Below are 57,671 nucleotides of genomic sequence, written 5' to 3' on the forward strand. Positions count from 1 at the left end.
TAGATCCTTTTCGGTGGATTATGGACAGTACTACCTGCCATTCCATTGTAAGGGATCTTTTTTCTGTTCAGATAGTTAAATGATAGAAAATTGTGAAGATTCAGAGAAGATTAATGCAACGCTAGTGATCTCCATTAGTAGTTGTAGTGCTACCGTAATGAATTTAGCGAAGAAATTTGATTAAAATTTGAGAAAAAATAATTAAATTGACAAAATTATACTACCCTGATACTCTGAGTTAAACAGCATGATGTCTATTTTGAGGTGAGCAACTTGGATATTCAAGTAGAACTATTTTTAATTCAGCAAATTTATGGAACTCTCTTTGCGGTTTCCAACAAAATCCAGACTATAGGCGATACTTATTTTGAGGACATTACATCAAGACAGTTCATGATTATGATGGCTATCATTCACTTGCCGGAAGAAGAGGCCACGATCATCAACATCGCCAAGAAATTAGGTACGACCAAGCAGAGTGCAAGACATCTGATTTCTTCAATCGAAAGTAAAGGGTATGTAGTTGCTATACCAAGTCTCCTGGATCGACGTGCTTTGAATATCAAAATCACGGAGTCCGGGAAAAAGGTTCTTCTGCAATGCGGGGAAAGGTCGATTCACTTCTTAGCCGATCTTTCCAGAAATTTCTCCAAGGAAGAGCTGGAGCAATTATGGACTCTGTTGAAAAAGCTATATCAGTTTGATGGCGAGAAGCAGGAGGGATTCGAGGAAAACATTACGATTCAAATGGGAGATGAACAGGATGAGATGACGAAGAAGGCAATGGAAGAATTCACTACACGACGAAATGCACAAGTGCCGGACTCGAATTCTTAAGTAACGGGATATGGACATTAGGAGCTTAGTAGTCTTAGGTAATACTTTGGAGAGAAATTTGGGAGGGAATGTAATGGAACATGCAGTGGTTGTGAGTAATCTACACAAGAGCTACCGTGACAAAAAAGCGGTGAATGGTCTTAATTTTGTTGTAAACAAAGGGGAAATATTGGGGTTTCTGGGTCCTAACGGAGCTGGAAAAAGTACAATGATGAATATTTTATCGACCATTTTATCAGCGGGTGAGGGCGAAGTTACAATACTGGGAACGCCTCTGAAGAAAAATGCGAAGTCCATCAAGCATCACATTGGGGTTGTGCCTCAGGATCTCGCCATTTATGAAGAGATTTCAGCTGAGAAGAATGTGAGATTCTTTGCAAGTCTTTATAATCTGAAGGGCCAAGAATTGGAGGATAAAGTGAAGGCCGCACTGGAACTGGTAGGTCTCTATGATAAGAAGAACCATAAGCCCAAAACGTTCTCAGGCGGTATGAAAAGAAGATTGAACATTGCTTGCGGAGTCGCTCATCAGCCTGAGCTGATTATCATGGATGAGCCGACAGTGGGCATCGACCCTCAATCCAGAAGTCATATCTTGGAATCCATCAAGGTTCTAAAGCAGAAAGGTGCAACGGTGATTTATTCGACTCACTACATGGAAGAGGTAGAGGCCATATCCGACCGGATCCTGATTATTAACGAAGGACAAATTATTGCGGAGGGTACAAAAGAAGAGTTGAACCAGAGGGTAAGCGATGAGATAACCTATACCTTCACTGTAGAGCATACCCAGGATCTAATCGAATCGGCATTCCATCAAATAGACGGTGTCACGAAAGTACGTCTGTCGGAGCATATGATTGAGGTTACCTCTAGAAAGTCCAAAGAAAATCTCAATCGTATCATAGGCGTCATCACCTCAAGTGATTGCAAAATTCATAATATGAGCCGTATAGAGGCTTCATTGGAAACAACATTCCTTGAGCTGACTGGGAAAAACTTAAGAGATTAGGGGTACCTTCACATGAATTTTATGAGAATCGTTTGGTTTGACTTTTTGAATATATGCAGAAACCCGATGCTCGTTATGATCAATACGGTAGGGCAAATGATGATATGGGGCGGTTTCGGTCTGGTTACAAGCGGCCAGTTTGGAGGAACGATCAATTCCTTTGACTACTATGGGGTCGCTACCATGACTTTATCTTCTATCCTGATCTCTATGACCGTAACGAATACCTTTATGGAAGAAAAGGTGAAGAGGGGGAACCTGCGTATTGCCTACGCTCCGGTTAGCAAAGCTGAGATTTATTTATCAAAGCTGCTGTCCACTTTCATCTTCGGTGTTATCGCCTTCACCTTGTTATGCTTGATTGAACAGTATGTGTTTCAGAGCAATTTTGGCGGGAATAATATCTTTTATGTTATTGCACTGATCGACATTCTCGCGTTATTCGGCTGCTCTTTAGGCGCGCTGGTTGTCGTTATTTTTAAAAGCGAGGAACGGGCGAATGCCGTCATGCCGATCATCTCTATCCTCTTTATCTTTTTTGGTGGTGTATTCAGCCCTATTGGTCATTTTGGAACAGTCATGCAGACAATAGCTCAACTATCACCCGCTAAGTGGGTCCTACAATCGGCATTTCAGATCATTTATGACAACAATTTCAGCTTGTTCCTGCCAGTTATCGCTTGTCTGCTGATCTTCTCCATTTTCTTTACCCTTATCGGCCAATTTATTTTTAAACCGGAGGAATATCTGTAATGAATTTTATACCGTTATTCAAGAATAAATTGGATAGGATTAAATTCAAGAAAGAAATTTTTGTTGTCGCACTCATCATTATTCCTATTACCATTCTGGCAACGGTGTTACTATCCAACCGGCTGGAGATGAAATCAAAAATCGCGTTTGTCACAGAAGACGCGCGGAGCGCACATGATTTTCCGGAAAATGATAAATTTTCGATTATTGCGTTAAAAGACAAACCGGTATTTTCGGATTTAATTCTGGGTCATTATGATGCAATCGTGGAGAAAAAGCAGGATGGCACCTATGACGTCGCTACTGTAATCAAAAGTAAAGAGAGCACAGAAATTATATCCAACTACTTTAACAAAAAGGAAAGCCCCGACGAATACGGCAAGGAAGATAAACAGCGCGGCCTTGGGGCGAAAGTCTTGGGTTTTATTGTCATGATTGTTTTGATGCAGGGCGTTGCCTTAACTTTGCTTTATACCGAAGATAGAAGCCTCAAAACCTTCGGAAGAATTTTGATGGCGCCGGTAAATGAGACGATGTACATCTTTACACAGGGGATTTTCACATTTGTTTGTTTGTATATCCCCACATTTTTGGCGCTGGCTATTACGAAGGAAGTTTTCGGGGTCGACATCGGATTTAGCCTAGGGTTGCTGGCGATAATGATCGCTATTGTGACTGCTCTTGGAACTGCGTTTGGCATCTTCATGTCTTCGATTCTGAAGCAGAACGTTTCCTTAACCGCAAGTTTGATTGCCATCATCACTTCTCTGCTGGGTACCTGCTTAGTTTCCTTTAAGGTCAACAACAGCTTGATCGACGGATTGATCAGCATCATCCCGCAAAAGGCCTTCATGGATATTCTGGACGGGACAGAAAAAGGGAAGGAGTTCATGCAATTCAAAGGCCAGTTGATTGACTTGGCGATTTGGATTGTTGTACTTGGGTTAATCGGAAGCTTAGTCATTAGACGTAAAGTGAAAACAGGAAACTATTGATTCATTACGATTCGTTCAAAATTTGAAAGTAGACAGAATCTTGTCCATTCAAAATATGGAATTAACGGAGCAGCTACCAATTGCCGGACCCTTCCGTACCCTTTTTCATTCAACATCTATATTAGGGCTTGCTGAACAAGATCCGAACTGCGCCTAGCCGAAACGAAGCCCGTCAAGGCCAAAAAATCCTGAAAAAAAGCAAAAAGAGAGTCCGTAACCGCCTCTCCAAGTTCATGACGAGGAACTGATTGGCAATGACGGTCAGACTACTCTCCGCTTTGGAGCACGAATGCGGTTCAGTCCCAGTTTGCGTTTATATTCTCCGAATTTTCCTTATATGGAGTAATATGGAGTAGCAAGTATAGGTATAGGAGGATTATCATGGAAAGTTTTTTCGATTTTTTGACAAGGAAAATAAAGGGTGATGTAAGTAATCCGACAAAATGGATAGTGTTTATAATCGTTATTGGTATATTATTTTATCCAATACTGAAATCTAATATTGAAATGACAAACAAATCAGCATTACTGGCTATTTATTGTATTCTGTTCCCAGTTACATATATCTTAATTAATTGGTTTAAATATCGAAGAAAACAGAAATAAAGAGGGTTCTGAGTTAATTGGTAAAAAATGTTAATAAAGTAAAACTCTTATTGACACCTATACTTTCGTGACACAAATAAATTGTATTACCGTTTATCTATGGGTTTTCATGGAAAAAAAGCATCTGAAGCTGTAAATCCAGGAACTTTTATAGAAGCATTTCTGATCATCATCGTATTCTGCTGGCTATAGGATTCCAACTGTCTTCTAGGAAAACTCATAGTGGAGGTCAACTCCTGTTAGAGCTGTCGGCAGTAGCATCCATTATCATAATGCCAACGATTGTCGAGCTTGCAGGAGAATTTATCTTTGTTCGCTTTGTTCCCAAAGTAGTTTTACGTGACGAAGGTCATTAGGTGAGTTCCGAATAAGTTAAGAGCCCCCACAGGAGTGGAGGTTCTTTTGCTATGCCATGTTATCCTGTCCGTTACTTCTATGAAACAAAGGGATACCTGGTCTCATAGGAAATTTGCTGAATGAAGAGTCCTGCTGATGATCCAGGCAACCTAGCGGCTCTATCGAGAGGTTTCGGAACGCTAAAGCGGGACCTGCCGATTGTACGCTACATCTACAATTGTTCAGATTCGAAATAATTGTTTACCTCGTGAACAACTTGAAGATATTCAGGTCATGTAAACGCTTGCTAGGATGAGGAAGTGGATGAAAGCGCTGGTCAACTAGGCCAAGACTGATGAAAAGGGTGATAGTATGTGGCAAAGGCTGTTCCGGTTGCATCTGGTACTTATGCTGACGCTCGCTCTCGCGATTCCTGGAGGGCTGTCCGCCGTATCCAAGGTGTATGCAGCCTCAGGTATTACGATCGACGCTCCTGCTGATGGAGCGACGGTTGGAGCGGGAATTGTTCGGATCTCGGGAACGTACACGCAGGTGTACGAGCTCAAACTGTTTATAGGGGGAAGCCGACAGGTAGATGTGCAGACCTATGATCCGGACGGGGACAATACCGGAACCTGGCATTATGATTTCAATACGACCGGATACAGCGGTCCCGTTCAGCTCAATGCGCGGGGGCTTGATGTAGAAACCCGGTATGGCGTCTGGAGCCCTGTCCTTACGTTGAATGTGAACAATACCGCAGCTTCGGCGCCCAAGGTAACGATCGTAAGCCCCGGCGAAGGGATATCGCTTAGCGGGATAGTGCCGATTCGAGTGAAAGCGCTATCGGACTCGCCGATCCAAAAGGTCGAGGTGCGAATCAACGGGGGAGCCTGGCAGGAAGCGGCTTTGGACGGGTCCGAGTACAAGCTTGACTGGAATACGCAGGGTATCGGCGACAAGACTAGCAGTATTGAAGCTAGAGCGTTCAGTCAGTCGGGCAAGAAGGGCTCCTCGCTTACTACGTATGCGAAGGTCGGAGCAGGCACGAATGAGACGCTCAAGATAGAAAATCAGGATCGCTCCATGTGGCTGTGGGAAGCGGCTACCTACAATATTTTGATGAATCCGGGCTCGCGGAACGTGCTGGATGCGCTGCTAAAGGATACGGAGACGTTCGACTCCGAACCGGTAAAGGTGCTGTACTTTGCCGTAGGTCCGTATGCCGGCATGGACATTCTTGAGGATGGCCGCGACCGGCTGAGGGATTTCATCGCGTGGGCCCATGACCGCGGATATCAGGTACAGGCATGTATTGCGGGCGGAACCTCGCCGCCGTTCCTCGGAGCGTATAGCGAATATCACGATGTGGCGATCGCCCATTTCGAGCAGGTGTTGAACTACAATATCAGCTCAGAGCCGAATGAAAGATTTGATGGCGTCAATGTGGACATCGAGCCGTATATTTCGCCGGACTTCAAGCTGCAGTACCCATCGCTGCAGATCCAGTACCTGGATCTGATGGCACGCATGATGGAGCGCCGCAATGCCACGGGCATGAATGCCCCGGTCGGACCGGCGATACCCAAGTGGTATGATACCTCCGATCAATCGAAGGAAATTACGTGGAACGGCGAAACGAAATGGTTGTCGGAGCATGTCCAGGATATTACGGACTACATCTCCATCATGGACTATCGGGATACGGCCGACGGTTCGGCGGGCATCATTGCCGGAGCGGCTGGAGAGATCGCTTATGCCAACAAGATCGGCAAGCCGAATTCCGTCGTAATCGGCGTGGAAACGCTCGATATCGCCAACAGCGGCGACCCGGAGACGATTACTTTCCGAGAAGAAGGGCGAATCGTGATGGAGCAGGAGCTGGATAAAGTGTACGCTGCTTTTGCGGGCGACCCTTCATTCGGCGGCATTGCGATGCATCACTACGATTCGATTCGCTGGCTGCCTTCTCATTGGGGCCCGGACGGCGTATTCTGGGAACCGCCTGCGGATAACGAGCCGCCTAGCGCGGTGTCGGTGAATCCGACAGCTGCCGCGCAGGATTATCAGACGATTACCTTGTCCTATGGAAGAGCCTATGATAACGGCGAGATCGAAAGGTACATCGTCTACCGCAGCACGACCCCCGAGTTTATACCGAGTCCGGAGCTGATAGCCGGCACGTCCAGAAGCCTGTCGTTCAAGGATATCGGCCTGCTGCCGAACACAACCTACTATTACAAAGTGGCGGCTATCGACTTGAAGGGCAATATCGGTCCGGCTTCGGCTCAGACGAAGGCGACAACAGGCCATACGGATTTGAAGCCGATGATCGTATCGTCGATCCAGATCATCAGAGGCGCCACCAATGCAGCCGCCCATCTGACGGTGGTGGATAAGGACACGCTGCAGCCTTTGGTTGCTGAGGTGAATGGACGGTTCACGTTCGCAGGCGGCAAGTACGTGGGCGCGTTTAGTTCCGCAGACGGCAAAGTATCGTTAACCTCGGAGCAAATTCCGAAAGGCTACCAGATCGGCTTCGAGCCGCGCCGGGTTGCCGCATCGGGCTATTACTGGGCGCAAGCTTACGACAGACCTCATACGGCCGTCGCAACGCCGCGTGTTCGGTTGAGCCAGCTAGCTTTGAGCGCCGGCGCATTGACAGAAGCTTTCTCTGCCGACAAGGCCCACTACACGGCTACCATTCCGGCGAATGAAACGGCATTGCGCTTGACGCCGACCGCAGAGAAAAGCGGTACCACGATTGCTGTCAACGGTCATATGGTTGCGAGCGGAACGGCATCCCCGACGATTCCTCTGCATGAGGGAGAGAACCGGATTGTCATCCAGACCTTCGGCCCTGACTCCATTACAGACAGCTATACCGTGACGATTAACCGATCGGGACCGGTCGATAATGTCTTTAAGGCGGTTGAGGATGCGTATGTCTTCCAGAATGCGGTATCGGCGAACTACGGGACGGAGCCGACGCTGGATATCGTCGATATTCCCAACGCTGCAGGCGGCGGGGACCGGATGTCCTTTGTCAAATTCGATCTTCGGAAATATACCGATCCCATCCAGCAAGTGACGTTGAATGTCTACGCACCTGCTGCGATAGCGGCCAATGTCGATGTCACCGTAGCGGGATATGATGCAGACAACTGGAGCGAAGGAACGATTAATTGGACGAATAAGCCTTCCACCCCTTCTGTTGCTAAGGTGGGAACGCTAAAAATCCGCCAGGCGGGCTGGTACAGCCTGGATGTGACTTCATTTGTGAAGACGCAAACGGATGGTGTCGTCACCTTGCGTCTGGCTGACGATACGACCAAAAGTACATTGGTTCAGTTTTACTCCAAAGAAACGGCCGGCTACGAGCCTTATCTGGTTGTGAATCCATCGTCGGATGCGGCGCTTGCCGATCTGAAGGTAGCCGGAGGGACGTTGTCACCTGCCTTCGATCCTGCGGTGGACAGCTATACCGTACGCGTACCGAACGCTACGTCGAGCGTCAAGGTTCTGCCGACCGCAGCCGCCAAGCATTCGGCTATCGCCGTGAATGCAGCCGCAGTCGTCAGCGGCACCTTGTCGGCGGACATTCCGCTCTCGGTCGGCGAGAATGTGATCACGGTGTCGCTGAAGGCCCAGGACGGGACTCCGCGCTCGTACACGATTACGGTGATCCGGGATTTGCCGAACCTTACAAAGCTTGCATCGCTTCAGCTGATGGAAACGGCCATTGCGCCTGCGTTCTCACCAGACATTGACAGCTACTCGGCAACCGTCTCTGCCAGCGTGTACAGCGTGAGCGTAAGCGCCTTGGCTGAAGACCCGCTAGCCAAAGTGACGGTGAATGGCTCTCCTCTGGCGCGCGGCAGCGTATCGGAGAACATCGATCTGAACTGGGGCGATCAGGATATCGTGATCGGTGTCGAGGCTCAGAACGGGGATACCGCCAGTTACCAGTTACGCGTCACCCGGAAACGGTCGGACCGGTCCGACCTGGCGTCCCTGAAGCTCGCAGGTATTGAAGTGACACCATCCTTCTCTCCGGATGTGTCTATCTATCGTGCGACGGTCAGCAGCAGCGTCTATGAGACGGCTGTAAGCGCAACGGCTGGCGACCCGATGGCCCGGGTAACGGTCAACGGCATCCAGACGGAGGGCGGCATGGAGGTGCCTGTAGCTCTGCAGACGGGAAGCAACACGATACGGGTACATGTAACCCCGCATGACGGAAGCGAAGGACGCACTTATACGGTTCTGGTAGACCGTGCGGACTCCGACGATGCCTCGCTCCGCAAGCTGACGCTGTGGGCAGGCGGTACCGAACTGGCGCTTACCCCGGCATTCGATCCGCAGACAGGCAGCTATTCGGTCTCTGTGCCGTATAGCGTGACCGAGATTGTTGCCGAAGCCGAAACTCAGCAGCAGCGAGCCGAGCTGACGATCAACGGGATAGTCGCGAATAGCGGCGAAAAGACAGGCCCATTCGCCCTGAGTGTAGGGGAGAATGTATGGAAAGCTTCTGTGACAGCACCAGACGGGCATACCGAAAAAACGTACGAGGTACGTATCCGTCGGGAAGCTCAAAGTAAGCAGGATGAAGAGTCGTCCGGATCGACCGGATCTTCCGGGTCGCCGTCAGGCGGCGGCGCGTCCCCTTCCCCAGCCACGGCTGTGGAGAACAACGGCGTTACGGTGAGCACGGAGCCCGTCCGCAGCACATTGGCAGACGGCAGGAAGCTGGATTCGGTTGTACTGGGCTTTGATCAGCTAAGCAAGGCTGTGGATCAGGCGCGCAGCGGCAAGCTGGGACGCATCCTGCTGAAGGTAGCCTCGTCCGGCAGCGATCAGGCCGATGCCTACGAGCTGAAGCTTGATGCAAGGACGGTCAGAGAGATGGCGTCAGCCGGTACCACCCTCGAATTGAATTTCCCTGGTGCCGCGCTTGAGCTGCCAGCCTCTTCCCTCGAAGGGCTGAAGGGCCGCTCGGAGGGGATCAGCATACGTGTAGAACCGCTTGCGGATGAACAGGATAGAGCTCAGACGCTGGCGCGACTAATCGCGGACCAAGGGGTTCAACGTCTGACTTCCGGAGCTCGTCCGGCCTGGATCGGTACGCCGATTCGGATCGAGACGAACTTCACAGGCGAACAAAGCTGGCTGCAATTCCCTCTTGCGGGGGACGCCGCCGGTCACAGTAGCAAGGGCGAGGAAGCGCAATATGCCGTTTATGTGGAGCATAGCGACGGGGAAAAGGTCGTGAAGCCAGGCAAGGTAGCGGCAGGGAATGCCGGACAACCGGCAGCCGTGCAGATTCAGGTCAGCAAGTTCAGCACGTTTACCGTCCTGCGTCTGCCTTCTGCTAAAGCAGCGGAGCCAGCTTATATATCGGGCTACGAGGATGGAACCTTCCGTCCGGGTCAATCGGTCACCAGAGCTGAGCTGGCCGCGATGCTGGTACGTTTGAGCGAGTCCAAGCTATCCGGTCTGACGGCCGGGAACCCCTTGTCCGACTTAGCAGGTCATTGGAGCGAGAAGGAGGTGAGCAAGCTCATCGCTGCAGGTATTCTGGAAGGCTATGAGGACGGGACGTTCCACCCTGACCGCTTCGTGAGCAGAGGGGAACTGGCCGCGCTGCTGGACAGATGGTCGGCTTGGATGGATCGGACGGCAGAAGATGGCGAAGCGGCTAGTGGCGGGACGACTGGGGAGTCTGACTTCCGCGACATCGCAGGTCATTGGGCTGAGGCATCAATCCTGGCCGGCAGCCGCTCCGGCTGGCTGAAAGGATATCCGGACGGTACATTCCGTGCGGGCGAGCCGTTGACCCGCGCCGAAGCCGTGACTGCCCTGAACCGGCTTCTCGGCCGGACGGCCCAGCCGCTGCAAGGCAAGCCGGATTGGCCGGATGTTCCTGCCGATCACTGGGCAGCAGAAGCTATTAGGGCTGCAAGCCGCAGCTATCAAGCCAACCAATAATCGCAGAGTTTCGCTGCAGCAAAGAACCTGGCGAGTGCGGGGGACGGGAGCATCCCAGCCCCCCGCCGCTTAGGTGCAGAATAGGGGTGGGCAGACAGCCAGACATCGTACTATTACATCTCAAACTAGTAGGAGGTTTATTCATGAAAAAAACGAGGTTACGCTTTTTCCGTTCCATAGGCATGTGTATCGCCGCAGCGCTGCTGCTCGCCGTCTCCGTCTTGTCGACAGGAGGACAACCGGCCCAGGCTGCCGAGTCCAGCTGGTGGCCGGATGGAAGCGATGTCGCATCGGATGCGCGCGCCGTGTGGGTGTATTATTCCAAAGAATACGATGTGAACTACAACACGGATCAAAAAGCGCTGGATGCGGTAACCGATATGCGCAATAAAAATATTGATGTCATCATTGCTTCTGTGACGGCTGCGGACATGGAAGGGCTATCCAACCCCGCGGCACCGAGAACGGCGCGTCTTCAACTGATGATTAACCAGGCGAAGTCCTATGGAATGGTCGTCTATATCGGCTATTGGGAGGACGCGTGGGTTGCTGACAATCACCAGAACAACCGGTATACCATGGTGGATCATGTAATTAATTTCAATAATCAGAACGGCTCCAATACGGATGTCGTGGGAGTTGTGACGGATTATGAAATGAACTGCAAAACGGTTGAAGTCGAAGGCGTTAAGCAGACCGACTGCTCTGCCCGAGCGAAGGACAAGTATGAGTCATGGCGGTTGTTTCACCATAATCTGAAGAACCGTATCGGAGCCAATCCGCTAAAGCTGCTGGTGACCATCCCTGATCCGGACTCTTTCATCAGGAGCTGCGTGGACTGTGACGCCGCCTGGCTGGCGAATCAGGGGATCACAACAAACAACAACGGCAGCACGTATAAAGGGGATGTCGCGTATTTCTCTTCATATAACGGCGTAACCTTTGCGGATGCGCTCGTCGGAATGTACTATCGCGCCAATGCTAACCAAATCAGGGATGCCGCTCATGACGATGTGGTGGAATCGAACGGAATGGCCAAGCCTGTGCCGATAGTCGTTGGCTTCAGCGCGGGTCATAATACGACGACCGACCCTACGCTAACTACCGTTCAAGCTGTGTTGGATACTGTTCAAGCCATCGAAGACGAGCGTGCGGCATATCCGAAGGTCGTACTGGGCACGATGGCTTGGAGATGGGATAAGACGGAAACGCCTGAAGGGGAATACCGCGAGCTGATGCCATCGACCCCTCCCGGCACGAACATCCCGATCCATTACTACGCCTCCGAGGATGCCTTTGTTCGAAGCGGCACGTTTGCGAGCACGAATTACGGCTCGGAGCCCCTGCTCGAAATCAAGGATGGACCGAATACTACGGGCGGGGCGGACGTTGATCGAATCGCCTATGTCAAAGTCAACGCAGGGGCCTATCCCGGTACGTCGGTAACGTCTGCGAAGCTGCATTTCTTCGTAGGAACCGCCGTTTCGGATTCGTCCGTCCCCTTTGTACCTATAACGGTCCAAGGATTGACCGACGACAGCTGGAGCGAGCAGACGGTCACCTGGTCGACGCGTCCGAGCAGCTCCGGCGCGACTACGCTGGGCACCGTTCAAGTCTCGGGAGCAGGCTGGTATTCGCTGGACGTGACGGCCTATGTAAATTCACAGATGGCCGACAAGACGCTGACGTTCCGGCTGTCTGACGAAGCGACGAAAGATCGGCTTGTACGCTTGTGGAGCCGGGAGTACGGCATCAACGAGCCTTACGTGTCTTTTAACTAATGGCTCTGTTAAATTTAAATGTTGATTTCTATATAATAATTAGGGGAACCTCATCTGTTGAGGTTCCCCGTTCTTCTTCAACTAACGCACCTGATTCGTTAAAGTGTTAAACTTCACAAACTGTTAGCCGCTCAGGGATATCCAATTTTAGTTAGAATATAGCTTTAATAGTTCTTCTATTGGAAAACTGTTTGTATTGTTCATCTTAACAAAATATGCTAACTGCCATTTTTGTGTTTCGATAGCTTGTTTGCTAGTGGGATTATCCCAACTAGGGTAAACTCTAATTGCCATTTTTCCTTTTGCAGTGGCTGTTTTTAGGATATTTTGTTTTACAAGAACTTCTTTTGGAAATACGAATTGTCCAAAATTATTATTACTAGTAAAAGTATTGATAACTAATAAATCAGTAGCCTTTTCATATGAAAAGGCTTGGTTTTTATTATCTCCATCTTTTTCCCAAAAAGCAACAAACTGACCTATCTTGTTAGGTGTTATTTTTGCTACTCTAAATCTAACCGATTTTGAATTTAGTTGAAACACACCAGCCCCATAATCTGAGTTTTGAGCTTCTTCTCGAATAGCATTTATAGTTAAGTGATTTGGTTCATAAAAAAATTTGTTTACATATGTTAACGCCTTATAAAATTCATTCACTGCTTTGTACTCCTTATTGTTTATACTACGTAATTCAATGCCTTCTTGAATAGAATAGGCTAATCATAAAATACCGTCAAAATTTTCTTATTTTATCACGTTTCTTATCTAGCTATCCTGTTCCGTTAATTGGAACCTAAATTGCTAATTTTGATAAGCGTAAACTGTGGTATGTTTCTTTCACTTCAAAAACAAATGATGTCAAAAGAAACTCTTTGATGTTATGTTTTGTATTTTGCTGATAATATCTTGTGTCTCCAATAAAAAAGCGTAACCCAAGTAACCCTACGATTTCCGCTGATTTTCGTAGGGAATATTCTTTAAACATACATTCAACAAAGGTAATCCATTCGTTTCCTTTTCGAGTTCGGAACAGAATCGAAGGTCCAACATAGCGTTTTACCCATTGAAACACTCGCTCTTTATCTGTATGTGATAATTTATCGATATGTTTTAATAAATTGCTAAACGCTTTGCTCATTTCGAACTCTCCTATACGAATGTTTGTCCCCATTATAACATAAATTGGAAATGAACCAAATATAGACATTTAAAAGGGCCTAACTAATAACTGAGCATGTTTGCTACGCTCTGCTTGGAGGAAGGACACTCGAGTCTGCTGCCATGGCCATACCGGACCGTTGCCATGCGACGACGCGAAAGGTACTTGGAGTGCGCGGGCGTTGGCTAACCATTGCTGACTAAGGAGACCGATTCAGCTGCGGGGGCGTGCGTCGGAGTGACGCCTGCCTGAACCGACAGCCGGATCATCCGGCGGTATGAGGCAAGACTAGGCGCTTGCAAGGCACGAGCAGAGCTGTTAAGGGACGAAATTGAGCTAATCGACAATAGCGGAATTGCGGGGCGTTATCTTCTGGTTTTTCTCGTGAAGGGGGAAAACAAGGATAAACGAGCCGTAGCTCCGCTATTTTTCTGTTTCAAATGCAGGCCCTCTGCAGGCATCATGCGTATCCCGGTACAATGTTCCCGAAGTAACGTTACTTGTCCCAATACCCGCATCGGTAATCGAGATCCGAGATCGGCTAACGGACATGGCGGAGGTTGTCGATTCATTGTGGACGGCAGCGCAGTTAAGTAAAGGCTGATCGTAACGGACACCACAGTCGCTATTTCACAAAAATGGGGCCTGTTCAAATTGTAACGGACATAGACGACCTTACTTACGTCAAAACCGCATAGAATGGGCGGAAATGCACCAAATAGCGTCATCTGAGTCCGTTAGATTTTCAATATCGCGAAAATGCTTCAAATAGAGACGCTGAGGTCCGTTAGCGAAAGCAGAACGTTTCAACTCAGTTACTCACAATGAATCGACAACCTCCGATATGTCCGTTAGCCGTAACCACGCCCCCGCTCCTATGTTCCTCCATTATTACCTTACTTTCAGATTGCTCTACTTGAAGGCGAGTGGCAAAGTCGGCTAAGTAGTCACTTAGTACCTAGTAGCTCACTATTTCATTGTCCAGAATCAAAAAGTCTGAGAATGTGCATGTATTTCAACCCTCATTTTCTTGGAGAGAGCAAAGCCTACATTCATACAGGCTTTAAAGCGTCTTTTCCGGTAAACGGCAAATATCGATCCGAATTCATGTAGATTTGTCGGCATTTGAATCAATCCTATTGAATCTGGTGAAAAAGCTGCACACTCGCAGGTTCTACTCCTTCTCTTCCGGTCGCGTAGCCTTCCCAGCTCCCCTGCGCTTGCGCTGAAGATGAATTTACGGTGCGGGGATGCAGTGCGGGGTTCGACCGATGCCATGCAGCACCGCGAATCGTGCTTGAGAATCGAGCGTGTCCGAACGTTCAACTTGTCCCGCTTTGGCAAGTCCGGGCGGCCCTTCCTAGCCCCTTTACGGCAACGATACAGAGGCTTTCCCCTTCACAATTAGCGGCAGAGAGCCGATAATAACAGCGAGAAGATGGAAAGCGAGGGTTGCTTCGTGACAAAGAAGGATTCGGACGAGCAGCTGCAGCTCTTTTTCAAACAGGACCCGCAATATCTAAAAAAATATGTCAGGGAGCATCCTGAAAATAAAATGGCCTGGTATTTACTGGGCAGGGAATATGAGGCACAGGGCAAGCAGGGGAAAGCCCTCTATTGCTATGGGCAAGCCGGGGAAGTGTATGAGGCATACGAGGAGCAGAAAATCTCGCTGCCGGTCATGCCGGAGAACGGAGAGCAGGCCCTTCATCCGCAGGAAGAGAAGCATCCAGGACGAAAACGGTGGAGGCGGTGGATACTGGCCCTCAGCCGCACGGCTGTGCTGCTGCTGCTTGGAGTGGGGCTGCTGCTGGCGCCGGGTCTATCCATTTCGGACCGCCACGAGCCTGGGCCGTTCGAAGAGCCTGCTGCGATCCCGGCCGACATGACGACTGCCCAGCTGCAGGCCGGGCATGTCTATTACTGGCTGGGAAGCAAAGCGAAGGAGGGCATAGGCGGAGCTCTGCAGCATATGCTGCTGCAGGAGCGGCTATCCAGCTTCGGCATTCTCGTCCGGGGCGTGCCGCTGGCGGACTCGGCTTGGATCGAATGGCTGAGGAAACCGGAGCCCCTGCTGTCTGTAGAAGCTGCAGATGATGCATCGCGCCAGCAGATCAGCTATCATGACGCGGAGAGCTGCAGCTGCGAGCCTACCGATGCACAGCGGGCGGAAGGGATCGTTGCCGGCTGGATAGCCCAGCGCGAGCAGCAGGCTGTGCTGCGTTCCGCCTTTGCCTCCTACTTGAAGAGGAACGGTCGGCCGCCAGCGGAGGCGGCGCAGCTCACTGCGGATTATCCGAATAATATACTCCCGGGCCTCACACCTTATATGCAGGAGCTTTTTGAGCGAGATAAAGCTTCTATGGCTTTGGAGATGGAGGCGTGGAATAAGGCTGCCGCCGCTGGGGCAGAGCCTGCGGAAGCGGCACAAGAAGCCCGAAGGGCGTCTAAGGCAAAGGCGGAGCTGCCGGAAGGACTGGTCGAGCCGCTGGAGCAGCCTCTGGAGATTCTGATCGACAAGGCAGCCCATCGGTTAGCGCTTGTGAGCGGGGGCATCGTGCTTCGCAGCTATCCGGTAGGTCTGGGAGGGTCCAAGACGCCGGAGGGCAGCTTCGAAATCTCCGAGAAAGTACGCAACCCTAACGGGAAATCCGATGGGGATTTCGGCAACCGCGGGATGACCTTATCTGATACGCTCTATGCGATCCACGGAACCAACAGGCCTAGCAGTATCGGCAAGGACCAGTCCCTCGGCTGCGTACGGATGCGTCAGGCTGATGTGGAGGAGCTGTTCGACATGGCGCCGATCGGCACGAAGGTTACGATAGGCAAAGGGCTTCTCCCATCGGCAACGTCCGTCAGTCCGTCGCCGATGAAGCTTCCCGTACAGGGGAAGGATACGAATCCTAACAAAGTATATCGATGGCTGGACTAGCCGTCAGCTGTTTACGATGAGCAGGACGGACATGCCGACGACAATAACGCCGAGTATGGAGCTAACCCAGATAATCAGCTTCTTGTTCGGCGTATCCTGCTTGACCTTGCGGGAAGCATAAGGAGTTATTTTTTTCTTCGACATTGACATCAGCCCTGCCTTTTGGATGAGATTAAGCATATTCTAACATATTGTAACCGTTTTAGCGGCAACAACTTCATCGTTTGTCCCTTTATTTTTCCTTCGTAAAACGATAAACTGTCAACGAGAGAGTTATCGTCAGCAAGGACGGGGAGAGGGAGACAAACATGTTGTACAAACGCTTAGCAAAGCCGGTGCTATTCCGCATGGATCCGGAGAAAGCCCACCACCTTACCATCGACGGCCTCCACATGGCCGGGAATATCCCGGGGGGGCGGACGCTGCTGCGCGCCATCTGGGGAGTAGGGGCGCATCCCGAGCTGGAATCAGAGCTGTGGGGAATCCGCTTCGCCAATCCGGTCGGGCTCGCTGCAGGTCTGGATAAGAACGGGAAATCCGTGCCGGGCTTCTCCAACATCGGCTTCGGATTTATGGAGGTCGGTACGGTAACGCCGCTGCCGCAGGAGGGGAACCCGCAGCCGCGCTTATTCCGCCTGCCCGAGGACGGAGCGCTTATCAACCGGATGGGCTTCAACAATGTGGGCGTGGAGGGCATGAAGCGGAATTTGCGCAACCAGGGCAAGCGTACGATTCCGCTCGCGATTAATATAGGTAAAAATAAAGTGACGCCCAACGAGCAGGCGGAGGACGATTACCGGGCATGCATCCGCACCCTGTACGGTTATGGCGATTTCTTTGTCGTCAATATCAGCTCGCCGAATACGCCGGACCTGCGCAACCTCCAGCATGGGGACGACTTGTCCAGACTGCTGACCGCGGTCAAGGACGAGATCCGCATCCAGCATGCCAAGTTCGGGGGACGGGAGAAGCCGGTGCTGGTGAAGATCGCTCCGGATCTGACGGAGGAAGAAACGGAATACTCCGTAGCGACGATTCTGAATAGCCAGGTGTCGGGCATTATTGTCTCCAACACGACGATTTCCCGGGACGGGCTTGTGCACGCGAACCGTGGCGAGACGGGAGGCTTGAGCGGACGGCCGCTGACGGCCAAATCGACGGAGCTGATCCGAACGGTGTACCGTCTGACGGAAGGAAGGCTGCCGATCGTAGGATCGGGGGGGATTTTTACCGCAGAGGATGCCTATGACAAAATACGGGCCGGCGCCAGTCTCGTAGAGCTGTATACGGCGCTGATCTATGAAGGTCCGGGCTTGGTTGGACAAATTAATGAGGGACTCAGGCGTCTGCTGAAGAAGGATGGCTTCCGCCATGTGTCGGAAGCTGTCGGCTCGGCGCATCGATGATAGTCTAGGAGGATCATGTATGGATGGTCGCGATTGGAAGAAATTCCTGCTCCCCTATGAGCAGACGGTCGAGGAACTGAAGGTAAAGTTCAAGACCCTGCGCGGGGAGCTGAAGAGCCGTGAAGAATATTCGCCTATCGAGTTCGTGACCGGTCGGGTGAAACGGATATCCAGCATATTTGAAAAAGCAAAGCGGCTTAACGTGCCGATGGAAAAAATCGAAACGGGTATCGAGGATATTGCAGGCATCCGGATTATGTGCCAGTTCGTGGAGGATATCGGGCGTCTGGCCGAGCTGATCCGGGCACGGGAAGATATGACGCTTGTCTACGAAAAGGATTATATAACGAATAAAAAACCGAGCGGCTACCGCAGTTATCATATGATCGTGGAATATCCGGTCCAGACGGCACTCGGCATGAAGCGTGTGCTGGCCGAAATTCAGCTCCGCACGCTGGCGATGAATTTCTGGGCGACGATCGAGCACTCGCTTAACTATAAGTACAGGGAGGAGCTTCCGGCCCCGGTGGTGAACCGGCTCAGCAAGGCGGCGGAGGCGGCTTATTTACTGGATCAGGAGATGAGCAGCATTCGGGTGGAGATCATGGAGGCGCAGCAGCTTTTCGAGGACAACTCCAATATTGTCAACCGGGTGCTGAACGGCATCCAGGAGCTGTATTTTTTCCACCGGGTAAGGGAGGCCGCCCAGTTCCAGATGCGCTTTAACGAGCTGTGGGATACGAACGATACGTGGCTGCTTAGGGAGCTTTCGGACCAAATCTCGGATGCGATCAGCCGTGCCAAAAAAAACTCGCTGTGAATGTACCGGCTCGAGAATCGGGGAGGTAACGGCTTGATGAACGGTTATGACCGGCTGTATGTCTTGTTTGTGTACTATTTCAACATAGAGCGGGATTACTTCGAATGCCATGAGGTCATGGAGGAGCTTTGGCTGGAGGAAGGGCGCAACACGTTGTATCAAGGCCTGCTGCAGGTAGCGGTAGGCCTTTACCATTACCGCAACGGGAATACAGGAGGGGCGGTGAAGCTGCTGACGGCCGCTCTGGAGAAGCTGGAACCACAGCCGCCTGTCGTACTGGGCATCGACCTCGAAGCATTGAGAGAGGAAAGCCGCATTTATCTAAACAAGCTGGGGCGGCTTCCGGAAGAGCCTTTCGCTTTCTACGATCTTACGATTCAGGTCGTCGATCCGCTGCTGGTTGAACGGGTGGAAGAGCTTAGGCTCCATCCGCCTGCGGCACATGAGGAATAGGGGGGGAACCGGAGTGATTATCGTCGAGCAGCTGTCCAAGCATTATGAGGTCCATGAGCGGGAGCCCGGATTCCTGGCTTCGCTGCGCAGTCTGATCAGCCGGAAGCATCGGCTTGTGAAGGCTGTGGACGATATCAGCTTTCATATTCCAGCGGGGCAGATCGTAGGCTTCCTCGGCCCGAACGGGGCAGGAAAAACGACGACGATGAAGGTGCTGACCGGCCTGCTCCATCCGACAAGCGGGCGCGTAGAGGTGGCGGGCTTTCGCCCGCAGGATCACAAAAATGCCTTCAAGCGCCGGATCAGTCTGGTGATGGGACAAAAAAGCCAGCTGATCTGGGACGTTCCGGCCGCGGATAGCTTCCTGGTCAACAAGGCGATCTACGAAATTGAGGACGGGGCTTACCGGAAGACGCTCGGGGAGCTCGTGGAGCTGCTGGAGCTGGAGCATGTCCTCCATAAGCCGGTACGCCAGCTGTCGCTCGGAGAGCGGATGAAATGCGAGCTGGCCGCTTCGCTGCTGCATCGCCCCGATATCTTGTTCCTGGACGAGCCGACCATCGGTCTAGACGTCCAGATGCAGGAGGTTGTCCGGCGGTTCATTCTGGAATATAACCGGGCGGTAGGCGCAACTATTCTGTTAACCAGCCATTATATGGGGGATGTCACGGCGCTCTGCAACCGTGTGATGGTGATCGGCGGCGGACGGCTGCTGTACGATGGGGAGCTGAGCGAGCTGACGGAGCGGCACTCGCCGCGCAAGCGGATCCGGCTGCAGCTGGCCGAAAGCGAAAGCGGTTCCCTCGCTGAAGTGCGGGCGCAGCTCTCGGCTATTCCAGGAGTGACCGGCGTGCAGTTGGAGGGGTACCCCGCTATCGGGCTGGAGGTTCCTCGGGAGCAAGTATCCGCTGTATCCGCAGCTCTGCTGACCAGTCTGCCGGTGCTGGATCTGACGATCGAGGATCCCCCGATGGAGTCGGTCATCAGCCACGTGTTCGCCGAGCGATCCTCCAGAGCGGATGGAGGCAAGCTCTCGAAGCCGGAGGCGGAGGTGGCGCGCCCTTGAACTGGTGGTACAAGTATACGATGCTGCTCCGGGTCGAATGGGCCGTCATGATGGCTTACCGCAGTGAAAGCCTGATCTGGATGATCGGCTCCTTTATACAGCCCATCGTGAGCTTATCCGTGTGGTTGTCTATAACAGGCAATGGCGTAATCGGCGGGTATTCGGCCATTGATTACGTCGTTTATTTCATCGGAGTGCTGGTCGTGGAGCGATTGACCCGTTCCTGGGATGTCTGGGAGCTGGATAGCGAGATCCGTCAGGGGACGCTGTCTGCCAAGCTGCTGCGGCCGTTCCATCCGATGCATTGGAGCATCGCTCAAAATATAGTCTACAAGCTGTTCTTCGCCGTATTGCTGATTCCCGCCTGGCTGGTGCTCGCCTGGATCTGGCCGGCACTGAGGCCGGCGGCAGCCGCGGATGCAGGGCTTATGGGGCTGGCCCTTCTGGCGCTTCTCGGCTCGAATATCCTGCGCTATCTAACCGGCTACGAATTCGGAATGCTTGCCTTCTGGACCAACCGGGCGACTGCGATCTTCGCGCTGTACGAGGCGCTGCATCTGTTTCTTGCCGGACGCATTGCCCCGCTTTCGATGTTTCCCGAGCCGGTCGCCTTGATAGCCTCCTGGTTTCCGTTCTATTCGACGGTCGGATTTCCGGTCGATCTGCTGACGGGGAAGCTGGCCGGACGACCGGATCTGATCGTTCAAGGCTTTGCGCAGCAAGCGGTATGGATCATGATCCTGATCGTGATTTTCCGCTTCCAATGGAAGCGGGGACTCGCGAAATACAGCGCGGCGGGAGGGTAAGGCGGGATGGGCAAATATATCCGCTCGCTGCAGTCGTTTTTTCGGGCCTGTCTGGTTGAGGAATTCGAATACAGAGCGAACTTTGCAGCCAGTGTGTTGAATACAGCGTTTGCGCTAGCGATGGCCGTGCTGACGGTTAAGCTCTACTTCTACAAGACGGAGCAAATCGGGGGCTGGTCGTATGACGAGGTACTGGCGCTGCTAGGCGTGTTCACAGCCGTGCAGGGCTTTATCGGCTTTTTTCTGCAGCCTAACATGAGCCGTCTGGTCGAGCATATCCGCAAGGGAACGCTAGACTATGTGCTGACCAAGCCGATCGACAGCCAGTTCTATGTCAGCTTTCGCCATCTGGTCTTTTGGCGGCTTGCAGACGTCGCGCTCGGCTTCGGGATGATTGCGTTCGCTCTGGTCAGACTCCGGATCGTGCCGAATTGGCAGGAGGTCATTATGTTTCTGCTGGTGCTTGCGGCTGCGCTCGCCGTCGTCTATTCGTTATGGATGGGGATGATGACGGTCTCGTTCTGGGCTGTCAAGGTCGATAACTTGTCTTTCCTGTTCAATTCCTTTTTCGAAACGGCGCGCTTTCCCGTATCCGTATACCCGGCCGTTATGAGGTACCTGCTCACGTATATGTTCCCCGTCGCGTTTATCACGACCTTCCCTTCATCGGCCCTTGTCGGCCGGATCGGTTGGGGGGAGACGCTGCTCAGTCTGGGGGTGGCTGCTGTTTGTCTGATTCTGTCTCGCTGGCTGTGGCGGTTTGCGGTCAGACACTATACTAGCGCGAGCAGTTAGGCAAAGTTAGGGAGTCAGGTTGAAACACAGGAGTATAAGAGCTGGAAGAGCGCTTGGAGGGGACTTCCTTTTCAGGCGTTTTTGTAATGAGCAAAAACCCTGCCGGCAAGGGCAGGGCGGGTGGTAGAGCATATAGGTCGTGAGACTGGATTGATCAGGCCTTGTGTTTGGTCAGAAACGCTTTGATCGCGGCTTCATCCTGTCCGCCGATGAGACGCTCGACCTCTACTCCATCCTTGTAATAGATCAAAGTAGGCGTGGCATCGATTTTATAGCGGTCCCAGCCGTTTTTAAATTCCTCGAGGTTGAATTGCTTGATGTCAACCGCAAGGCTTTGGGCGACGGGCATCAGCACGGGAGTTGTGGCTTTACAATGACTGCAGGTCGACGCAAAGTAGTAAAGAAAGAACGATTCCTTTTTTTCGAGCTTCTGATCAAGCGCATCAGGGAGAATGATGTTCTGGTAATTCGGATCGTCCAGCTGCTTCAAAGTTTCGGGATGAAGCTTTTGCGGCGCAATGCCGTATACATTATTTTCGTACTTGCTGTACTTGGCTTTGTTGGATTGTTGATTGATTACAAACAGCGCACCGAACAAAACCACGATTACCGATAAATAAATAGCCAGTTTTTTCATAGTTTCTCGCGTTCTTCCTTCCTTCATGAGAATGCACACTCTAGAAATATTCGTTACTTCCTGAAAGTTTCCTGCTTGTGTCGGTAGGAAAGATGAACGAATTTTGAACTCTTCAGGGTTGCCTAGGTCCGAGACTTCGAAGTACAATGGATTCGCGCCGCTTCTAATGGGCAGCCGGACGCTAAGCGCCGGAAGAGGAAAGATTATTCTTACAGAAATGGGTTGAAGCCATTATATGACAGGACGTGCGCTTCCTGAAGTGTTTAAGCAAAGCATGGAACAGCTGCTGGGTGAGGAATACCCGGCTTTTCTTGCATCCTATGAGCAACAAAGACTGTACGGTCTGCGGGTGAACACCTTAAAGGTGACGGTAGAAGCATACCGGGAGCTGGCCGATTGGCCCGTGACGCCGGTGCCTTGGTCGCCCACCGGGTTCTATGTCCCCGAATCTGCGCGGCCCGGCAAGCATCCTTATTATCACGCGGGTCTGTACTATATCCAGGAGCCGAGTGCGATGGCGCCGGTGGAGCTGCTTCAGCCCGAGCCCGGCGACCGTGTGCTGGACCTGTGCGCGGCGCCAGGCGGCAAGACGACGCAGATCGCCGCCAAGCTGCAGGGACAAGGGCTTGTCGTTGCCAATGATGTTCATCCGGACCGGGTGAAGGCGCTGGTGAAAAACATTGAGCTGAACGGCGTTCGCAACGCCGTCGTGCTGAATGAGGATCCGGCGAAGCTTCTGCAGGTCTTTGACGGTTATTTCGATAAAATTCTGGTGGATGCTCCATGTTCAGGGGAAGGCATGTTCCGTAAGGAAGAAGAGATGGCGAAGGCGTGGGAGCCGTCGTGGACGGCCAAATATGCCGCGATGCAGCGCGCGCTGCTGGCCCAGGCAGGAAGTATGCTGCGGCCTGGCGGACGGCTCGTTTATTCGACCTGCACGTTCTCGCCTGAGGAGAACGAGAAGATTGTCGCTGCGTTTCTTGCGGAGCACAGCGATTATGAGGTGGAGCGGGTGCCGCAGACGGACGGACGCGGCGAGTGGGAGCAGGGCCGTCCCGATTGGGCCGGCCCCGAGCTTCCTGCCCGCGCGGACGAGGTCGCGGGGACCGTGAGGCTCTGGCCGCATCGGGTGTGCGGCGAGGGGCACTACGCCGCGGTGCTCCGGCGGCGTGAAGAGAGCTCGCCGCCGCTGCAAGCGGCTGCGGCCCCGTCTGCGGCTCCGGCGCAGGAGCCCTCGCTGCGTCCCGGGCGGGCGCCCCGGCGTACAGCTTCCGGGGCGCAGCAGGGAAGGCAGCAGGCGCAGGCTGCGAAGAAGGCGGTGTCCGGCGACCCGCGAGAGGCGCTCGCCCGCTTCGGGGCGGAGCACTTGACGGCTCCGCCCTGGGCGGGCGCCGAGCTGATATGGCGCAGCGAGCATGCGTATGCTGCGCCGATGGAGCTGCCGCCGCTTGACGGCATCCGGGTCATCCGGCCCGGCTGGTATCTCGGCGGCGCGTACAAGCATCGCTTCGAGCCGTCGCAGGCGCTTGCTCTTGCGCTGCGAACGGGCGACGCTCAGCGTAGCGTTAGCTTTCGCGCGGGAGACCCCCGCGCGGTGAGCTATCTGAAAGGCGAGACCGTCGAGCTGGCCGAGGAAGATCTGTGCACGGCGGGTGCCGATGCAGCCCGCAAGGGCTACTGCCTGGTCGCGGTCGACGGTTATTCGGTCGGCTGGGCCAAATGGCAGGACGGCATCCTGAAGAACGAATATCCCGCAGGGTGGAGGTGGACCTAGCATGAAAACAACCTTGAGGCTGGACAAGCTGCTTGCCCACTCCGGCTTCGGTACGCGCAGCATCATCAAGCTGCTGGTGAAGCGCGGGGCGGTTGAAGTGAATGGCAAGAAGATCAAAGATAGCGGGCTGCGAGTCAATCCCGAGCTTGACGATATCCGGGTGGACGGCGAAACCGTGCGTTACCGTGAGTTTGTCTACCTCATGCTCAACAAGCCGCAAGGGGTCGTATCCGCAACGGAGGATCGCCGCGACCGAACCGTGCTGGATCTGCTCGCAGAGGAGTACGCACATTTCGAGCTATTTCCGGTCGGACGGCTGGATAAAGATACGGAGGGGCTTCTGCTCTTGACCAATGACGGCAAGCTTGCCCACAATCTGCTGTCTCCGCGCAAGCATGTGCCCAAGACCTATTACGCTCATGTCGAAGGCGCTGTAGAGGAAGCGGATATCCACGCTTTTCGTCGAGGCGTCGCCTTGGACGACGGGTATGAGACGATGCCCGCTGAGCTTCGTATCCTGCAGACGGGCGACCCGGCGCTGGATCGGCTGTCCGAGATCGAGCTGACCATCATGGAAGGCAAGTTCCATCAGGTCAAGCGGATGTTTCAGGCGGTCGGCAAGCGGGTTGTTTTTCTAAAAAGGCTTTCCATGGGGCCGCTGACGCTGGACAGCGAGCTTCGGACAGGCACTTATCGCGAGCTGACGGTGGAGGAAACCGCCGCGCTGCATGCGCACGCGGATTCGGCGTCCTGAAGCCGGCGTTCCTGCCATACTAAGAGAGAAACGGGAGTGGAGAATGGATGGACTACCGCTTGATTGCCCTTGATGTAGACGGTACGCTGCTTGATGATGATCATAGGCTTAGTGACGAAACGATACGAACGCTTCGCGACGTGCAGCGAGCGGGACTGCGTATTGTCCTCTGTACGGGACGCGGTCCGGGCAGCGCGATCCCTGTGCTGGAGCAGCTCGGGATCGAGGGAGTGCTGATTACCCATAACGGAGCCGCGACCGTACAGACCCCGGGACCCGAGGTCCTGAACTTCGTCGGTTTCCCGATGAGGGAGCTGGAGCAGCTGGTCCGTTACTGCCGGGCCAACGCCGTTCATTTTGACGTGAATACCCCGCTTGACCTCTTTGTCGAAAATGCGGAGGATGAGGTGATGGCCATGTATGAGCGGTTTCTCATCGAGCCGAAACGGTCGGAGGATGTGCTTGCTATGGAGGGGATCGTCAAGTTTACGATGTTCAGCACTGGAGAACAGCTGGACCTCGTACAGCAGGCCTTCGGCACGGAGTTCATGCTGCCGGAAACGTTTCATAACATCCGCAGCGGGGTCGAGTTTATTGATGTCATGATGACGGCTTCCTCCAAGGGCAGTGCGCTGAAGCAATTGGCTGCCTCCTGGGGAATCGAGCCGCAGGAAATTATCGCGATCGGCAACTACTATAACGATATCGATATGATCCGCTTCGCGGGTCTGGGGATCGCGATGGACAATTCGCCGGATGAGGTGAAAAAAGCCGCTGACGAGACTACCCTCTCCAACAATGAGAATGGGGTGCATGCCGCGCTGGTCAAGCATGTGCTTGCCCCGCTGTCTGCGGGACGAAGCAGGTCCTAGCAGCATTGCTGGGGCAAAAGAGAAAAGAGACAAGGCTGGCTTAGCGCACGGGAGAAAGGCTCGGGGAAACCCGGGCCTTTTCGGCATGATACGCGCGCCAAGCATGGGCCTCATCTCTAGGGTGTAAGTCCAGCACGCACCTAGCTGCCCCTCTTACTCGATCCGCTTCGGGTTCCGGCAAGTCTGACGGGGCTGACGCATACTACGTGGGAGGAAGGACATGCTAAGCAGGCATAGCCAACTACTAAGAGCGCGAGAGTATTCTCCAATCAAACCTTCAGGGAGGGAACCCGAATGAGCAGCGTGATGATAAGGCCGGACTTGAAAACGGCAGGCGGAGAAGTTTGTGACGTAATGTTTAAAAATCGGTTCGCAGGCACGTTGACGATCGTCTACCGGGAGTCCGTACGCTTGGCAGGTTCTCTACAGCTTGAACAGGAAGTGCTGACGGAGCTGGACAAGGAAGAAGTTTTCCGTGCGGTCCATGACTACGTACAGGCATTCAGTGACGCCATTGACGCAAGCGAATGCGAAATAGTGGCCACCTACAGCAGCTATGATCATGTGATCACGGTCCAGCCTTCGTCTGAGCTGGAGGAGTCGGCTTGGTCGGCCGCCGATGAAGATTTTGATTACGACACCGACGGGATAGACCGTGACTCCAATCTGGAGGATGAAGGGGCTATTTATCGCGAGGATTATTCAATGGTCGGTCTGGAGCTTGTTCTTGTGGGTGAGGACGAGGACCTGTTCGAATATCATGTTTACGATAGAGATGAGAACTGGATAGCGGAAGCGTTTCTTCATCTGGAAAATGCGGAGGTGTCGGGTTCCGTGTACTGGCTGATCGAGCCGGATGACGAAGCATTGGATGCCGTAGCCGACTTGCTAGTACTCGATTTCGATGAGGATGAGGTCGATACATTCGTTATTCATATGATATATGGCAAGGAAGTCATCGAGACGATCGAGCTGGCGCACGAGCAGCTTCTTGTGGACGACTTGGAAGCGGAAGAGGTCTGGGAGGAGCTTGAGCCCGAATCGGCGGACGACTACTCGGTCATACTGGCACGGGATGACGGGGATGTGCTTACCTACGAGATCTATCAGCTGTCCCGCGGCGGTCTGCCGATCGGATCGGCAACGGTCGATATCAGCCAGCGTCAGCTGACCGGCTTCATCGACTTCCGCGAACCGGGCAGCGAAGGGGACCGCGAACTGATCGCCACCCTGCTCATGGAGGAGCTGGACAAGGAGAAGGAATATGAGGCGATCAACCTGTCCATGATGCATCGCAACCGGGTAATTGAAGAGGTGCTGTTCGAGACGGAGCAGCTGCACTAGCAAGCAGGCGTACGGCCGAGCATTTCTGGCATATAGGACAAGAGGACTGCCCGGCGGGCAGTCCTCTTGCGGCATCTCAGCCTATTCGTAGTAACTCAAGGCCACCTGAGCCCCTTCGGATAATGATTCTTAAATGTCCCGCCACTTACCTTGCCCCAGCCCAAAGGCAGCCCTGCCAAGGTAGCGAGCGTCCAGCCGTTAGGCGCCCCGTCCGCTTCAAGCGTCTCGCCCCGCAGGTAACGCTCGGCCAGCCCGGCCGTCAGCGCGAGACGGGGAGGCAGCTCCGCAAGCGCTCCGCGTAAAGCCAGGGCTAGCGCGTGAGAAGGCTCCGCGCGGTCCTTCTTGATCCCGGCCAGATGAAGCCCGGGGCGCAGTACCTTCAGACCGCGAAGCAGCTCAGGGTGCAGGCTGCCGGCTGGCCCCGACGGAAGCCAGTACAGCTGGTCGCCGAACAGAAGAGGCTCGCCGTCGCCCAGCGCATGCTGCAGCCCTGCCATGAAGCCCGCTCCGCCGATGGTGTCGGCGAGCCGGGCGAACAGGCGCATAGCCTCCTGTTCCGGCTTCGCGTTTCGCTTGCTTTTGGCCGGAGCGCCTTTGTCGCGGATAGCTTTCTCGCTGCAACCGTCTTGACCTGTTGAGGGCTCCCCATCCGGCTCCATCGCAAGCACAGCGACAAAATGCCCTTCGCCCTGCTTGCGATGGGGCCAGATTCGCTCCGTGCGCAGCAGCCGAAGGTTCGGAAAGCCGGTGAGCAGGGCGGCGACGGTTTGTTCATTTTCCAGTTCGTTAAAGGTACAGGTGGAATAGGCAAGTCGCCCTCCAGGTTTGAGCATGGTTACGGCTGCGCGCAAAATATCAAGCTGGCGGGCGGCGCACATCTCCACATGAGAGGGCGACCATTCGTGGATGGCGTTCGGGTCCTTGCGGAACATGCCCTCGCCGGAGCAGGGGGCGTCGATCATCATCTTGTCGAAGAACCTTGGAAATCGGTCGGCAAGCTGCTGCGGCGCGGCACAGACCACAATGGCGTTCGCGATGCCCATGCGTTCGATATTTTCAGAGAGTATTTTGGCTCTTGCCGGATGAATCTCGTTGGCGATCAGCAGGCCTTGGCCCTGCAGCTTGTCAGCGATATGAGTGGATTTCCCTCCGGGCGCTGCAGCTAGGTCAAGTATGACGTCTCCAGGCTCGGGACCCAGCAGCTCCACAGCCGACATGGCCGAAGGCTCCTGGATGTAATAGGCGCCTGCGGCATGAAGCGGATGCTTGCCTGGTCTCGATTGTTCCGGGTAATAGTAACCCGTGCTGCACCAGGGGACCGGCGTAAGATCGAATAGCTCTACTAGCTGCTTCTGCAGAGAGGGGGAGGTAGAGGAGAGCTTATGCATATGAAAGCGAAGACCATGCGTTCGCGGCTGCTGATAGGAACGGAAAAAGGCATCGGCCTCCTCCTGCAGTTGTCTTCGCATTTGTTCAATAAAAGGATCGGGTAAAATCAAGGACATATACGCGAATGCTCCCTTCGGTTGTAGCCTGAATGTTTTTCGGTTTTTATTATACAAGCTTGAACCGCATTGTGAGAAGTCTAACCTCATGATATAATGATCTGACGTTTTTTGGGGTTTGCTTAGTTACGGAATGGGTGGGGACCATGACAATACGCGTTATTCTGGCCATCGCGCTGTGTTTCCATACGATGGTCAATCTGACCCGGCCGTTAATCACGCTGTATGCCTCTGATCTTGGGGCTGACGCGCTGGAGGTTGGTCTGCTGACGGCCTCTTATGCAATTATACCGCTGGTTTTCGCCATTCGCGCCGGTAAGCTGGCCGATCTGGTAGGCGACAGGCTGCCGATCATCCTTGGCTCGCTGGGGGCAACGGTGGGGCTGGCGCTGCCGTATCTGTTTCCTTCGATGGCTGCGCTGTACGTCTCGCAAGGAATGGTCGGTATCTCGCATGTGCTGATCACCATTTCGCTGCAGAATGTACTCGGCCATGCGGCGACCAAGCAGACCCGTGATCACGTATTCGGAATTTTCAGTATGTTCGTCGCGATCGGGGCTTTTATAGGTCCGGTCATCGGCGGATATGTAGCCGAGCATTTTTCCTATTCATTGGCGTTTCTTACCGCGGTGTTCGTGGGGATTCTGCCCTTCGGTCTGGCATTTCTGGTGCCCGCGCTTCGCTCGGGGGAGAAGCCGTCGGACTCCCCTCCGCCGCTGCCAGCCAGCAGCCCGCTTCAACTGCTGCGGCTTCCCCTGCTGCGCAAAGCTCTCGCTTCCAGCGCTCTGGTGCTGTACTCCCGGGATATTTTTGTCGCGTACTTTCCTTTGTATGCGTCCGGTTTGGGCATTTCGGCCTCGGCGATAGGCTGGATTATTGCTGTACAGGGGCTGGCCATGGTGTTCGTTCGGCTGCTGCTGGGACGAATGACCGCCCGGTTCGGCCGGGGACGTGTGCTGCTGGCCTCGATCGTGCTGGCAGGCATTTCTTTTCTGGCCGTCCCCTTGGCGGGGAATGCTTATTTATTCGGTCTGCTCAGCGCGCTGATGGGACTCGGTCTGGGCTGCGGGCAGCCGCTCTCCATGAGCACGACTTATAATGCTTCGCCCAAGTCGCGCACAGGCGAAGTACTGGGGCTCCGATTGGCTTCCAATCGGCTCTCCCAGCTGATTGCGCCCTTGTTTTTCGGCATGGTCGGCAGCGGCGGGGGATTAATCTCGGTGTTTTATGTGAGCGGCGCATTTCTGCTCGGCGGCGCTCTGCTCACCCGTTCGAGGGCCGAGGAAGCAACGGAGACGGGGTTAAAAATGGGTACAAACAAAGGCCGCAGCTTGTGAGCGCGGCCTTTGTCTATGGGTTGAGGGAAAGTGGAGTCGAGCCTGGAGGGCCGACGACTCCGGAAGCCCCCCAATCGAGCAGTGGGAAAAGTAACCTGGCGACGCCTCACGCCTCAAGGTTCGTCCGCATCACTCGGTGAAGCGTCATGGGCTGACAAGTGAGGCTCTGCCTGTTTCGACATTGAGTCTGCGCCGGCACGCTTACGCCTGCCCTTCGCAGACCCAGCTTCAGCGGGCAGCGCTCCCTGCGAGCCGTCCGTTGATGCCAGGTCTCCCTGGGCTTCGGAGAGCGCATAGCTTTCGGTCCGGCTTTTCTTGCGAGCCACCTTGCCCGTCTTCGAATAGGAAGCTTGACGGGGCTCCGCCGGGCTTCCGTCTTGCGGGTCGTCCCCGGGACGATCTATTCTTACGTCTGCTCCCTGCTCGTCCCCGCCCGCGAAGGCGATGGCTTCGGCGGAGGAAGGAAGGCGCTGCTTGTCCCTCCAGAACATCGCAGAGAGCACGCGTTCGATCCATTCCTTATCCTGCTCCGTTAACTCGATGCCGTCGAAGCTTAGCTCGTTTTCCTGCAGGAAGCGGCGCAGGTTAATACGCGGCTTCGGGATCGCGGCTTCCTCGCCGGAACCGGCAGGGTTCTCCAGATAGCCGGCGATTTTCATTAATTCCGTGTAGGGGATATTGAGGCCCTCCGAAAGCTTCATCAGCACATCGGGAGATGGAACGCCACGGTTGCCGTTCTCCAGCTGCGAGATATAGGCGGCCGACACGCCGGAGCGGTCGGCCAGCTCCCGGATGGTGAAGCCTTTGGTTCGGCGCAAGCCTTTCAATTGCTCATAAAAATGCATCGTTGACACCTTCATTGTCCGTTGGAATGATGAACCCGCTAAGACGCGGAGGTAAATGTTGGTTAATATTTTCATATTAACAGTAAACATTGGGAAGCACAATGAACAATAGGCGCAACGGATCGGACAAAAGGGGGGCGGGGAAGAAGGCAGAGCCCCCGGCAAATAAAAAAAGACCGGCGCCTGGGCGGGCGTGCCGGTCTTTGATATGCGGTGAGGGACTTAGAGGCTCAGCTATTTTTTCCTGAGGAAAAAGGTCATGATATGATCTGGCGAATCCTCTCGTCCAAGCTGCAGCCCCCGCGACTTTGCGATCTGCGTAGCTTGTGCCAGGGTTAGTAAGTAGAAGGCAAGCTCGCGCGGATCTCCTTCCATTAAGAGGCCGTCAGCCTGCGCTTCGCTGAACAAGGCGGCAACCCTGTTCAGACTTTCGGTCGACTTGGCGATGACGGACTGCTGAAGCTCCTCCGAGACAGAGTCGGATACAAGGAGCTGCTCCATGAACAGGTGATGAAACTTGGCTTCCTCCCACGGCCACACATAAAGTCGTTCCAGCACGCGGAGCAGCTTGTCGTAAGCGGGCAGAGGCTCCGCGAGCGCTTCGTCAAGCAGCCATTGGAAGCTGTTCAGATTCGTTTCGAGCAGCGAGAGGTAGATTTCGTCCTTGGAACGAAAGTAGTTATAGACAAGTCCATGGCTGATCCCCGCTTTGGCGGCGATATCGGAGATCTTGGTGGCGGATACGCCTTTTTTGACGAATAGCTCGACGGCGGCGGCCAAAATCTGCTGGCAACGTTCTTTGCGGAGCTCCTGATCCTTTTCAGCGTTACGGGCCAAATCTTCGTCTCTCCTTCTCCGTGCTATGATCTAAGTACACATGATAGAATCGCCCATCGGAACTGTCAAGGCCGTGGCAGAAATACGCTACGTTATACAGATTGACTTTCAGTCAATCTGTGAATTATACTCTGTAGGTGGAGAGGAAGTTATTCTGGATAAGGAAAGTAGAGGGAAACTAGTCATGTCTGCACCAACTATACAACGGGGACCGTTGATCGTGCTGATGATCAATATGTTCATCGCCATGCTCGGCATCGGTTTAATTATTCCCGTGCTTCCGGAATTCCTGAAGCATTTTAACGCCGGGGGGGCGACCGCAGGTTATTTGGTCTCCGCGTTCGGCTTAACCCAGTTTATTTGTTCCCCGATCGCTGGGGAATGGTCCGACAAGTTCGGACGCAAGAAGCTCATTGTCGCTGGACTGGTGTTGTTTGCCGTGTCCAACCTGCTGTTCGCCATAGCCGACGATATCTGGATGCTTTACTTGTCGCGGTTCGTGGGTGGGATCGGCGCTGCTGCGATGATCCCTTCCATGATGGCGTATGTGGCGGACGTCACCAACGAAGAGAACCGGGGCAAGGGCATGGGCCTGCTTGGGGCGGCGATGTCGCTCGGCTTTGTCATCGGTCCCGGTATCGGCGGATTTTTGGCTGAGCTTGGCATCCGGGCTCCGTTCTATGTTTCTGCGGGAGTCGGCGTATTGGCTATGCTGATCTCGCTGTTCATGCTGCCGGAGACGCTGTCTGAGGCCCATCGCAAGCAAGCCCGCAGCAGCCAGGTTAAGCGGGAGAACATCTTTCTCCAGTTCGCGAAGTCATTCCGTGCCCCTTACCTGGTTTTGCTCGTCCTGATCTTTACGCTGACCTTCGGTCTGGCTAATTTCGAAGCGATCTTTCCTCTGTTCGTCGATCAGAAGTACGGCTTTGATGCCCTGGATATCTCCATTTTGATTACGGTCGGAGCCTTGATCGGCGCAGTCATTCAAGCGGTATTGATCGGCAAGCTGCTGAACCGCTTCGGAGAAAAGCTGCTGATCAATCTGACCTTCCTGCTGTCGGCGGCTTGTCTGGTGCTGATGCTGCTGTCCGGCAACTTCTTGTATGTGCTGGCCGTTACGATGCTGTTCTTTACGTTTACCTCAATCCTGCGGCCCGCGATCAATACCTTGCTGTCCAAGATGGCAGGGGAGGAGCAGGGATTCGTAGCGGGGATGAACAACGCCTACATGAGCCTTGGCAATATTTTCGGTCCGGCGGTTGCGGGAATTTTATTTGATGTGCACATCCATATTCCGTACTTGCTCGGTGCTGCGGTCCTCGTAGCCAGCTTTGCGATCTCGTTCAAATGGGGACGCAAGGACCTGCGCAGCAGGGCCGGCAGTCAGCCGATACTAAGCAAGAACTCCTGACAGGAGAAAAAAGCCGCGAACGGAAGGCCTCCCGTATACATGGGAAGCCCGACGCTTGCGGCTTTTTTGTTGTTCGATCAGGCGAAACGGATCGCTTTATAGCCGAATGGGGCGATGTTCAGCAGGCCTGCCTGCACCTCTGATCCTTCCAGCTCGTCATACCCCTGACGCGGCAAAGTTACCCGTCCTCCCTTGCCGTCCATATTTACGATAATCCACACATCGAAGCCATCGCCCTTTCGCGGGGCCACGATCGTCCCCGGCGTAACGTCCGTACGCAGGGTGACGCCGGCTTCGTCGGCATAATGATCGATCAGCTTACGCAGCAGCGCATCCCCCTCTTCCCCGGCTGGCATGGAGCCAAGCATGACGAGCTTGCCCTCTCCGCAGCGGCGCTCGGTCAGGAAAGCCGCCCCCGGCGTCAATCCTCCGGAGATCGTTCCGACGGCCTCCGCTTGCTTCGGCTCGAACACAGCCGACCAAAGCGAGAGGGGGGCCGATAGTCCGACGGCCTCGCCTATGGCGCCGGTCCCGTCCATCGGATAAGTGAATATAGTCTCGACGCCTGCCAGATCTTCCAGCTGGCCCAGAGCGACATCCGTATGAACCGTATGATGCTCCGTTCTTCCGCCCGTCAACGGTCCGACAACCCAGATCCCTCCGCGTCGCACGAAAGCCTCGGCCTTCGCCCGATACTCGTCGCTCAGATGATGGAGGAACGGGGTAAACAACAGCTTGCAGCCCGTCAGATCCGCACTCTCCGGCAGCAGATCCCGGTGAAGCCCCATATCCAGCAGGCGGCTGTAGAACGACTGGATCAGACTGCGATGAGACAGCTTGCGGTGCGGTTCCGTTTGCAGGAAAGCCTTCGCTTTATCCGAGTACGTCATTCCCACCTCCGCCGGGTACGGCTCCGTTGAGCTAAGAATAGGCTCCAGCTCCTGTCGGGCTGCCTCCGCCTCCTGCACATTCTCGTAGCCGACCGTCGGCTTGCCCCAAGCACTGATGACCGAGCCGTGAGGCTGCTCGCAGCCTGCGCGCTGCTGCCGCCATAGCCAATAGCAGAAGGCTTGCGCTCCAAGCGCATAAGCGGCGGCGGCTTCCGCCTTCACGTAGCCCTTCGGGTGAGGGATCGCGTAGCTCTCCAGCGAGCCGCTGAAGGAAGGACTCGTTTCCATGATCCAGAAGGGCGTCCCCTGCTTGAAGTTCCGCCACAGATCGCAGTTCAGCAGATAAGCGGGCGCGTTTTCAATGGAAGCGTACGTATCGAAGGAAGCAAAGTCCAGATTGGCGAACAAGCGGTCATTGTCGACGTGAAAGGCGATGCTGCTGTTATGGGTAATCGGCGCCTGCGAATGCTTGCGGATGATCGCAGCCTGTTCGTCGGCAAACTCGGCGATGCTCTCCATCGAGAATAACCGGTACATCGTCTGCAGGGAGGAGTTGTGCAGGAACGGCGCAGGCCCCGGCTGAGGCACCTGGTCGAAGCTCAGGTAGGCCTCGCTCCAGATGTCGGTACCCCAGGCTTCATTCAGCCGCTCGACCGTTCCGTAGCGGGCTTCCAGCCAGCCCTGCCAGAGGCTGCGGCAGGTGGAGCAGAAGCAGGCGGCTACATGCGCCTTGAATTCATTGTCCAGCTGCCAGCCGATCAGCCCCGGAAGTGTGCCGACGGCTTCGGCGATGCGCTCCGTAATCCGAGCAGCCGCTGCCCGGAAATCGGGATGGTTCGTGCAGATATGCTGCCGCGATCCATGACCCATGACAGCGCCGCGCTCGTCCACGAATAGGCGCTCGGGGTGGCCGTGCGTCAGCCAGATGGGCGGGGTAGGCGTCGGCGTGCACATGACGGTGCTGATGCCGTGGGTATGCAGCTCCCGGATCGTATCCGCGAAGAACGCCATATCGATTTTTCCTTCCTCCGGTTCCATCGCCGACCAGGCGAACTCGCCTATGCGCACGACGTTGATGCCAAGCTCTTTCATCATCCGAATATCCTGCTGACACGCTTCGCGGTTCCATAGTTCGGGGTACCAGGCGGCACCGTGGTATAAGGTTGTTTGCATGTTCGAGCATCCTTTCCGCAAGTAGGTTTGTGTACCCATCATAAGCAGAGCCGCGGCAGAGTACAATCGAACTTTCTTGACCGCTGTATTTTTGGGGGCAGGCAAAAAACTGCAAGTCCAACAAAAAAGTGCTATATGGGGTAGCGGACAGGGCAATAATGTCAGCTTGCCGGAAAAGCGCCCTGGGGGTATAGTTGCCAGTAATCACGATTTGGAGGAGGCTATACGACAGTGCGAGCAACAAAGACGGTAAAACTGAAGTGGCTGCAGGAACAGCCGAACGGATCGCTGGGGGCGGGAGTGACTTGGGGAGTACCCTGGGCGGAAGGAACGCTGAAGCGGGAAGAAGCGCTAACCTTGCGGGATTCAGCGGGTGACCCAATCCCTGTACAGAGCTGGCCGACAGCCTTCTGGCCGGACGGCAGCGTCAAGTGGACGGCGCATGCCGCTTCCTTGGCGGCCGGGGACCGCAGCCTCGGTATGGAGCTCGCCGGTGGCGAGCCTGTGAGGTCCGCAAGCCCGGTTACGCTGCAGGAAACGGATAGCTGGATTGAGGTGGACACCGGGGCCATCGCCTGCCGCTTCTCCAAAGCCGGGACGGAACCGATCAGCCGGATCGTCAGATCGGCGACCGGAGCCTTGGTATGCTCGGGGGCCCGGTTGACCGCGATAAGGGAGACTAGAAGCGTAGAGTCGGGCAGTGCCGTATACCGTCTTGAACAGCAGGAGAGTGTCGTCCTTCAGACGACAGTAGAGCAGCAGGGCGAGGTGCGGACGGTCGTCAAGGTCGACGGCAAGCACCGGCCGGTTGGCGGCGGCGCATCCTGGCTGCCTTTCACGTTAAGATTTTATCTCTACAGCGGCCAAGCGTCGATCAAAGCGGTGTATACGTTTCATTACGATGGGGATCCGGAGCGGGACTTCATCAAGGGACTCGGCCTGCGGTTCGACGTTCCGCTGGAGGGCGAGCTGTATAACCGGCATGTCCGTCTGGCCGGAGACACGGGCTTTTTTGCAGAGTCGCCCAAGGGTCTGGAGACCTTCCGGACGAGGGGGGCTTACGCCGAGCTGTACAAGGAGCAGACAGCGGGCCGGACGATACGCTTCGATCCGCAGGAGGATGTCCATTTCGTGGGGCTGCTGGAGGATTCGGCGGTATGGGACAGCTTCAAGCTGACTCAGCCCGCGCCTGACTCGTATACCATCGTCAAGCGGACGAAGGAAGGCTGCAGCTGGGTACGCGCCGCTTACGGCTCCAGGGCAGGCGGTCTTCTGTATGCAGGGGGCGCGAGCGGCGGGCTGGCTGTCGGCATGCGCAGCTTCTGGCAGCAGTGCCCGGCAGCTCTCGAAGTGGCAGGCATGTCCGCCGATACGGCGTCGATGACGGCCTGGTTCTGGTCGCCGGATGCGGAGGCGATGGACCTTCGCCATTATGATACCGAGACGCATGTCTTGTCGGCCTACGAGGGCTTCGATGAGCTGCGCAGCACTCCCTTCGGCGTCGGTCATACGAGCGAGCTGACGGTATGGTGCCTGGATGCGGCCCCGACGCATGCGGCTCTCGCTGCGATGACGGAGGCCAAGGAGCAGCCTCCGCTGCTCGTCTGCGAGCCGCAGTGTTACTACGAGTCCGGCGCGGCCGGAGTATGGAGCCTGCCAGACCGGTCGACGGAGACGAAGGCCTGGCTGGAGGATGGGCTGGACCAGGTATTCGACTTCTACCGGGACGAGGTGGAGCAGCGGCGGTGGTACGGCTTCTGGGATTACGGCGATGTGATGCATAGCTACGATCCGGTGCGTCATACGTGGCGTTATGATATTGGAGGCTGCGCCTGGCAGAATACGGAGCTGGCGCCGAATCTGTGGCTCTGGTACACCTTCCTGCGTACCGGCCGGGCGGATGCGTTCCGCATGGCCGAGGCGATGGCGAGGCATACGAGCGAGGTGGATGTGTACCGTTTCGGAGAATATGCGGGACTCGGCTCACGCCATAACGTCGTGCATTGGGGCTGCGGCTGCAAGGAAGCCCGGATCGGCATGGCGGGGCTGCATACGCTATTCTATTATCTGACCGCCGATGAGCGCATCGGGGAGATGATGGATGAGTTCAAGGATTCGGATTATGCGACGGAGCGGCTGGACCCGATGCGGTCGTATTATCCGAAGGATGAGTTTCCGACGCATGCCCGCAGCGGACCGGATTGGACGGCATTCGCTTCCAATTGGCTGACCCGCTGGGAGCGGCACGAGGATACGTTCTACCGCGACAAGCTGATGGTCGGGATCGATAGCCTGAAGCGCCAGAAGCACGGGCTGCTGACGGGGCCGGTATTCGGCTATGACCCGCGCAGCGGCGAACTGCAATGGATGGGCCATGAGAACTGGGGGCATCACCTGATGATCTGCATGGGTGGGACGCAGGTATGGCTGGAGCTGGCCCGCGTCCTTAAGGATCCGAAGTGGGAGGATATGGTGGCGGAATACGGGGAGTTCTATACCCTGCCCAATGAAGAGAAGGCGCGCCGTACGAACGGAGATATCCCCGGCAAGGATTGGAACATTCCGATGCTGGCCACTCCGTTGATGGCTTATTCCTCGGTGAAGCGCAGCAACCCGGCGCTGGCGGAGGAGGCGTGGAAGCTGCTGCTGCAGGACCGGACGCATTGGCAGATCGGCATCCCGCTAGAGGCGGAGACGGTGGAGGAGCTTGCCTACATCCGCCCGATCACCGAGCTTCCCTGGATCAGCACCAATACAGCTTCCCAATGGTGCCTGAATGTGATGATGTGTCTGGAACTGATCCCGGATGCGTTGCCGGAGTTGAAGGAGCTGGAGGAGCACTAAGCGGGAAGGGATACGGGCAGCCTCCTCAGACCTGGAGCGTGGGCAGCAAGCTCGCTTCCCGAGCTTGGCAAGAATCAGCAGAGGAAAGACTAAATACTACTTATCCACTCGGAATTATTGTATAATGACCTCTATCCATGTTGTTGGAGGAGGTCCATACTCTCATGCTGATCAAAAACTTCTCAGGCTATGGGCGGGACGGGGGCCAGGTATGGGTTCAGCGTTCTTCCCACGGGCAGCATAATTTGTTCGAGGAGCATGTGCATGATTTTATAGAATTGGTCTATGTCGTTCACGGTCAGGGCAGGCATCGGATCAACCGGGAATGCTTCGACGTCAAAGCCGGAGACGTCTTCATGATTATGCCGGGGGAGATGCACGCGTTCCCCGATGCGAAGGAGTATAGTCTGGAGCTGGTAAACTGCTTGTTCCAGCGGGAGACGATCGCGGCTTTCCTGCCTGCGGAGCCGGGTTCGCTGCTGGAGCTGCCGTATCTGAAGCCCTTGTACCGACCGGGAGAAAGGATGCCGCGCAGGCTGTCTTTGAATTCTTGGGAATCAGGCGAGGTCCTTGCTCAGCTGGAGGATATGATTCAAGAATGCAAGCAGAGCGCAGAGGGGGCTGCCGTGATCGTCAGACAGCAGCTGATCAACATGCTGATTCGTCTCTCCCGCTGGTATAGGAGGCAGGAGGCTGAAGCTTCCTTTCAACCGGTCAAGCCGCTGTCCGTCGGACATGAGATTCTGGTCCGGCAGATTTGCTCTCATCTGGAGCAAAATTACTACCAGAAGATCACAGCCGCTGATCTGGCGAAGCAGTTCACGATCAGCTCCCGCCACTTGAACCGGGTCTTTCGTCAGGAGACGGGGAAAAGCATCACCTTGGCTTTGCAGCAAATCCGCATCGAGCGGGCCAGGCAGATGCTGGCCGAGACGAACCGCAGCGTCGATGCGATTGCTTCAGCGGTGGGCTTCAATGATACCTCCTTTTTTTCCAGGCTGTTTGCCAGACTCGTGGGCTGCTCGCCTGGAGGCTATCGCAAGCAGGTGAAGAAGCGACGGTTAGTTTGACGAAGGGAGGACAAGTCTCTCCTTTTGTATCTGCTTCCATCATTTTGGCATCATTTCGCCTCTCCTCGCCGATAATGCGTCTCGATCCGCCAGATTTGTGGCCCAATCGGACAAAACGGCCAAGCTTTTATCCGCTATGATACATATATAAAACATATAAAACCAAGTTGTATACTTGGTTAAGCGGATAGGAGAGAAATGCCATGACAAGGGATATGAAATCAGCCTTCTCGGGGGATTCCAGACGAGGAAAGTCAACAAAGAAGCTTGCGCAGAGCGCAGCGCTTCTGACATTGAGCGCCATGCTGGTGACCGTTGCCGGTTGCGGAACGGCGCCTGCCGCAGAGAGTTCTTCCCCGGGAGAGGGCGCAGCCGGAGCCAAGCAGGAGGGGCCGCTCGAGGTCAGCATCATGACCATTACGCCCAGCACCCCGCCTGCCGCCGACGATAATATCCTGAAGCGGGAGATCGAAAAGAAGACAAATACAAAGCTGACGATCAACTGGATCTCGAATAATGTCTATAACGATAAGCTGAATATCACGCTGGCTTCGGGACAAATTCCGGATCTGACCTTTGCCAGCGATCCGTTCGGCACCTCCTTCCGGACCTTGGTCAGCCAAGGGGCCTTCTGGGATCTGACGCCTTATATCAAGAACTATCCGAACCTGTATAAGGGAGTGCCGGAGGTAGCCTGGGAGCTGACCAAGCTGGAGGACGGCAAAAACTACGGCATTCCGCGCGGACGGGATGCGAACGATGTATCCTTCCTGATCCTGCGCAAGGATTGGCTGGACAAGCTTGGCTTGAAGCCGCCGACCACGACGGATGAGCTGTACGAGGTGCTGAAGGCGTTCAAGGAAAAGGACCCGGACGGCAACGGCAAGGCGGATACGTTCGGACTCTCGACGGGCTTCGATACGCTGACCGGGACGTTCCAGGAAATTTTCACGAAGACGACAGGCTCGTGGAAGCCGGTGGACGGCAAGCTGACCTATGCGCCTTTCCTGCCCGAAACGCGGGAGTCGCTGGAGTATCTCGCCAAGCTGTATCAGGAAAAGCTGCTGCCGGAGGACCAGCTGTCGCTGAAGACGACGCAGGTCCGCGATTATTACAAGGGCAATAAGGCTGGGGCCATTATCGACAAGACGGGAACCGGGCCCAAGGTCTTTTCGCCCGATTTAAAAAAACTGGTGCCGACTTATAAAGAATCGGATTTCTATCCATTGACCTCGATCAATGGCTTTGTCTCCCAAGGTACCGGCTTCAACGGCATATTGGCCATCCCGAAGACCGTGCCCGAAGCGAAGCTGAAGGGGATTCTGAAGCTGGTCGATACGTGGCTGACGCCGGAAGTATCCGCTATTCAGCGGTTCGGCCTTGAAGGCGTGCACTACACGGTGGAGAACGGCGTGAAGGTCGTCAAGCCCGACAAGCTGCTGGCCGACAATGCGTCTGACTTCAATCAGATCATTAACTCGATCGATCCGGCTCTGAATGCACCACCGGCCAACGATGAATTGAAAGAGCTGGAGGAAATCCGATCCAAGGTCGATGCGGACCGTGCCAAGCTGAATGTGCCGGATGTCGGGGTAGGCTTGTATTCGCCCGCCGCCCAGAAGCTGCTGCCGGATCTGGAGAAGCGTATCGCCGACCTGAAGGCCAAGATCATTCTCGGACGCGAGCCGTTATCCACCTGGGATGACTTTGTGAGCAAGACGAAGAGCGACCCGCAGTTTATCAAGGCGACGGAAGAACTATCAAGCGCGTACCAGAAACGAAGCGGGAACTAGCAGGGAGGTGTGACTGATGGAGCGTTCGGACTCTACCCTCTATGCCAAGCCTGCCAGCCTCGATCCGTCCGGGACGCCTCCTCGTTCCTATCTGCGCCGGCTTCTGCGCGACTTGCGCCGGGACCCGTATTTGTACCTGCTGGCGCTGCCGGGCATTCTGTTTTTTCTCGTGTTCAAATATATCCCGATGTGGGGCGTAGTCATCGCTTTTCAGAACTACTCCCCGCTCGCGGGGATTACCGGCAGCCCCTGGGTCGGCCTGGAGCATTTCCGGACCTTTTTCGAGACGCCGGATTTCTGGCTGCTGTTCCGCAATACGATGGCGATCAATCTGCTGAATCTCGTCTTTTTCTTCCCTCTGCCGATCGTGATTGCCCTGATGCTTAACGAGCTGCGTAGCGCCTTGTATAAGCGGATCATTCAATCGGTGCTCTATTTGCCGCACTTTCTGTCCTGGGTCATTATCGTAGGGCTGACGTTTACGCTGCTGGCCAAGGGCGAGGGTCTGGTCAACCATCTATTGGAGGCGGCCGGACGCGAGCGGATCGACTTTCTGACCAATCCGGACACGTTCTGGCTGCTGGTAACCGCGCAGTCCATGTGGAAGGAAGCCGGCTGGGGCACGATTGTGTTTCTGGCGGCTATCGCGGGCATCGATCCTCAGGTGTATGAGGCGGCGAGGATGGACGGGGCAAGCCGGCTGCGTCAAATGTGGCATGTAACGCTGCCTGCGCTTCGAGGCGTGATCGTGATCCTGCTCATTCTCAGGCTCGGAGACATTATGGATGTAGGCTTCGAGCAAATTTTCCTGATGTACAACGGAGCGGTATCCGAAGTAGCCGAGGTGTTCGATACGTATGTATACCGGATCGGGATACAGCGAGGACAATTCAGCTACAGCACGGCTATCGGCTTATTCAAGTCGCTGATCGGGCTTGTTCTGGTGCTGGCCGCCAACCGGCTGGCCAAGAAGCTGGGACAGGACGGCATTTTCTAGTCCGCCCGCAGTGATTTGCGTCGATTGACACTGGAAAAGAGAAGAAAGGAGCGGCATGATGAAAGTATACAGACATACGGCCCTCAGTGACCGGTTATTTCAAGGATTCAATGTCGCGATGCTCGGGCTGCTGGCCCTCGTCACCTGCTTTCCGTTTTATTATGTGCTGATCGTATCGCTGACGGACCCCGCCGAATTTTTGCAGAAAAAATGGGTGTTGTTCCCGGATCAGTGGAGCGTGGAGTCCTACCGGTATCTGTTGTCGGCCAAGGCGTTCGTACGCTCGGTAGGCAACAGCGCATTTCTGGCGTCGGTCGGCACGGCCTGCTCGCTGGTTGTCACCTCGGCGCTTGCCTACGCACTGTCGCGGAGGAGGATGAGGGGCCGTCGCGTGATTCTGCTGCTCGTGCTGCTGACGATCTTGTTCAGCCCGGGCATTATCCCGGCCTATATGCTGGTCAGACAGCTCGGGCTGATCAACAGCATCTGGTCGCTGATCATTCCGGCGCTGGCGAACGGCTGGAGCGTGCTGCTGATGAAGGCCTTCTTCGACAGTATCCCGGCAGAGCTCGATGAATCGGCCTCGATGGACGGAAGCAACGAGCTGCGCACCTGGATCTCCATTATTTTGCCGCTGTCGCTGCCTGCGCTGGCCGCCTTCGGACTCTTTTATGCGGTGGGGTACTGGAATCAGTTTTTCTCGGCGCTCATTTATTTGAACGACTCCGTCAAATGGCCGATCCAGGTGCTGCTGCAAAACATGCTGATCAGCGCGTCCAATACGGATCTGGAAGCCTTCGACGTGTCGACGCAGCCGCCGCCGTCCGAAATGCTTAAGATGGCGGCCGTCATGGTCGCTACGGTGCCGATTGTGATTGTTTACCCGTTCCTGCAAAAGCATTTTGCCAAAGGCGCGATGGTCGGCTCTGTCAAGGGCTGATCCGAAATCGACAACATGGAGGGACGAATGGTTATGGTACCGACCAAGCCTAATCTCATATTTCTGATGACCGACCAGCAGCGCTGGGATTGTATCGGAAGGTTCAATGAGCATATCAAGACGCCGACGCTGGACCGGCTGGCGGAGGAAGGCATCGTATTCAGCCAGGCGGTATGCCAGGCTCCGATGTGCGTCCCGAGCCGCAGCTCGATGATGTTTGGGTTATATCCTTCCCAGCTCGGCGTGCGGACGAATCACGGCGGCTTGTACGATGAGGACAAGCTGCCGGTCGAGCCGCTCCCCGAGCTGCTCCGCCGGGAGGGCTACCAGACGGCCGGCTTCGGCAAGACGCATTGGAACCACGGCGTGCGCAATGCCAATCCCCCGACCCGAGGGTTCGAGGTGCGTGCGGTCGGACTTGCCCGAGACAGCGGGCATTACGAGGAGAACGCCGTTATGATGGGGGATGACGATCCGGAAGGACTTGCCGCCTATCAGGAAGAAACCAAAGACTACGGCAGCGGGGAAGAGAATGCTAACGGCTATATCGGCTGTACCAGTGAAGTGCCGATGCACCGTCACCGGGATGGCTGGGTAGCGGAGCAATGCAAGCGGTTTATCGAAACGGGCCTGGATGCTTCGCGTCCGCTGTTCCTGTACTTGTCGTTTCTCAAGCCTCACGCCGGCTTCAACGTTCCCCGGGAGTTCGAGGAGCTGTATCGTCTGGAGGATATACCGGATATCGAGCAGCCGCCTTGGGAGCGTGAGGAGGCTACCCATCTGGCCTGGACCGACGACATGCAGGATGCCTCCAGCGGGTATTGGGACAAGCGACGGGTGTGGGAGGCGATGAGCCCGGAGGAGCGGCGAAGGACAACGCTGCGGTACTGGGCGAATTGCTCCTGGCTGGACCATTACTTCGGCCAGGTGCTGGAGGGTCTGCAGGAGAAGGGCGTGCTGGACAACGCGTTGATCGTCTTTGTCTCGGACCACGGCGAGATGCTGGGCGAGCGGCAGTACCGCTTCAGCAAATACTGCCTGTTCGAGAGCAGCGTCCGGGTGCCGCTTATTCTGTCCGGCTCGCGGATCCCGCAGGAGCTCCGGGGAACTGTGGATGAGCGGCCGGCCGAGCTGATCGATCTGGTGCCCACGCTGGTGAAGGCTGCCGGGGCCGAGGTCAATCCTCTGCTGCCAGGGCTAGATCTGCTCGGGGAGCGGAAGCGGATCGGCAGCTTCTGTGAATATCACAGCAAGACGTCCGGAGGCTTGTTCGCCGCTCCCGCGCTGATGTGGCGCAAGCGCGACTGGAAGCTGATCCTGTACTTGCCCGGCACGCTGCAGGACGCAGTTACCCGGATCAACGAGCTGCAAGGAGAGCTCTACCATCTGGCCGACGACCCGGGAGAATGGGTCAATCTATATGGGGAGGCCAAGTGGGCGGCTATCCGGGGGCAAATGACGGCCGAGCTGCTCATGCACCTCGCCTGCTCCTGGACGCGAGGGCCATTCTTCTACGATAATCAAGGTTACAGGGCACTAGGAACGAGCACCTGACTACAACTTAAATGAAGGGGAGGAACTACCGAATGAACGATGCAACTTCTCTTAAGAGTGATGGACTGAAGCTGCTGTACCATAATCCGCTTGCCTCAGCGAAGGATGTGGCAGGCTTTCAGCTGGAGGGCGAGGCGGCGGTAACATTTCCGCTGGGGAGGATGAGACTGGAGAACAAGCTGGACCCGGAGGAGGGACAGCGCTCGAACTTTGTCTACTGGTGCCCCGAAACGTTTCCGGCCGATGTGCTGATCGAATGGGAATTTTGGCCGATCCGCGAGCCGGGGCTGGCGATTTTATTTTTTGCCGCTCAGGGCCAAGGCGGACAGCATGTGCTTGACGCCGGGCTTGCGGCCAGAACCGGCGAATACGAGATGTACCATCATGGGGATATCAATGCGTTCCACGTGTCGTATTTCCGCCGGATGTGGGCCAGCGAGCGGTGCTTTCATACATGCAACCTGCGTAAAAGCTATGGCTTCCACCTGGTCACGCAGGGCGCGGACCCGATACCGGGAACGGACGATGCGGCCGGGCCTTACCGGATGAAGCTGCTGAAGCGCGGAGCTGCCGTCCGTTTTGCCATCAATGAGCTGCCGATCTTCGACTGGACCGATGACGGCACGTCCTTCGGGCCGCTGCTCGGAGGGGGCAGCATCGGCTTCCGCCAGATGGCTCCGCTCGTCGCCGAATACGCGAACCTGAAGGTATATGCCCTTACATGAAGAATCTAGTACATGGCAACACCATCCTAATCTGAAATGGGGCAAGCAAGCGAGATGCGTAGAGTTGTGTTATGTTATCCGGAGGGGAAGCACAAGGCGTTAACGCTCAGCTATGATGACGGACGGACGGCGGACCGGAGGCTCGTCGGCATTATGAACCGGCACGGCATCAAGGGTACGTTTCATATCAATTCGGGGCTGCTGGGGACAAACGACAGGCTGACGAAAGAAGAGTCGCTTGAGCTGTACGCGGGCCATGAGGTGTCCGCACATACGGTGACGCATCCTACGATAGCCCGCTGCTCCAAGGAGCAGCTGGTCTACGAAATTACCGAGGACCGCAAGCAGCTGGAGCAGATCTTCGGCTATACCGTGCGGGGGATGTCCTATCCGAACGGTTCCTTCAACCGGCAGATCAAGGAGATGCTGCCCTTCCTCGGGATCGAATATGCCCGTGTCGTCGAAAGCACCAAGACGTTCGCCATCCCCGACGATTGGCTGGAATGGAAGCCGAGCTGCCACCATAAGCATGACCTGATGGGAATGGCGGAGACGTTCGTCGGGCTGCATAAGCAGCAATATTTGTATCTGATGTATGTGTGGGGCCACAGCTATGAGTTCGATACGGACAATAACTGGGAGGTCATAGAGCAATTCTGCGAGTACGCAGGCGGGCGGGACGATATCTGGTATGCGACGAACATGGAAATTTACGATTATTTCCAGGCGTTCCGTCAACTGAAGTTTTCCGCGTCTCAGGATTTCGTCTGGAATCCCGGAGCAGGCTCCGTCTGGCTGAGCGTGGACGGGCGGATCGTTGAGGCGAAGGGCGGCGTGCAGACCAGCCTGGCGTAAATGAACGCGATAGCCGCAACATAAATCGGACCACTATAGCTTTACCGGGAAGGCGATGGGGATAGACCTGTCGCCTTTTCGTCGCGCTGGCTGCCCGGCCAATAAAGTGGCAGCTGACCAAGAAAGTGCAAGCCGGCAGCCGCCCACCGGCAAGAAAGTATGATTGCCGTCTCCGCGCGGAATGATTTATGATCCGGTTAGGCTGGAAGGAAGAAGGAGGTTCATTAGACATGACAATCCCAACGAACGCCGAACTGCTCGGCAAAGTGGATATTCGAGGGGCGGGTCCCCGCTGCAAGCTGCTGATCGGCGATATAAATGGTGACGGCCGGATGGAGCTGGTACTCGTTCAGCCGGACGACCGTCAGGATGTCCGATATATTCCCCATCATGTGCAATGCGTCACGGCCTATGATCTGGATGGCCGTCTTCTATGGCAGACAGGCAAGCCAAGCGAACAGGCGGGAGGGCCGGGATCGGATTATCCGGCTCAGCTCTATGATCTGGATGGAGACGGCAAGCTGGAGGTTCTATGCGTGATGGATGGGCGTTTTCTTCTGCTGGACGGGGCAACCGGAGGGGTCAAGGCGGAGTACGAGCTGCCCGATCCGCAGGCGCATGACTGCATCATTATCGCGAATCTTTCGGGTGGAGAAAAAGCCAGCGATGTGATCCTGAAGGATCGTTACCGCCGGATGTGGGCGCTGAACCGCAATCTGGAGCTATTGTGGACGCATGAGGGCAATCCGGGGCACTTTCCTTGGGTCTATGATCTGAACGGCGACGGCCGTGATGAGGTGATGGCCGGTTACGACCTGCTGGATCACCAGGGCAAGAAGCTCTGGAGCTGCCTCGAGCTGGAGGATCATGCAGATTGCATCTGGGTCGGCGATGTGAATGGAGACGGAGAGCCGGAGCTGGTCATCGGCGGCAGTGTGACCGTGATGTATGACAAGCAGGGCCGGGAACTATGGCGTTACGACGGATCGATCGAGTCCCAGCATGTGGCGCTCGGCAAGTTCCGCAGCGATCTTCCGGGTCTGCAGATCGCCGGTCTCGACCGGATCGTGAGGGGAGATACGGGCGACAAGCTCAGTACGAGCGGCAAGGATGCCCTGTTTCTGCTGGATGCGGAAGGGCAGGAGGTTTGGAAGGAAGAGCGTACGACCGGGGGCTGGCTTACGATCATCGAGACGCTCAGCGGCTGGGATGACGGCCAGCTAGACTATATCCTCGCTTACCGCCGGGGCGGCGGGGTGTTCCCGACGTTGTATGACGGCCATCTGAATGCCGTGACGGTATTTCCGGTAGACGGCTATGCTGCGCATGCCGACCTGTTCGGAGAAGGGCGGGAGCAGGTGATCATCTACGACCAGGAGACGGCTTATGTATTTGCCAGCCGTCCGCGCGATCTCTCCGCTGCGGTGCCTGGCTCCCCGCTGCGTCAACCGAAGCGGCTGTACAGCTCCACGCTGTATCCGGGAGGAGAAGTTTAAGGAAGCGGATAGACAGGCAGCGCTCATATAAGCACACCATGCCAAATGGAAGGAGAAGAGGGTTCATGCAGCAGCCATACTTTGACGAACAAGACTCCATAGCGCGTAAAAGCGCAGGCCAGACGGAAGCCGTTCTCACCGCCATTGCGAACCGTTATATCGGCTCCCACCCGAAGCAGCCTCCGGTGTACCGGACGCACCGCACGGACGGCTTTCGCCGGGGAGCCGACTACCGCTACGAGATGAACATGGAGGAACGCTTCACGGAGCTGGAGGACGGGCAGTACGTGTACGCCTGGAGCCGACTATGGGTCGACCAGGCCTCGGAGCTGCCGTTCAGCGTAAGCTGCTACGGTCCTCTGCGTGTCCTGTTCAATGGGGAGACCGTATTTCGCTCGAACCTGAATGAGGATGTATTTCCGGACCGCATAGCGTGGTTTCGCGCTCCGCTGCAGCAGGGCTGGAATCATGTGGTTCTGGAATTCGTCAAGACAGGAACCGGCTGCGGCGGCCGCTTCGGCACAGGCTCGGTGAAGGGCGCGCCTCTCCATTACTTGGCTCCGACCCCGGAGAGGGAGGGCCAGGAGGGCTGGGTATACAGCGAGCCGCAGGCAGCGGCCTGGACGGAGTTTCCAAAGCCGGGGGCCGAGGAGACGGCGCACTCGCATAAGTGGCTTCCTGAGAGCGGATGGCCGCAGGTGGAGGCAGGGAAGGGCTGCTTCGCCAGAGTGTTCGGCTGCTCGCCGGAGCAGCAGGGCTTCGCTTGGAGCAGACTGTCAAGCACGAGCATTCGAACTCAGCGTGCGGTGCTCAGCGGGACTCACAGCGGTCCGTTTTCATTATTTTTGAATGGTCAGCTTGTATGGGAGTCGGCTGAAAGCGAAGGGAAATTTCACGTGGAGCTTGATGTTCCTTACGGACAGCATGACCTGACGGTGCTTTCCACGTGTCCAGGGAACGACAGCTGGGGGATCGCATTCGATCAGCTGTCGCAGGATTCGGGGCTTCGCTTGGAGCAGCCTGTCCCGGTGGAGGGGCTCAAGGAGCCATGGCTGTACCTCGGTCCCTTCGAGGCGGGGAGTGCACCTGTTCCCGGGGAGGTAACGAGGGTGGACCGGGTATTTCCAAGTGGCGCGAGCCAGGCTGAGGAGGGAAGCTCCCGGTATTCCGAGGCCGGCAACAGTCATATCGCAGGCGCAGCGTCTGGCCCGGAGATCCCGGTCGAAGACGTCGGAACCCGCGTCTACTGGCGGGCGGATCTGCCGTCCACCTGGATCAGACCTTATCTGGAGAATGGCATGTTCGGCAAATGGAACTATCCCCTGGGCGTTACTTTATATGGCTTGCTGCAGACCGGGCAGGAGCTGGGCATCCGCCACTATGTAGACTATGCCGCCGACCATATCGAGCAGTGCACCCGGCTGGATGCTTATGCGAGATGGGATCAGGCTGCGTACGGCTCCCCCGGAATCAATCATCAGCTTACGCTGATCGACAGCCTTGATGATTGCGGCTCCTTCGGAGCCGTCATGCTGAAGGCTCACAAGGAGCGCAAGCTTTGTGGAGCTGAGGAAGCGGCGGCCAGGATCGCCCGGTATATAAGCCGGGAGCAGGATCGTCTGCCTGACGGGGCTTTATATCGTGTCAGGGGGACGACGGATTTCATGCAGGGAACTATGTGGTGCGACGATTTGTATATGAGCGTCCCCTTCCTCTGCGGCTACTATGAGCTGGTGGGAGACCAGGCATACCTGGACGATGCCGCCCGCCAGTTCCTGCTGTACCGCAGCCGGTTATGGATGCCGGAATCGAGCATCATGCATCATGTGTACGATCTCAAGTTCAACAAGCCGAACGGCATTGCCTGGGGGCGGGGCAACGGCTGGGTGCTCTTCTCGCTGAGCGAGCTGCTGGCGGTCATGCCGGAGGACCATGAGCTGCGCGGAGAGCTGCTTGCCTTCTATCTGGAGTTATGTCAGGGCTATCTTCGCCTGCAAGGGAAAAACGGTCTTTGGCATCAAGTGCTCACCGATCCGGACTCGTACGAGGAAGCTTCCTGCACCTCCATGTTTCTGTATGCCTTCGCGAGAGGCATACGTTTCGGCTGGATCGAGGAGCCGGAGCCATTCGTACATGCGGTGGAGCGAGGCTGGCGGGGACTGGAGGCCCGATGCATCGATAAGCATGGCAATGTGTATGGCGTATGCCGGGGTTCGGGGTATTCCTACTCGAAATACTATTACAAAGACGAGCTGACCTGGCAGCTGAACGATACTCATGGCATTGGCATTGTACTGCTGGCCGGGATCGAGTCAATTAAACTTCGCACTTATCTGCTAAACCGGGAGTGACGCGCTAACCCGGTTAAGGCTGATTCAGACAGGCTGACAACGATGCAAGCGGAAGGGCTCTTTCCTGAGTTGAGGGAAGGGCTCTTTTGCATACGGAGGGCAGTCGACCGGGCGGGGGCTGCAAGCGTACCGTTAGAAGGCTTGACTGGCTCTTGCCTGGTCTAGTAGAACGTATACGAAGTAACGTTCCTTGTCCTTCAATACCTGCATGGGTGTCGGGATCGGCTAACGGACATGGCGTCCTCTTAGAAGCAGATTTGGGCTTGATGAAACATGTAACGGACAAGGCGTACTCTTAGCGGTCTCAATCGCCTGGAAAACCAAGAAATTGTCGCTCTAACGGTCCAATATGAGGCTGTCGATTCATTGTGAGTAACTGAGTTGAAACGTTCTGCTTTCGCTAACGGACCTCAGAGTCTCTATTTGCAGCATTTTCGCGATATTGAAAATCTAACGGACTCAGATGACGCTATTTGGTGCATTTCCGCCCATTCTATGCGGTTTTGACGTAAGTAAGGTCGTCTATGTCCGTTACAATTTGAACAGGCCCCATTTTTGTGAAATAGCGACTGTGGTGTCCGTTACGATCAGCCTTTACTTAACTGCGCTGCCGTCCACAATGAATCGACAGCCTCCAGTATGTCCCTTACATCCGTATCCGTGTCCATCCCAACCGCTAACGGTTTTATACGAAAAATCGAACGTATATTCCTGCCTAAGGTGAAAATGCGCCGTTTTTGTACGAAAAATCGTATAAAGAGGCGCATATAGTTGCTCGAAGCTTGCATTTTATACGAAAAATCGTACATATATCCCCGCCCAAGGTGAAAATGCGCCGTTTTTGTACGAAAAATCGTATAAAGAGGCGCATATAGTTGCTCGAAGCTTGTGTTTTATACGAAAAATCGTACATACTCCCGCCTAAGGTGAAAGTGAGCCATTTTTGTGCAAAAAATCGTATTTAGAAATTGTCCGTTAACCGTAACCTCCAATATTACCTTCAGATCGCTCTACTAGGAAAGGGGAAGAACGGCATGGAATCGATGGGGCCAAGAGTCCTGTCTTCGTTGTCTCTCCACTGTGTATCAAGTCCTGCTGTTATTCGCTACGACGGGTATTTTTCTTATCTTGCGTAATTTGCACTTTCTTAAAATAACCCGCCAGGACAGCGGTTTTCGGCGCTTTGTACCGCTACCAAAAATGTCTGATTGCCGGAAAATCGGAATACAGGCATACTCAAGCTACACCGCTGACGAGGATGCGGAAGCGGAATGGAAAGCGGAATTGAACGGCGGAACGGGAAAGCGAACGGGCCGTCTCCTTAATGAGAAACGAACTCATAACCCGCGAACTAACCATGGAGGTGAGGGAAGGTATGAAAGAAATGACAGCCGGTCAACGAGACGTAAAGCCGAGAGCAAGCCTCCAACGGTCGAACGTGCTGGGGCGACTTAAAAGAGACAGATGGATCTATGTCCTGCTGCTGCCGGGACTGCTTTACTTTTTAGTATTTAAGTATGTCCCGATGTGGGGGGTACTGCTGGCGTTCAAGAACTATCAGCCTTTTACAGGATTTTGGAAAAGCGAATGGGTAGGGCTGGAGCATTTTCGTCTGTTTTTTGGGAACCCCGACTTTTTCATGCTGCTGCGAAACACGTTAATACTGTCCTTCTATAATCTGATTTTCTTCTTTCCTGCACCGATCGTGCTGGCGCTGCTGCTGAACGAGATTCGGCTGGCGGTCTTCAAGCGTACGGTTCAGACGTTGATTTATGTACCGCATTTTATCTCGATGGTCATCGTGGCCAGTATGACGTATGTGTTTCTGACGACCGAGGGCGGTGTCGTTAACGAGTATATTTACCAATATACCGGAACGAAGATCAATTTCCTCGCAAGTCCCGACTGGTTCCGGCCCCTGATCCTCATCCAGACGATCTGGAAGGAATGCGGCTGGGGGACGATCATCTTCCTGGCGGCGCTCGCCGGCGTCGATGTGGAGCAGTATGAGGCCGCTACCGTGGACGGTGCAAGCCGCTGGAGGAAGATGTGGCATATTACGCTGCCTTCTATCCGCAGCACGATCGTGATCCTGCTTATCCTCCGGATGGGGCATGTGCTGGATAACGGCTTCGAGCAAATTTACCTGATGCTCAATCCGTTGAACCGCGAAGTAGCCGAGGTCTTTGACACGTATGTGTATATGATGGGGATTACTCAAGGGGCATTCAGCTACAGTACGGCAGTTGGGCTGTTCAAGGCAGTCATCGGGGTAACCATGGTGCTGGGTACCAACTATTTAGCCAAAAAATTCGGACAATCCGGACTATACTGACGAAGGAGGAGACCAAACGTGGCAAAACAATACCGAACTTTGGGCGGAACGATCTTTGACACCGCGAACTATATTGTGCTGGGCCTGTTCGCGCTGGCCGCTATCCTCCCGTTTATCTTTGTTATCGGCGGGTCGTTCGCCTCCGACGCCGAGTTAACCAAGAGGGCCGTGATTTTGATCCCGGAAACCTTTTCACTGGATGCTTACAAATTCGTGTTCTCGACCGATACCATTACGCGAAGCATTTTTGTCTCGATCTTTGTAACGGTAGTCGGAACGCTGGTTAACCTGTGCTTTACCGTGACGATGGCTTACGCACTCGCCAAACGTTCCTTGATGGGACGCAACCTGGTGTTGAATCTGGTTATTTTCTCGATGCTGTTCGGCGGCGGGATGGTTCCGACTTATCTCGTAATCCGGGAGCTGGGGCTGCTCGATACGTATGGAGCGCTCTTTCTGCCTGGGGCTATCAACGCCTTCAACCTGATTATCGTCAAAAACTTTTTCCAGGAGCTTCCGCCGGAGCTGGAAGAAGCGGCCCGAATCGACGGCTGCTCGGAGCTTGGGTTGCTGTGGAAAATCGTGCTTCCCTTATCCAAGCCGGTGCTGGCGACCTTCACCCTGTTTTACGCCGTCGGCCATTGGAACGACTTTTTCGGAGCCTTGCTCTATATTAACGATCCGACCAAATGGCCGCTTCAAGTTATGCTGAGACAAATTGTTCTGCTGTCCCACGCCGCTGCCGGGGATATGTCTGCGATGGATCCGAATTTCGTTCAGCCGCCGGAGCAATCCGTCAAGATGGCTGTCATCGTGGTAGGGACGCTGCCTATTCTGATGGTGTATCCGTTCCTGCAGAAGCATTTTGCCAAAGGCGTGCTGATCGGTTCGGTCAAGGGCTGATGCTTGATTACCAAGCATAGGCAGTACTGTCGTCCTGCCGCACATGAGTACAGGGCAACCGGTACCCGTGGGGCGGCGGACGGTCTGGCCTCGTAGAAATGGCTTCGAACAGAAGCTTTTCTTAAGAGCCAAGAAGGTTCAGTCCTAAGCGCGAGAAGCGCAAAGGAACCTTCTGCTCGCAAGAAAAGCAACCGTCAAAGACGGTCTGGCCTCGTAGAAATGGCTTCGAACAGAAGCTTTTCTTAAATAGACATAATCCAATAAGGGAGGTTCTATTCAATGAAAGATCAACGTAAACGCAACAAAGGTAAACGCTGGGTATCCATCGTATCCGTAGGTACACTGGCCGCCGTATCGCTGGCTGGCTGTTCGCAAGGCGGGGGGAGTGCGCCCGCAGGAACGTCCGCACCGGCTCCAGCCCCCGCGGGCACCGAGGCAAAGCAGCAGGCTCCGCTCGATCTGACCGTGATGCTGCCGATCTTTAAGACGAATTACCCGAAGGACGGAAGTCCGGTTGCAGCTGAGATTGAAAAGTACACGAATTCCAAGATCCACTTCGAATGGGTGCCTAACGCCTCTTACGTTGACAAATTTAATATCACACTTGCTTCCGGCAAGCTGCCCCACATCATGTATGTGCCCGATGTCAAGTCGCCAAGCTTCATTAATGCGGCGAAATCCGGAGCTTTCTGGGAAATTGGTCCGCACCTCAAGGATTACAAGACCTTAAGCGAAGCTAATCCGGTTATTCTGAATAACTCATCCGTAGACGGGAAAAATTATGGCATATACCGTGGGCGCGATCTCGGACGCAATGGGATCGTGTTCCGCAAGGATTGGCTGGAAGCTGTAGGTATGCAGACTCCAAAAACGATTGATGATTTTTATAATATGTTAAAAGCGTTTAAAGAGAAGGATCCCGACAAGAACGGAAAGGCCGATACCTACGGCATGGTATTGGTAAAATGGACGGGTCAATGGGCCAGCGGCTTCGATACGATCAAGCTGTGGTTCGGCTCGCCTAATAAATGGGGAGTAGTCGACAACAAGCTGGTGCCTGAGCATCAGACTGCCGAGTATGTGGAAGCGTTGAAGTTTATGAAGAAGCTGTATGATGAGAAGCTGATCAACCAGGACTTCGCAGTCATGGATTCCGCCAAATGGTCCGACCCTGTCGTGAACAACCAGGCTGGCGTGATCGTGGATGTTATCGATACGGCTGCACGGGTAGACGACAAGATTCATGCGGCGCTTGCCAAGGAAGGCAAGGATCAGCCGGATGTACACTTCATGGATGTGCTCGGGGGAGTCACGGGACCGAACGGCCTGCGCACCTTGCCGACCTCCGGCTATGCCGGATTGCTCGCCATCCCGAAATCATCGGTGAAGACGGAAGAAGAACTGAAGCGGGTCTTGACCTTCCTGGACAAAATGAACGAGCCTGAGATGCATACGATGGCAGGCTACGGGCTTGAGGGTAAGCATTATACGAAGGTCGGAGAGCACATCGAACGCTCGAAGGATACAGCCTTGCTTGAGTCCGAAGTGGAAGGCTTGAATCAAATGATTCCATTTATTCCAAAGGATCGCGGCTTGACTGTGAAGCAAACCCCGCTGCGTATCAAGCAAACGGAAACCATCAAGGAAAATGAGAAGTCGATCGTAGCCAACCCGGCCGAGCCGTTCATCTCGACAGTTTACTCGCAAAAAGGCGCTCAGCTTGATAATATTATCAATGATGCCCGCATCAAGTTTATTGTCGGTCAAATCGACGAAGCGGCGCTGAAGGCGGCCTTCGAGCTCTGGAAGAAGAGCGGCGGCGACGAATTAGTCAAAGAAATGAACGATCTGTACGCAGCCAGCAAAAAATAACTAGTAAAAAAGGGCCATATCTCCGCGATATGGCCCTTTTTCTGCTTCAAACCAAGATTATTCAAACTGAAACAAAAAAATACAAACAAAAAATCCAGTTATTAACTTGAATCTAGTTAGTCTCGTGGTTTATGGTGTAAGTACCCTTTATGTCGTTAGCAAAAGGCCGACAGGATGAAGGCGTTTACAAGACAAGGTTGGTGGAATCATGATCCAGAGGATGACAAGCAGGTTTAGGCAAGTCATAGACCGCTTTCCCGGCAGCACAAGAAGATTTTATCGCAAAAGTCTCGTCTTGCTCCTGATCGTTTCAGCGATTCCAGGTCTGATCACCGGAGCCGTCGTGTACGGGATAGCCGGGGGGCGCCTGGAGAGCGAATTGCTTCACCTTCATAATGCCCAGATCGAGCAGCGGGCCGGAAATATTGACGAACAGTTAAACAATCTGGAGCTTATGCTTTCCCACTGGGCGTTCGACTCCAAATTCGATTATATGCTGAACGAGCCGGATTTCGTCTACAACTACGAGAAAGCATGGGACATCACCAAAACCTTGCTGGTTATGCAGGGATCCAACACGATGACGAGAAGAGTCGAGCTTTACTTGCAGCGCAGCCCGTCGCTCCTGTTCAATCCCCAGTACAATGTCATGCTGCAGGACGATGTAGAGCAGGTATACGAGGGACTGCTTCGCTCCCCGAAAAGCACCTATTGGACCCAGTCGGCCTTTGAACCGGGCCGTCCTGATGAGAAGGACTTGACGCTCGTGCACCATATACCGGGAGGCGCTCTGAAGCCGTTCGGCGCATTGCTGATTCGTATGGATCAGGAGAAGGTAGCTTCCATGCTAAGCACGATGACCCCGTACAATGAAGGGGAGGCCTTCCTGATGCAGAACAACGGGGAAGTATATGCTTCCTCGGGCAGCCAAGGCGGAGCCTCACCGCTTATTAACAGCCTGAAGGAACAGATTGCATCAAGGAAGGACAAGCAAGGCTCCTTCTTCTTTACCTGGAATCGATCGACCTATGCGGTTACTTACGGGGGCTTTTCGCGGATTGCCGACAACTGGATGTATGTGTCCGCTTCGCCGATTACAAGCATCACGTCTCCCGTCGTGCTGATCTCGAAGGTCATCATCGCGGCGAGCCTCGGAGCCCTGCTGCTGGCGGGACTGCTGGCCTGGCTTGCTTCGCGCAGTATCTATACGCCGATCGACCGGCTGATGCAGATGCTGCTGAGCGGCAAGACGGCCTCTGACGGGCATGACGATGAGCTCACGCTGATCGAGCGGCAGTGGCAGCATCTTCACCGCGAAAGCGGCGAGCTGCAAAGCCGGTTATCGGAGCAGCTGCCCCATGTTAAGGAAAGCTTCCTTCATCAATTGCTGCAGGGCTACCTGTTCGCTTATTCGGAAGAGGACCTGCTGCGGAGAATGGAGAGGTACCGCTGGGAGGTAACGAATCATCGCTTTATTGTTCTTCACATTAGACTCACGGGAATTACCAGTTTAGGGGGGAAATTCAAGGATGGGGATGAAGGTCTGGTGACCTTCGCAGCGGTCAATATGATCGGAGAGATCGCACAGGAGCGGTTCGGGCAGAGCGATACGATCAATTTTCACGACCTGACGGCCGCCGTTCTGCTGACCGTTCCCAAGGAAGGCTTACCTCTGCCGGACATCCGGTCGTTCGGGGAAGAGCTGACTAACACGGTTAACCGTATTCTGAAGATGCGGGTCACCTTGGTGGTCAGCCGCCCGATAGACCGGATCGCGGATGTGCCGCTTGCCTTCGAGGAGACGAAGCGGGCGCTGGGCCAGCGTGACTTTGAGAGTGAGAATCAGTTTATCGATATGGAGGAGTGGCTGCAGCGGGAGAGCGACGAGCTCTCCGAGCCGCAGTATCCGTTTACCCTGGAGCGGGAATTTATTCATGCCCTTAGAACGGGGCGGGAGGCGGATGGCGGCCAACTGCTGGAGGCGATCCTGGAGGTGCTTACCGCCAAGGGAGCCAAGGAGATTGACGTACAGCAGGGGATGCTCCATCTTCTCGGCAGCGTGCAGCATGCGGTGATGAGCTCGGGGATTCAGCCGAACCGATTATACGATTGCGTCAATCTGTACGAGCAGCTCTCGCAGATCCGGGAGCCTGAGCGAATGCTCGCCTGGTTCAGGGAACGGGTAGTTGCCCCGTATCTGGCGGAGCTGACCGGCCGTTCCGATTCCCAGGTCAAGAGGCTTATCGAGCAGGCCATGAGGTATTTGCAGGACCGCTACATGCAGGATATTTCACTTGAGAGCTGCTCGGACCATATCGGTACCAACCCGTTCAACCTGAGCAAGTCATTCAAACAGGTAACAGGCAAAAACTTCATCGACTATCTCACCGAGCTTAGGATGGACAAGGCGAAGGAGCTTCTGCGCGAGACGGAGTTGAAAATCAACGATGTGGCCGAGCATGTCGGTTACCAGCATAGCTACTTCAACCGGATCTTCAAAAAACAGGAGGGCATCACCCCGAGCAAATACCGGGAGATGAGCCGCAACGGGTAAGCAGCCTGGCGTGATACGGTCTTCTGCGGCATGCCAAAGCAAAAGCAAAAGCAAAAGCAAAAGCCAAAAAGCACCGTCCGGCGTCTCTAGCGCCTGACGGTGCTTTGCAGGTTCGCTACAGCTTGAACCGGCGGGCGAGCTGCTGCATGTCCTGAGACATCGATTGGAGGGATTCGGCGGAAGCGCTGATTTCCTCCATCGCGGCGATCTGCTCCTCGGTAGAAGCGGAGATGGTCTGGGCCATGCCGCTGGATC

41 protein-coding genes and 1 pseudogene (1 of these 42 running past the window's edge) are annotated in these 57,671 nt (G+C 54.8%); 33 read left to right on the top strand and 9 right to left on the bottom strand.

Features of this window, described 5'->3' with window-relative positions; all coding sequences use genetic code 11:
• Nucleotides 1–273 precede the first annotated feature (273 nt).
• The 6 genes from GSF01_RS20250 to GSF01_RS20275 all read left to right on the top strand — a co-directional run bounded on the left by GSF01_RS20250 (nucleotide 274) and on the right by GSF01_RS20275 (nucleotide 12,308).
• Complete coding sequence (locus GSF01_RS20250) at nucleotides 274–837, top strand: MarR family winged helix-turn-helix transcriptional regulator (protein ID WP_159887122.1); 564 nt, start codon at nucleotides 274–276, stop codon at nucleotides 835–837.
• A gap of 73 nt (nucleotides 838–910) precedes the next feature.
• Nucleotides 911–1,849, top strand: a complete 939-nt coding sequence (locus GSF01_RS20255; RefSeq protein WP_159887123.1) for an ABC transporter ATP-binding protein — start codon at nucleotides 911–913, stop codon at nucleotides 1,847–1,849.
• A gap of 12 nt (nucleotides 1,850–1,861) precedes the next feature.
• Nucleotides 1,862–2,602 (top strand): ABC transporter permease, encoded by a 741-nt coding sequence (locus tag GSF01_RS20260; RefSeq protein WP_159887124.1) that lies wholly within the window; start codon nucleotides 1,862–1,864, stop codon nucleotides 2,600–2,602.
• Nucleotides 2,602–3,597, top strand: a complete 996-nt coding sequence (locus tag GSF01_RS20265) for an ABC transporter permease (protein ID WP_159887125.1) — start codon at nucleotides 2,602–2,604, stop codon at nucleotides 3,595–3,597. The genes GSF01_RS20260 and GSF01_RS20265 overlap by 1 nt, the downstream gene beginning before the upstream one ends.
• Before the next feature lie 1,314 nt (nucleotides 3,598–4,911).
• On the top strand, nucleotides 4,912–10,527 hold the full coding sequence (locus tag GSF01_RS20270) for a cadherin-like beta sandwich domain-containing protein (RefSeq protein ID WP_159887126.1): 5,616 nt from the start codon (nucleotides 4,912–4,914) through the stop codon (nucleotides 10,525–10,527).
• Between the two features lie 143 nt (nucleotides 10,528–10,670).
• Nucleotides 10,671–12,308, top strand: coding sequence for a CBM96 family carbohydrate-binding protein (locus tag GSF01_RS20275; RefSeq protein WP_159887127.1), 1,638 nt, complete (start codon nucleotides 10,671–10,673; stop codon nucleotides 12,306–12,308).
• Between the two features lie 147 nt (nucleotides 12,309–12,455).
• Here GSF01_RS20275 and GSF01_RS20280 read toward each other — a convergent pair whose 3' ends face one another.
• Nucleotides 12,456–12,965 (bottom strand): MepB family protein, encoded by a 510-nt coding sequence (locus GSF01_RS20280; RefSeq protein ID WP_159887128.1) that lies wholly within the window; start codon nucleotides 12,963–12,965, stop codon nucleotides 12,456–12,458.
• 236 nt (nucleotides 12,966–13,201) lie between these two features.
• Nucleotides 13,202–13,446, bottom strand: a pseudogene (locus tag GSF01_RS20285) (IS1595 family transposase); the annotation flags it as partial.
• A 1,480-nt stretch (nucleotides 13,447–14,926) separates the two neighbouring features.
• Between GSF01_RS20285 and GSF01_RS20290 the strand changes: the two are divergent.
• Nucleotides 14,927–16,402, top strand: coding sequence for a L,D-transpeptidase family protein (locus GSF01_RS20290; RefSeq protein ID WP_235941638.1), 1,476 nt, complete (start codon nucleotides 14,927–14,929; stop codon nucleotides 16,400–16,402).
• A gap of 3 nt (nucleotides 16,403–16,405) precedes the next feature.
• On the opposite strand, the gene GSF01_RS29405 is transcribed toward GSF01_RS20290, so the two are convergent.
• On the bottom strand, nucleotides 16,406–16,546 hold the full coding sequence (locus tag GSF01_RS29405; protein WP_201305447.1) for a hypothetical protein: 141 nt from the start codon (nucleotides 16,544–16,546) through the stop codon (nucleotides 16,406–16,408).
• A 164-nt stretch (nucleotides 16,547–16,710) separates the two neighbouring features.
• Here GSF01_RS29405 and GSF01_RS20295 point away from each other — a divergent pair, with 164 nt between their 5' ends.
• From GSF01_RS20295 to GSF01_RS20320, 6 genes are read left to right on the top strand one after another with little or no spacing between them, the layout of a single operon-like run.
• Nucleotides 16,711–17,808: a quinone-dependent dihydroorotate dehydrogenase gene (locus GSF01_RS20295; RefSeq protein ID WP_159887130.1), complete on the top strand. Its 1,098-nt coding sequence runs from the start codon at nucleotides 16,711–16,713 to the stop codon at nucleotides 17,806–17,808.
• Between the two features lie 19 nt (nucleotides 17,809–17,827).
• Nucleotides 17,828–18,628, top strand: coding sequence for a GTP pyrophosphokinase (locus tag GSF01_RS20300; protein WP_159887131.1), 801 nt, complete (start codon nucleotides 17,828–17,830; stop codon nucleotides 18,626–18,628).
• A 36-nt stretch (nucleotides 18,629–18,664) separates the two neighbouring features.
• Nucleotides 18,665–19,081 carry a DUF309 domain-containing protein gene (locus tag GSF01_RS20305; protein ID WP_159887132.1) on the top strand — a complete coding sequence of 139 codons (417 nt, stop codon included), beginning with the start codon at nucleotides 18,665–18,667 and terminating at the stop codon, nucleotides 19,079–19,081.
• A 13-nt stretch (nucleotides 19,082–19,094) separates the two neighbouring features.
• The gene (locus GSF01_RS20310; protein WP_159887133.1) at nucleotides 19,095–20,147 is read left to right on the top strand and encodes an ABC transporter ATP-binding protein; all 1,053 of its coding nucleotides are present in this window, start codon (nucleotides 19,095–19,097) and stop codon (nucleotides 20,145–20,147) included.
• Nucleotides 20,144–20,953, top strand: a complete 810-nt coding sequence (locus GSF01_RS20315; RefSeq protein ID WP_159887134.1) for an ABC transporter permease — start codon at nucleotides 20,144–20,146, stop codon at nucleotides 20,951–20,953. Before GSF01_RS20310 ends, GSF01_RS20315 begins: the two co-directional genes overlap by 4 nt.
• A gap of 6 nt (nucleotides 20,954–20,959) precedes the next feature.
• Nucleotides 20,960–21,748 carry an ABC transporter permease gene (locus GSF01_RS20320; protein WP_159887135.1) on the top strand — a complete coding sequence of 263 codons (789 nt, stop codon included), beginning with the start codon at nucleotides 20,960–20,962 and terminating at the stop codon, nucleotides 21,746–21,748.
• 154 nt (nucleotides 21,749–21,902) lie between these two features.
• On the opposite strand, the gene GSF01_RS20325 is transcribed toward GSF01_RS20320, so the two are convergent.
• Nucleotides 21,903–22,385 (bottom strand): thioredoxin family protein, encoded by a 483-nt coding sequence (locus GSF01_RS20325; RefSeq protein WP_159887136.1) that lies wholly within the window; start codon nucleotides 22,383–22,385, stop codon nucleotides 21,903–21,905.
• A 235-nt stretch (nucleotides 22,386–22,620) separates the two neighbouring features.
• Between GSF01_RS20325 and GSF01_RS20330 the strand changes: the two genes are divergently transcribed.
• The 4 genes from GSF01_RS20330 (at nucleotide 22,621) to GSF01_RS20345 (ending at nucleotide 27,129) form a co-directional block, all read left to right on the top strand.
• A complete protein-coding gene (locus GSF01_RS20330) occupies nucleotides 22,621–24,159 on the top strand; it encodes an RsmB/NOP family class I SAM-dependent RNA methyltransferase (RefSeq protein WP_159887137.1) in 1,539 nt (512 codons plus the stop codon).
• Nucleotide 24,160: 1 nt separating this feature from the next.
• The gene (locus GSF01_RS20335; protein ID WP_159887138.1) at nucleotides 24,161–24,913 is read left to right on the top strand and encodes a pseudouridine synthase; all 753 of its coding nucleotides are present in this window, start codon (nucleotides 24,161–24,163) and stop codon (nucleotides 24,911–24,913) included.
• Nucleotides 24,914–24,960: 47 nt separating this feature from the next.
• Nucleotides 24,961–25,785 (top strand): Cof-type HAD-IIB family hydrolase, encoded by an 825-nt coding sequence (locus GSF01_RS20340; RefSeq protein ID WP_159887139.1) that lies wholly within the window; start codon nucleotides 24,961–24,963, stop codon nucleotides 25,783–25,785.
• A 294-nt stretch (nucleotides 25,786–26,079) separates the two neighbouring features.
• Nucleotides 26,080–27,129: a hypothetical protein gene (locus GSF01_RS20345; protein WP_159887140.1), complete on the top strand. Its 1,050-nt coding sequence runs from the start codon at nucleotides 26,080–26,082 to the stop codon at nucleotides 27,127–27,129.
• A gap of 95 nt (nucleotides 27,130–27,224) precedes the next feature.
• On the opposite strand, the gene GSF01_RS20350 is transcribed toward GSF01_RS20345, so the two are convergent.
• Complete coding sequence (locus GSF01_RS20350; protein ID WP_159887141.1) at nucleotides 27,225–28,634, bottom strand: RsmB/NOP family class I SAM-dependent RNA methyltransferase; 1,410 nt, start codon at nucleotides 28,632–28,634, stop codon at nucleotides 27,225–27,227.
• 146 nt (nucleotides 28,635–28,780) lie between these two features.
• Here GSF01_RS20350 and GSF01_RS20355 point away from each other — a divergent pair, with 146 nt between their 5' ends.
• Nucleotides 28,781–29,971 carry an MFS transporter gene (locus GSF01_RS20355; protein WP_159887142.1) on the top strand — a complete coding sequence of 397 codons (1,191 nt, stop codon included), beginning with the start codon at nucleotides 28,781–28,783 and terminating at the stop codon, nucleotides 29,969–29,971.
• 113 nt (nucleotides 29,972–30,084) lie between these two features.
• Here GSF01_RS20355 and GSF01_RS29795 read toward each other — a convergent pair whose 3' ends face one another.
• Together GSF01_RS29795 and GSF01_RS20365 are read right to left on the bottom strand one after the other, a co-directional pair.
• Nucleotides 30,085–30,816: a helix-turn-helix domain-containing protein gene (locus tag GSF01_RS29795; protein ID WP_235941639.1), complete on the bottom strand. Its 732-nt coding sequence runs from the start codon at nucleotides 30,814–30,816 to the stop codon at nucleotides 30,085–30,087.
• 234 nt (nucleotides 30,817–31,050) lie between these two features.
• Nucleotides 31,051–31,653: a TetR/AcrR family transcriptional regulator gene (locus GSF01_RS20365; RefSeq protein WP_159887143.1), complete on the bottom strand. Its 603-nt coding sequence runs from the start codon at nucleotides 31,651–31,653 to the stop codon at nucleotides 31,051–31,053.
• A gap of 184 nt (nucleotides 31,654–31,837) precedes the next feature.
• Here GSF01_RS20365 and GSF01_RS20370 point away from each other — a divergent pair, with 184 nt between their 5' ends.
• Nucleotides 31,838–33,064: an MFS transporter gene (locus GSF01_RS20370; RefSeq protein ID WP_159887144.1), complete on the top strand. Its 1,227-nt coding sequence runs from the start codon at nucleotides 31,838–31,840 to the stop codon at nucleotides 33,062–33,064.
• Nucleotides 33,065–33,141: 77 nt separating this feature from the next.
• Here GSF01_RS20370 and GSF01_RS20375 read toward each other — a convergent pair whose 3' ends face one another.
• Nucleotides 33,142–35,127 (bottom strand): beta-galactosidase, encoded by a 1,986-nt coding sequence (locus GSF01_RS20375; protein ID WP_159887145.1) that lies wholly within the window; start codon nucleotides 35,125–35,127, stop codon nucleotides 33,142–33,144.
• A gap of 231 nt (nucleotides 35,128–35,358) precedes the next feature.
• Between GSF01_RS20375 and GSF01_RS20380 the strand changes: the two genes are divergently transcribed.
• The 14 genes from GSF01_RS20380 (at nucleotide 35,359) to GSF01_RS20445 (ending at nucleotide 57,416) form a co-directional block, all read left to right on the top strand.
• Entirely contained in the window at nucleotides 35,359–37,971 is a 2,613-nt protein-coding gene (locus GSF01_RS20380; RefSeq protein ID WP_201305448.1) for an exo-rhamnogalacturonan lyase family protein, read from the top strand.
• A 164-nt stretch (nucleotides 37,972–38,135) separates the two neighbouring features.
• On the top strand, nucleotides 38,136–39,041 hold the full coding sequence (locus GSF01_RS20385; RefSeq protein ID WP_159887146.1) for an AraC family transcriptional regulator: 906 nt from the start codon (nucleotides 38,136–38,138) through the stop codon (nucleotides 39,039–39,041).
• A gap of 203 nt (nucleotides 39,042–39,244) precedes the next feature.
• The gene (locus GSF01_RS20390; protein WP_159887147.1) at nucleotides 39,245–40,834 is read left to right on the top strand and encodes an extracellular solute-binding protein; all 1,590 of its coding nucleotides are present in this window, start codon (nucleotides 39,245–39,247) and stop codon (nucleotides 40,832–40,834) included.
• A gap of 16 nt (nucleotides 40,835–40,850) precedes the next feature.
• Complete coding sequence (locus GSF01_RS20395; protein ID WP_235941640.1) at nucleotides 40,851–41,831, top strand: ABC transporter permease; 981 nt, start codon at nucleotides 40,851–40,853, stop codon at nucleotides 41,829–41,831.
• A gap of 58 nt (nucleotides 41,832–41,889) precedes the next feature.
• Entirely contained in the window at nucleotides 41,890–42,771 is an 882-nt protein-coding gene (locus GSF01_RS20400) for a carbohydrate ABC transporter permease (protein WP_407945782.1), read from the top strand.
• Between the two features lie 33 nt (nucleotides 42,772–42,804).
• Nucleotides 42,805–44,325, top strand: a complete 1,521-nt coding sequence (locus GSF01_RS20405; protein WP_159887149.1) for a sulfatase family protein — start codon at nucleotides 42,805–42,807, stop codon at nucleotides 44,323–44,325.
• A gap of 32 nt (nucleotides 44,326–44,357) precedes the next feature.
• Nucleotides 44,358–45,050, top strand: coding sequence for a DUF1961 family protein (locus tag GSF01_RS20410; RefSeq protein ID WP_159887150.1), 693 nt, complete (start codon nucleotides 44,358–44,360; stop codon nucleotides 45,048–45,050).
• Nucleotides 45,051–45,104: 54 nt separating this feature from the next.
• Nucleotides 45,105–45,905, top strand: coding sequence for a polysaccharide deacetylase family protein (locus GSF01_RS20415; RefSeq protein WP_159887151.1), 801 nt, complete (start codon nucleotides 45,105–45,107; stop codon nucleotides 45,903–45,905).
• Nucleotides 45,906–46,135: 230 nt separating this feature from the next.
• Nucleotides 46,136–47,401, top strand: a complete 1,266-nt coding sequence (locus tag GSF01_RS20420; RefSeq protein ID WP_159887152.1) for a hypothetical protein — start codon at nucleotides 46,136–46,138, stop codon at nucleotides 47,399–47,401.
• A gap of 65 nt (nucleotides 47,402–47,466) precedes the next feature.
• Complete coding sequence (locus tag GSF01_RS20425; RefSeq protein WP_159887153.1) at nucleotides 47,467–49,752, top strand: glycoside hydrolase family 88/105 protein; 2,286 nt, start codon at nucleotides 47,467–47,469, stop codon at nucleotides 49,750–49,752.
• Nucleotides 49,753–51,136: 1,384 nt separating this feature from the next.
• On the top strand, nucleotides 51,137–52,087 hold the full coding sequence (locus tag GSF01_RS20430) for an ABC transporter permease (protein ID WP_407945784.1): 951 nt from the start codon (nucleotides 51,137–51,139) through the stop codon (nucleotides 52,085–52,087).
• 18 nt (nucleotides 52,088–52,105) lie between these two features.
• On the top strand, nucleotides 52,106–52,990 hold the full coding sequence (locus tag GSF01_RS20435; RefSeq protein WP_159887155.1) for a carbohydrate ABC transporter permease: 885 nt from the start codon (nucleotides 52,106–52,108) through the stop codon (nucleotides 52,988–52,990).
• 279 nt (nucleotides 52,991–53,269) lie between these two features.
• The gene (locus tag GSF01_RS20440; protein ID WP_159887156.1) at nucleotides 53,270–54,862 is read left to right on the top strand and encodes an extracellular solute-binding protein; all 1,593 of its coding nucleotides are present in this window, start codon (nucleotides 53,270–53,272) and stop codon (nucleotides 54,860–54,862) included.
• 208 nt (nucleotides 54,863–55,070) lie between these two features.
• A complete protein-coding gene (locus GSF01_RS20445) occupies nucleotides 55,071–57,416 on the top strand; it encodes a helix-turn-helix domain-containing protein (RefSeq protein WP_235941641.1) in 2,346 nt (781 codons plus the stop codon).
• Nucleotides 57,417–57,531: 115 nt separating this feature from the next.
• Here GSF01_RS20445 and GSF01_RS20450 read toward each other — a convergent pair whose 3' ends face one another.
• On the bottom strand, nucleotides 57,532–57,671 hold the 3' end of the coding sequence (locus tag GSF01_RS20450) for a methyl-accepting chemotaxis protein (protein ID WP_159887157.1). It continues 1,618 nt past the right edge of the window; 140 of the gene's 1,758 nt are visible here — the last part of the coding sequence; the start codon falls outside the window, past its right edge; it ends in the stop codon at nucleotides 57,532–57,534.

Source organism: Paenibacillus puerhi, assembly GCF_009846885.1.
In the GTDB taxonomy this organism is placed as follows: Bacteria; Bacillota; Bacilli; order Paenibacillales; family NBRC-103111; genus Paenibacillus_G; species Paenibacillus_G puerhi.

Bases quoted from the DNA above. Each gene is read 5' to 3' on its own strand.
- GSF01_RS20345 (WP_159887140.1), top strand. From the start codon at position 26,080: ATGAGCAGCGTGATGATAAGGCCGGACTTGAAAACGGCAGGCGGAGAA.
- GSF01_RS20440 (WP_159887156.1), top strand. From the start codon at position 53,270: ATGAAAGATCAACGTAAACGCAACAAAGGTAAACGCTGGGTATCCATC.
- GSF01_RS20445 (WP_235941641.1), top strand. From the start codon at position 55,071: ATGATCCAGAGGATGACAAGCAGGTTTAGGCAAGTCATAGACCGCTTT.
- GSF01_RS20265 (WP_159887125.1), top strand. From the start codon at position 2,602: ATGAATTTTATACCGTTATTCAAGAATAAATTGGATAGGATTAAATTC.
- GSF01_RS20300 (WP_159887131.1), top strand. From the start codon at position 17,828: ATGGATGGTCGCGATTGGAAGAAATTCCTGCTCCCCTATGAGCAGACG.
- GSF01_RS20385 (WP_159887146.1), top strand. From the start codon at position 38,136: ATGCTGATCAAAAACTTCTCAGGCTATGGGCGGGACGGGGGCCAGGTA.
- GSF01_RS29405 (WP_201305447.1), bottom strand. From the start codon at position 16,546: ATGTCGAAGAAAAAAATAACTCCTTATGCTTCCCGCAAGGTCAAGCAG.
- GSF01_RS20260 (WP_159887124.1), top strand. From the start codon at position 1,862: ATGAATTTTATGAGAATCGTTTGGTTTGACTTTTTGAATATATGCAGA.
- GSF01_RS20425 (WP_159887153.1), top strand. From the start codon at position 47,467: ATGCAGCAGCCATACTTTGACGAACAAGACTCCATAGCGCGTAAAAGC.
- GSF01_RS20295 (WP_159887130.1), top strand. From the start codon at position 16,711: ATGTTGTACAAACGCTTAGCAAAGCCGGTGCTATTCCGCATGGATCCG.
- GSF01_RS20400 (WP_407945782.1), top strand. From the start codon at position 41,890: ATGAAAGTATACAGACATACGGCCCTCAGTGACCGGTTATTTCAAGGA.
- GSF01_RS20420 (WP_159887152.1), top strand. From the start codon at position 46,136: ATGACAATCCCAACGAACGCCGAACTGCTCGGCAAAGTGGATATTCGA.
- GSF01_RS20405 (WP_159887149.1), top strand. From the start codon at position 42,805: ATGGTACCGACCAAGCCTAATCTCATATTTCTGATGACCGACCAGCAG.
- GSF01_RS20395 (WP_235941640.1), top strand. From the start codon at position 40,851: ATGGAGCGTTCGGACTCTACCCTCTATGCCAAGCCTGCCAGCCTCGAT.
- GSF01_RS20355 (WP_159887142.1), top strand. From the start codon at position 28,781: ATGACAATACGCGTTATTCTGGCCATCGCGCTGTGTTTCCATACGATG.
- GSF01_RS20340 (WP_159887139.1), top strand. From the start codon at position 24,961: ATGGACTACCGCTTGATTGCCCTTGATGTAGACGGTACGCTGCTTGAT.
- GSF01_RS20410 (WP_159887150.1), top strand. From the start codon at position 44,358: ATGAACGATGCAACTTCTCTTAAGAGTGATGGACTGAAGCTGCTGTAC.
- GSF01_RS20370 (WP_159887144.1), top strand. From the start codon at position 31,838: ATGTCTGCACCAACTATACAACGGGGACCGTTGATCGTGCTGATGATC.
- GSF01_RS20255 (WP_159887123.1), top strand. From the start codon at position 911: ATGGAACATGCAGTGGTTGTGAGTAATCTACACAAGAGCTACCGTGAC.
- GSF01_RS20320 (WP_159887135.1), top strand. From the start codon at position 20,960: ATGGGCAAATATATCCGCTCGCTGCAGTCGTTTTTTCGGGCCTGTCTG.
- GSF01_RS20375 (WP_159887145.1), bottom strand. From the start codon at position 35,127: ATGCAAACAACCTTATACCACGGTGCCGCCTGGTACCCCGAACTATGG.
- GSF01_RS20430 (WP_407945784.1), top strand. From the start codon at position 51,137: ATGACAGCCGGTCAACGAGACGTAAAGCCGAGAGCAAGCCTCCAACGG.
- GSF01_RS20415 (WP_159887151.1), top strand. From the start codon at position 45,105: ATGCGTAGAGTTGTGTTATGTTATCCGGAGGGGAAGCACAAGGCGTTA.
- GSF01_RS29795 (WP_235941639.1), bottom strand. From the start codon at position 30,816: ATGCATTTTTATGAGCAATTGAAAGGCTTGCGCCGAACCAAAGGCTTC.
- GSF01_RS20270 (WP_159887126.1), top strand. From the start codon at position 4,912: ATGTGGCAAAGGCTGTTCCGGTTGCATCTGGTACTTATGCTGACGCTC.
- GSF01_RS20305 (WP_159887132.1), top strand. From the start codon at position 18,665: ATGAACGGTTATGACCGGCTGTATGTCTTGTTTGTGTACTATTTCAAC.
- GSF01_RS20325 (WP_159887136.1), bottom strand. From the start codon at position 22,385: ATGAAAAAACTGGCTATTTATTTATCGGTAATCGTGGTTTTGTTCGGT.
- GSF01_RS20350 (WP_159887141.1), bottom strand. From the start codon at position 28,634: ATGTCCTTGATTTTACCCGATCCTTTTATTGAACAAATGCGAAGACAA.
- GSF01_RS20390 (WP_159887147.1), top strand. From the start codon at position 39,245: ATGACAAGGGATATGAAATCAGCCTTCTCGGGGGATTCCAGACGAGGA.
- GSF01_RS20335 (WP_159887138.1), top strand. From the start codon at position 24,161: ATGAAAACAACCTTGAGGCTGGACAAGCTGCTTGCCCACTCCGGCTTC.
- GSF01_RS20275 (WP_159887127.1), top strand. From the start codon at position 10,671: ATGAAAAAAACGAGGTTACGCTTTTTCCGTTCCATAGGCATGTGTATC.
- GSF01_RS20330 (WP_159887137.1), top strand. From the start codon at position 22,621: ATGACAGGACGTGCGCTTCCTGAAGTGTTTAAGCAAAGCATGGAACAG.